55 protein-coding genes and 2 tRNA genes (2 of these 57 running past the window's edge) are annotated in these 57,671 nt (G+C 65.8%); 21 read left to right on the top strand and 36 right to left on the bottom strand.

Annotated elements, in window-relative coordinates:
* A protein-coding gene (locus AB0N05_RS24620; RefSeq protein ID WP_364698188.1) for a hypothetical protein crosses the window boundary here: on the top strand, positions 1-117 show its 3' portion. It extends 78 nt beyond the left edge of the window; the window shows 117 of its 195 coding nt (coding positions 79-195); the start codon falls outside the window, past its left edge; it ends in the stop codon at positions 115-117.
* A 251-nt stretch (positions 118-368) separates the two neighbouring features.
* Here AB0N05_RS24620 and AB0N05_RS24615 read toward each other — a convergent pair whose 3' ends face one another.
* The gene (locus tag AB0N05_RS24615) at positions 369-707 is read right to left on the bottom strand and encodes a hypothetical protein (protein WP_364698187.1); all 339 of its coding nucleotides are present in this window, start codon (positions 705-707) and stop codon (positions 369-371) included.
* Positions 708-719: 12 nt separating this feature from the next.
* Entirely contained in the window at positions 720-968 is a 249-nt protein-coding gene (locus AB0N05_RS24610) for a hypothetical protein (protein ID WP_364698186.1), read from the bottom strand.
* Positions 969-1,125: 157 nt separating this feature from the next.
* Between AB0N05_RS24610 and AB0N05_RS24605 the strand changes: the two genes are divergently transcribed.
* The gene (locus AB0N05_RS24605) at positions 1,126-2,028 is read left to right on the top strand and encodes a helix-turn-helix transcriptional regulator (RefSeq protein WP_364698185.1); all 903 of its coding nucleotides are present in this window, start codon (positions 1,126-1,128) and stop codon (positions 2,026-2,028) included.
* Positions 2,018-2,224, top strand: a complete 207-nt coding sequence (locus AB0N05_RS24600; RefSeq protein ID WP_364698184.1) for a DUF397 domain-containing protein — start codon at positions 2,018-2,020, stop codon at positions 2,222-2,224. Before AB0N05_RS24605 ends, AB0N05_RS24600 begins: the two co-directional genes overlap by 11 nt.
* 125 nt (positions 2,225-2,349) lie before the next feature.
* Here the strand turns inward: AB0N05_RS24600 and fdxA are convergent, their stop codons facing one another.
* Positions 2,350-2,685: a ferredoxin gene (fdxA, locus tag AB0N05_RS24595; protein WP_364698183.1), complete on the bottom strand. Its 336-nt coding sequence runs from the start codon at positions 2,683-2,685 to the stop codon at positions 2,350-2,352.
* 111 nt (positions 2,686-2,796) lie between these two features.
* Between fdxA and AB0N05_RS24590 the strand changes: the two genes are divergently transcribed.
* Together AB0N05_RS24590 and AB0N05_RS24585 are read left to right on the top strand one after the other, a co-directional pair.
* Entirely contained in the window at positions 2,797-3,723 is a 927-nt protein-coding gene (locus AB0N05_RS24590) for a LysR family transcriptional regulator (protein WP_364698182.1), read from the top strand.
* A 151-nt stretch (positions 3,724-3,874) separates the two neighbouring features.
* Positions 3,875-4,279, top strand: a complete 405-nt coding sequence (locus AB0N05_RS24585; protein WP_364698181.1) for a hypothetical protein — start codon at positions 3,875-3,877, stop codon at positions 4,277-4,279.
* Here AB0N05_RS24585 and AB0N05_RS24580 read toward each other — a convergent pair.
* Positions 4,267-5,058, bottom strand: coding sequence for an SDR family NAD(P)-dependent oxidoreductase (locus AB0N05_RS24580; RefSeq protein WP_364698180.1), 792 nt, complete (start codon positions 5,056-5,058; stop codon positions 4,267-4,269). The two genes, AB0N05_RS24585 and AB0N05_RS24580, sit on opposite strands and share 13 nt — an antisense overlap.
* Before the next feature lies 1 nt (position 5,059).
* The gene (locus AB0N05_RS24575; RefSeq protein WP_364698179.1) at positions 5,060-5,254 is read right to left on the bottom strand and encodes a hypothetical protein; all 195 of its coding nucleotides are present in this window, start codon (positions 5,252-5,254) and stop codon (positions 5,060-5,062) included.
* Positions 5,255-5,510: 256 nt separating this feature from the next.
* Between AB0N05_RS24575 and AB0N05_RS24570 the strand changes: the two genes are divergently transcribed.
* Both AB0N05_RS24570 and AB0N05_RS24565 read left to right on the top strand, forming a co-directional pair.
* On the top strand, positions 5,511-6,152 hold the full coding sequence (locus AB0N05_RS24570; protein ID WP_364698178.1) for a hypothetical protein: 642 nt from the start codon (positions 5,511-5,513) through the stop codon (positions 6,150-6,152).
* A 78-nt stretch (positions 6,153-6,230) separates the two neighbouring features.
* Complete coding sequence (locus tag AB0N05_RS24565) at positions 6,231-7,145, top strand: serine hydrolase (protein ID WP_364698177.1); 915 nt, start codon at positions 6,231-6,233, stop codon at positions 7,143-7,145.
* 7 nt (positions 7,146-7,152) lie between these two features.
* On the opposite strand, the gene AB0N05_RS24560 is transcribed toward AB0N05_RS24565, so the two are convergent.
* From AB0N05_RS24560 to AB0N05_RS24470, 19 genes are all read right to left on the bottom strand, one after another.
* On the bottom strand, positions 7,153-7,530 hold the full coding sequence (locus AB0N05_RS24560; RefSeq protein WP_364698176.1) for a lipocalin-like domain-containing protein: 378 nt from the start codon (positions 7,528-7,530) through the stop codon (positions 7,153-7,155).
* Positions 7,531-7,535: 5 nt separating this feature from the next.
* Entirely contained in the window at positions 7,536-8,525 is a 990-nt protein-coding gene (locus AB0N05_RS24555; protein WP_364698175.1) for a TIGR03560 family F420-dependent LLM class oxidoreductase, read from the bottom strand.
* Between the two features lie 43 nt (positions 8,526-8,568).
* Entirely contained in the window at positions 8,569-8,742 is a 174-nt protein-coding gene (locus AB0N05_RS24550) for a hypothetical protein (protein ID WP_364698174.1), read from the bottom strand.
* Between the two features lie 16 nt (positions 8,743-8,758).
* Positions 8,759-10,342 carry an acyl-CoA carboxylase subunit beta gene (locus tag AB0N05_RS24545; RefSeq protein WP_364698173.1) on the bottom strand — a complete coding sequence of 528 codons (1,584 nt, stop codon included), beginning with the start codon at positions 10,340-10,342 and terminating at the stop codon, positions 8,759-8,761.
* Positions 10,343-10,358: 16 nt separating this feature from the next.
* Positions 10,359-11,261, bottom strand: a complete 903-nt coding sequence (locus tag AB0N05_RS24540) for an alpha/beta fold hydrolase (RefSeq protein WP_364698172.1) — start codon at positions 11,259-11,261, stop codon at positions 10,359-10,361.
* A 4-nt stretch (positions 11,262-11,265) separates the two neighbouring features.
* Complete coding sequence (locus AB0N05_RS24535; protein ID WP_364698171.1) at positions 11,266-12,204, bottom strand: aromatase/cyclase; 939 nt, start codon at positions 12,202-12,204, stop codon at positions 11,266-11,268.
* Between the two features lie 32 nt (positions 12,205-12,236).
* Complete coding sequence (fabG, locus tag AB0N05_RS24530) at positions 12,237-13,022, bottom strand: 3-oxoacyl-ACP reductase FabG (protein ID WP_364698170.1); 786 nt, start codon at positions 13,020-13,022, stop codon at positions 12,237-12,239.
* A 26-nt stretch (positions 13,023-13,048) separates the two neighbouring features.
* The gene (locus AB0N05_RS24525) at positions 13,049-13,315 is read right to left on the bottom strand and encodes an acyl carrier protein (protein WP_364698169.1); all 267 of its coding nucleotides are present in this window, start codon (positions 13,313-13,315) and stop codon (positions 13,049-13,051) included.
* 17 nt (positions 13,316-13,332) lie between these two features.
* Positions 13,333-14,580, bottom strand: a complete 1,248-nt coding sequence (locus tag AB0N05_RS24520) for a ketosynthase chain-length factor (RefSeq protein ID WP_364698168.1) — start codon at positions 14,578-14,580, stop codon at positions 13,333-13,335.
* Positions 14,577-15,854 (bottom strand): beta-ketoacyl-[acyl-carrier-protein] synthase family protein, encoded by a 1,278-nt coding sequence (locus AB0N05_RS24515; protein WP_364698167.1) that lies wholly within the window; start codon positions 15,852-15,854, stop codon positions 14,577-14,579. The genes AB0N05_RS24520 and AB0N05_RS24515 overlap by 4 nt, the downstream gene beginning before the upstream one ends.
* Entirely contained in the window at positions 15,851-16,489 is a 639-nt protein-coding gene (locus AB0N05_RS24510; protein ID WP_364698166.1) for a TcmI family type II polyketide cyclase, read from the bottom strand. Before AB0N05_RS24510 ends, AB0N05_RS24515 begins: the two co-directional genes overlap by 4 nt.
* A gap of 76 nt (positions 16,490-16,565) precedes the next feature.
* On the bottom strand, positions 16,566-18,329 hold the full coding sequence (locus AB0N05_RS24505) for a biotin carboxylase N-terminal domain-containing protein (RefSeq protein ID WP_364698400.1): 1,764 nt from the start codon (positions 18,327-18,329) through the stop codon (positions 16,566-16,568).
* Positions 18,330-18,467: 138 nt separating this feature from the next.
* Positions 18,468-19,121, bottom strand: a complete 654-nt coding sequence (locus AB0N05_RS24500; RefSeq protein ID WP_364698165.1) for a response regulator transcription factor — start codon at positions 19,119-19,121, stop codon at positions 18,468-18,470.
* Between the two features lie 559 nt (positions 19,122-19,680).
* Positions 19,681-20,256, bottom strand: coding sequence for a TetR family transcriptional regulator (locus tag AB0N05_RS24495; protein WP_364698164.1), 576 nt, complete (start codon positions 20,254-20,256; stop codon positions 19,681-19,683).
* A gap of 88 nt (positions 20,257-20,344) precedes the next feature.
* Positions 20,345-20,692 (bottom strand): hypothetical protein, encoded by a 348-nt coding sequence (locus AB0N05_RS24490; RefSeq protein WP_364698163.1) that lies wholly within the window; start codon positions 20,690-20,692, stop codon positions 20,345-20,347.
* A 92-nt stretch (positions 20,693-20,784) separates the two neighbouring features.
* The gene (locus tag AB0N05_RS24485) at positions 20,785-23,091 is read right to left on the bottom strand and encodes an MMPL family transporter (RefSeq protein WP_364698162.1); all 2,307 of its coding nucleotides are present in this window, start codon (positions 23,089-23,091) and stop codon (positions 20,785-20,787) included.
* A gap of 202 nt (positions 23,092-23,293) precedes the next feature.
* Complete coding sequence (locus tag AB0N05_RS24480) at positions 23,294-24,037, bottom strand: 3-oxoacyl-ACP reductase family protein (RefSeq protein ID WP_364698161.1); 744 nt, start codon at positions 24,035-24,037, stop codon at positions 23,294-23,296.
* Between the two features lie 129 nt (positions 24,038-24,166).
* On the bottom strand, positions 24,167-25,384 hold the full coding sequence (locus tag AB0N05_RS24475; RefSeq protein WP_364698160.1) for a cytochrome P450: 1,218 nt from the start codon (positions 25,382-25,384) through the stop codon (positions 24,167-24,169).
* A 216-nt stretch (positions 25,385-25,600) separates the two neighbouring features.
* Complete coding sequence (locus tag AB0N05_RS24470) at positions 25,601-27,115, bottom strand: MFS transporter (RefSeq protein ID WP_364698159.1); 1,515 nt, start codon at positions 27,113-27,115, stop codon at positions 25,601-25,603.
* A gap of 449 nt (positions 27,116-27,564) precedes the next feature.
* Here AB0N05_RS24470 and AB0N05_RS24465 point away from each other — a divergent pair, with 449 nt between their 5' ends.
* The 7 genes from AB0N05_RS24465 (at position 27,565) to AB0N05_RS24435 (ending at position 36,725) form a co-directional block, all read left to right on the top strand.
* On the top strand, positions 27,565-27,984 hold the full coding sequence (locus tag AB0N05_RS24465) for a hypothetical protein (protein WP_364698158.1): 420 nt from the start codon (positions 27,565-27,567) through the stop codon (positions 27,982-27,984).
* Positions 27,985-28,296: 312 nt separating this feature from the next.
* Positions 28,297-28,956: a DUF6461 domain-containing protein gene (locus AB0N05_RS24460; protein WP_364698157.1), complete on the top strand. Its 660-nt coding sequence runs from the start codon at positions 28,297-28,299 to the stop codon at positions 28,954-28,956.
* 434 nt (positions 28,957-29,390) lie between these two features.
* On the top strand, positions 29,391-30,176 hold the full coding sequence (locus AB0N05_RS24455; RefSeq protein ID WP_364698156.1) for a hypothetical protein: 786 nt from the start codon (positions 29,391-29,393) through the stop codon (positions 30,174-30,176).
* Between the two features lie 473 nt (positions 30,177-30,649).
* The gene (locus tag AB0N05_RS24450) at positions 30,650-31,297 is read left to right on the top strand and encodes a TnsA-like heteromeric transposase endonuclease subunit (RefSeq protein ID WP_364698155.1); all 648 of its coding nucleotides are present in this window, start codon (positions 30,650-30,652) and stop codon (positions 31,295-31,297) included.
* A 38-nt stretch (positions 31,298-31,335) separates the two neighbouring features.
* Positions 31,336-33,525, top strand: a complete 2,190-nt coding sequence (locus AB0N05_RS24445; protein ID WP_364698154.1) for a hypothetical protein — start codon at positions 31,336-31,338, stop codon at positions 33,523-33,525.
* A gap of 10 nt (positions 33,526-33,535) precedes the next feature.
* Positions 33,536-34,777, top strand: coding sequence for an AAA family ATPase (locus tag AB0N05_RS24440; RefSeq protein WP_364698153.1), 1,242 nt, complete (start codon positions 33,536-33,538; stop codon positions 34,775-34,777).
* Between the two features lie 7 nt (positions 34,778-34,784).
* Positions 34,785-36,725 carry a TniQ family protein gene (locus AB0N05_RS24435; RefSeq protein ID WP_364698152.1) on the top strand — a complete coding sequence of 647 codons (1,941 nt, stop codon included), beginning with the start codon at positions 34,785-34,787 and terminating at the stop codon, positions 36,723-36,725.
* Between the two features lie 162 nt (positions 36,726-36,887).
* On the opposite strand, the gene ligA is transcribed toward AB0N05_RS24435, so the two are convergent.
* Positions 36,888-38,879 carry an NAD-dependent DNA ligase LigA gene (gene ligA / locus AB0N05_RS24430; protein WP_364698151.1) on the bottom strand — a complete coding sequence of 664 codons (1,992 nt, stop codon included), beginning with the start codon at positions 38,877-38,879 and terminating at the stop codon, positions 36,888-36,890.
* A 130-nt stretch (positions 38,880-39,009) separates the two neighbouring features.
* Between ligA and AB0N05_RS24425 the strand changes: the two genes are divergently transcribed.
* Positions 39,010-39,762 (top strand): SDR family oxidoreductase, encoded by a 753-nt coding sequence (locus AB0N05_RS24425; RefSeq protein WP_364698150.1) that lies wholly within the window; start codon positions 39,010-39,012, stop codon positions 39,760-39,762.
* Positions 39,763-39,770: 8 nt separating this feature from the next.
* On the opposite strand, the gene AB0N05_RS24420 is transcribed toward AB0N05_RS24425, so the two are convergent.
* From AB0N05_RS24420 to AB0N05_RS24405, 4 genes are all read right to left on the bottom strand, one after another.
* A complete protein-coding gene (locus AB0N05_RS24420; protein WP_364698149.1) occupies positions 39,771-40,931 on the bottom strand; it encodes a glycosyltransferase 87 family protein in 1,161 nt (386 codons plus the stop codon).
* A gap of 87 nt (positions 40,932-41,018) precedes the next feature.
* A complete protein-coding gene (locus tag AB0N05_RS24415) occupies positions 41,019-42,416 on the bottom strand; it encodes a phosphatase PAP2 family protein (protein ID WP_364698148.1) in 1,398 nt (465 codons plus the stop codon).
* 153 nt (positions 42,417-42,569) lie between these two features.
* Positions 42,570-42,646, bottom strand: a tRNA-Pro gene (locus AB0N05_RS24410).
* Positions 42,647-42,696: 50 nt separating this feature from the next.
* Positions 42,697-42,767: transfer RNA gene (locus tag AB0N05_RS24405), tRNA-Gly, on the bottom strand.
* A 394-nt stretch (positions 42,768-43,161) separates the two neighbouring features.
* On the opposite strand from AB0N05_RS24405, the gene AB0N05_RS24400 reads away from it, so the two are divergent.
* Positions 43,162-44,169: a GGDEF domain-containing protein gene (locus AB0N05_RS24400; protein WP_364698147.1), complete on the top strand. Its 1,008-nt coding sequence runs from the start codon at positions 43,162-43,164 to the stop codon at positions 44,167-44,169.
* A 166-nt stretch (positions 44,170-44,335) separates the two neighbouring features.
* Positions 44,336-45,202: a DUF1542 domain-containing protein gene (locus tag AB0N05_RS24395; RefSeq protein ID WP_364698146.1), complete on the top strand. Its 867-nt coding sequence runs from the start codon at positions 44,336-44,338 to the stop codon at positions 45,200-45,202.
* Positions 45,203-45,320: 118 nt separating this feature from the next.
* Here AB0N05_RS24395 and AB0N05_RS24390 read toward each other — a convergent pair whose 3' ends face one another.
* Together AB0N05_RS24390 and AB0N05_RS24385 are read right to left on the bottom strand one after the other, a co-directional pair.
* Entirely contained in the window at positions 45,321-45,563 is a 243-nt protein-coding gene (locus tag AB0N05_RS24390; protein ID WP_364698145.1) for a hypothetical protein, read from the bottom strand.
* Positions 45,563-46,492 (bottom strand): alpha/beta hydrolase, encoded by a 930-nt coding sequence (locus AB0N05_RS24385; RefSeq protein WP_364698144.1) that lies wholly within the window; start codon positions 46,490-46,492, stop codon positions 45,563-45,565. Before AB0N05_RS24385 ends, AB0N05_RS24390 begins: the two co-directional genes overlap by 1 nt.
* A 153-nt stretch (positions 46,493-46,645) precedes the next feature.
* On the opposite strand from AB0N05_RS24385, the gene AB0N05_RS24380 reads away from it, so the two are divergent.
* Positions 46,646-47,245, top strand: coding sequence for a TetR/AcrR family transcriptional regulator (locus AB0N05_RS24380; RefSeq protein WP_364698143.1), 600 nt, complete (start codon positions 46,646-46,648; stop codon positions 47,243-47,245).
* A gap of 62 nt (positions 47,246-47,307) precedes the next feature.
* Here AB0N05_RS24380 and AB0N05_RS24375 read toward each other — a convergent pair whose 3' ends face one another.
* Positions 47,308-48,096, bottom strand: coding sequence for a hypothetical protein (locus AB0N05_RS24375; protein WP_364698142.1), 789 nt, complete (start codon positions 48,094-48,096; stop codon positions 47,308-47,310).
* Between the two features lie 209 nt (positions 48,097-48,305).
* Between AB0N05_RS24375 and AB0N05_RS24370 the strand changes: the two genes are divergently transcribed.
* Positions 48,306-48,785 carry an NUDIX domain-containing protein gene (locus tag AB0N05_RS24370; protein ID WP_364698141.1) on the top strand — a complete coding sequence of 160 codons (480 nt, stop codon included), beginning with the start codon at positions 48,306-48,308 and terminating at the stop codon, positions 48,783-48,785.
* Between the two features lie 105 nt (positions 48,786-48,890).
* On the opposite strand, the gene AB0N05_RS24365 is transcribed toward AB0N05_RS24370, so the two are convergent.
* From AB0N05_RS24365 to AB0N05_RS24350, 4 genes are all read right to left on the bottom strand, one after another.
* Entirely contained in the window at positions 48,891-51,470 is a 2,580-nt protein-coding gene (locus tag AB0N05_RS24365) for a polynucleotide kinase-phosphatase (RefSeq protein WP_364698140.1), read from the bottom strand.
* Positions 51,470-53,209, bottom strand: a complete 1,740-nt coding sequence (locus AB0N05_RS24360) for a 3' terminal RNA ribose 2'-O-methyltransferase Hen1 (RefSeq protein WP_364698139.1) — start codon at positions 53,207-53,209, stop codon at positions 51,470-51,472. The genes AB0N05_RS24365 and AB0N05_RS24360 overlap by 1 nt, the downstream gene beginning before the upstream one ends.
* A 143-nt stretch (positions 53,210-53,352) precedes the next feature.
* On the bottom strand, positions 53,353-54,936 hold the full coding sequence (locus tag AB0N05_RS24355) for an MFS transporter (RefSeq protein ID WP_364698138.1): 1,584 nt from the start codon (positions 54,934-54,936) through the stop codon (positions 53,353-53,355).
* Between the two features lie 113 nt (positions 54,937-55,049).
* Positions 55,050-55,412 (bottom strand): VOC family protein, encoded by a 363-nt coding sequence (locus AB0N05_RS24350; protein ID WP_364698137.1) that lies wholly within the window; start codon positions 55,410-55,412, stop codon positions 55,050-55,052.
* Between the two features lie 262 nt (positions 55,413-55,674).
* Between AB0N05_RS24350 and AB0N05_RS24345 the strand changes: the two genes are divergently transcribed.
* Both AB0N05_RS24345 and tig read left to right on the top strand, forming a co-directional pair.
* On the top strand, positions 55,675-56,235 hold the full coding sequence (locus AB0N05_RS24345) for an FKBP-type peptidyl-prolyl cis-trans isomerase (protein WP_364698136.1): 561 nt from the start codon (positions 55,675-55,677) through the stop codon (positions 56,233-56,235).
* A 162-nt stretch (positions 56,236-56,397) separates the two neighbouring features.
* Positions 56,398-57,671, top strand: partial view of a trigger factor gene (gene tig, locus AB0N05_RS24340; RefSeq protein ID WP_364698135.1) — the 5' portion only. 130 nt of this gene lie beyond the right edge of the window; 1,274 of the gene's 1,404 nt are visible here — the first part of the coding sequence; its start codon is at positions 56,398-56,400; its stop codon lies off the right edge, out of view.

Genomic DNA, 57,671 nt, shown 5'->3' with positions numbered 1-57,671 from the left:
TATCTCGTCCGCAAGAAGCCGACGCCGGCTCAGGCCGAGGAGCGTCGCCGCGAAGCAGAGAAGATCCTAGGTCGACGGTTGCCCCCGGCTGCCACCCCCGTCACGACCGATAAGTAATCAAGATCTGACAGTCGAGCTGACCAGGCCGTCGTCGGCAACGTCACGAGGCGCGGTGCCTCCCATGGATGCGATGCAGATTCCGGATCGGAATACGGTGTAGCGGAACGCCGTTCGCGACGAGCAACAGCTCCTCCGGGGTAGGCCGCGGGTGCGGCCGATCCTCGGAGATTCCCCACTGTGCGACCGCTACGACGCCGACGCAGGAGAGTGCGACGACAAAAAGCTGAACCAGCATGGATGACAACCCTTCAGCGGTGGTACAGCATGGTGGCAAGTTCGTTGAGTCCCCTGAATCGCGGGTGGTCCAGCGGCAAGACCGCGTCCCAATACTGGGATCTCACCGCGTCCCATAAGGCAACGTGTTTCGGGAACCAGTCGCGCACCTGGACCAGATCGGGGCGGGTGTCGTTCTGCCCGAAATGCACGGTCCCTGGTGTCCCTGCGGGAGCATCGACAATCGCCCCATCGGTCAGCACTCCATAGGCGGCCCGATGGGAGGCGCGATCGGTCAATGACTCCATCGCGATCCGATCCCCGACAATGCGCCAGGTAGCCGACACATCGCCAATCTCGGTTGTATGCAACATATTCCGGTCCACTTATCGGTAGTAACGGCCGCGTGTCGAGAGGGTACGTCGGCCGCGATCGGTGATTTCCCATGTGCCGCGCCCACCGCGCTGCCGCCCCACGATCAGCCCGCGCGAGCGCAGCTTCGACACCGCATTGCGAGTGCGCCACATGGTCAGTTCTGCTGTTCTCGCGAGGCACTCCACAGAGAGGACCCCGCCGGGTGCGAGCGACGCCAGCACCGCGACTTGTGCCTGGTCGAGTCGGGTAGTCGAGTACATGGGACCGAGAATGCGCGGGTTCGGTGATCGAAGTGTGCGGGAATCTCGATTCCGGGAAAATGGCGCGAAAGCCCAGGACGTGTTGCGCTGCAAGGAATATAATTCTTGCAGCGCGCAAGGAACGTACCCAGTGTCATGCAACAGGGAATCGAGCGGCGTGACCGACATCCAAGATCCGATGGAGACAGGCGGCACCTTGCCGCGCAGGCAACTCGGGCGGTTTCTTCGGGAAGTCCGCGAAGGGGCAGGGTTCACCCTCGAACAAGCTGCCGCGCTGATGGAGTGGAACAAGTCGACGCTGAGCAGGCTGGAACGCGGACTGACCGAAAGGATCAGGGTGCGTGAGGTTTTGGCGCTGTGCGAAGCTCTCGGTCTGGACACTGAGGGTGTCGCAGTAGCAAAGGCTCTTGCCGAGCAGGAACCCACGACATCTTGGTGGCATGCCTATGCCGATCTGATCCCGGCCAACTTCAATACGTTTGTCGGGCTGGAGGCCGGTGCAAGGGCCTTGATCTTCTACCAGCCATTCATCATTCCTGGTCTATTGCAGACCGCCGACTATGCCCGCGCGCTGGACCGAACGTACTTCCCCCTCGAAACGGAAGCGGAGATCGACCGCCGGATCGAGGTCCGGAAACAGCGGCAGAGCGTGATCTTGCGTCAGAGGCGGCCGGCCGAGGCACGTATTGTGTTGCACGAGAGCGCCCTTCGAACCGTCGTGGGCACACCGCGTGTGACGGCTACTCAGCTGCGGCACGTCACGGATGTCAGCACGCGAGAGAACGTCGAAGTACGAGTGTTGCCTTTCCGGGCAGGGGTTCCCGTAGGTATGCCCCTCACACCTTTTGTCATCTTCCACTTCGGCAGAAGCGGTCGGAAGAAGGTCGAACCGACGGTCGTCTTCGCCGAAAGCCTGGTTGGCGCAATGTACTTTGAGCGAAAGGCAGAGGTGTCGATCTACCGAGACGCGTTCACAGCCATACAGGCAGCAAGCTTGGACGCTCGCCCGAGCCGAGATCTGATTCGTGAGATAGCAAGGGAGCACGACAGTGGGCATTGACCCGAACCGAGTCGCATGGTTCAAGTCCAGCCACAGCTCAGGGGGGCAGGAATGCGTGGAGGTCGCGTTCCTCGGCGAGGGCAAGGTCGGCGTCCGCGACTCGAAGCACCCCACCGGCCCGGCGCTGATCTTCACGCCGGGTGAGTGGGACGCCTTCACCGCCGGTATCAATGCCGGGGAATTCAACCGCCCCTGAGTGCATGATCGGCTTCAGAACATTGAAGAAGCTCCCCCTGCTGTGGGGCGCTTCTTTGGGGCCAGCAGGGCTGACATATGCGGCACCAGACCAGGTTTCGAGCCTGAAGCACTACCGCGAGTGTGTCACGGCTGGTAATTCCGCACGTAGACCGTATCTACGCCGAGTGCGCCGACGCCGGTTGCGCCGCCTGGATGTCCGAGTGGGATTGTGCGACCTGGCAGCGGCTCGTTGAAGAAGCGGGCGTTCTCGATGATGAACTGCTCTTGGCCCGCGGGCATATCCTCCTCGTAGTGGATCGCGTCGACCGGGCAGGCTGGTTCGCAGCCACCGCAGTCGATGCATTCGTCGGGCTGGATGTAGGCCATTCGATTGCCTATGAAGATGCAGTCCATCGGGCATTCCTCGATGCAGGCTTTATCCAGGACATCGATGCAGGCGGCGCCTATTACGAACGTCACTGTGCGCTCCTCTGCGGTTTTCACTCCGCGACGTGCGGATATTCATGATCCTGCTGGTCGCGCGCGGGAGATGGTAGCGGCACGATGGTGACAACGTCATAAGGTGTTCTTATGGTTCTGCCCTCGAGGACACCCGACCTGGAAGTGCTCGATCTGCTCGCCTCGGTGGCAGAGCTGGGCAGTCTCGGTGCGGCCGCGCGGCGACACGCCATCAGCCAGCCCGCCGCCAGCATGCGGATTACCGCATTGGAGCGGAGGTTGAATCTGCGATTGCTGGATCGTGGGCGGACCGGGTCGGTCTTGACCGATGCCGGGCAAACCGTGGTCGACCTCGGCCGCCCGGTGCTGTCGGCAGCGCTGGAACTGGCGGACGGTATCGCGGCCCTGCACAGCGCCGCGCGACCGAGCTTGCGTGTCGTGGCCTCGACAACCATTGCCGACCATCGCATTCCGCATTGGCTCACGGCGCTACGCAAGATCCACCCGGAACTGGCGGTGGTACTGGACGTGGCGAACTCGCAACAGGTGACCGCAGCGGTACGTGATCGTGAGGCTGTGCTCGGTTTCGTCGAAGGACCGCACCCGCCAACAGGTTTGGGCAGTCGCATCCTCGCCGCCGACGAGCTTGTGGTGGTCGTCGCACCGACGCACCCTTGGGCCCGACGTAATGCGCTGACCCCCCGCGAACTGGCCGACACCCCACTGTTGTGGCGGGAGAAGGGCTCCGGTACCCGCGAAACGGTCTGGGAGGCGCTCGAAATACACCGCACCCCGGCCCCACCGGCAGCCGAACTCGGCTCGGCCGCAGCGATTCTCGCTACTGTCCGCAGCGGCGCGGCGCCCGCGGTAGTCAGCCGCCTGATCGTGGCACACGAACTACGCGCCACCACCCTTCGCGAGGTCCCCCTCTCCGGCTCTCTTACTCTCACCAGAAAATTCCGTGCCATCTGGCATCGCCGAACACCTCCCACCGGCCCGGCCGCCGACTTGGTCGAACTCGCCGCCCGTATCGAATCGGGCCGCATGCGGAAACGGTAGAGCGGCACCGTGCGGACGCTCGAAACCTGTTTTGGTGCCCGACCTGCCCGACCTGTCAGCCGCGGTAGCTGCGTCACACAACAGATCGGTTCCGGGAGATCGTTCGGCGATATGGATACGCCCAGGTGGGCGATCGTCGCACGATGGGAGCGTGGGAAATCGACCGAAGGTATTTCAAGCGGCCTGGATTGGTTCGGCGCTGATCGGTGTCGCGATCATCGTCTTCGGTGTAGTGACTCTGGTGACGCATATGTCCGGCGATGACGGGCTTTGGCAGGCCGACGCGGTTGCCAGTGTCGGGATGGGCTTTTTCGGGCTGCTGATCACGCTCTTCGGTTTCCGCCTCCGGCAACGTTGGGCCTGGTGGGCGCTGTGGTTCTATCCCGCGTTCTGGCTCGCACACCTGATCGGCGATCTGCCACCGGGTAAGGACCATGTTCACCAGGTCTTGTTCATCGCCATCTCGCTCGCGGCCCTGCTCGCCACCATCCCTCACTTCTTCCCGCGGGCGCAGGCGATCGACGAGAACCCTCGCGGTGGGGATCAGTTTTTGTAGCGTTGGCCTTCGGCGAGCTGGCGGGCGATGGTTTCGGCGCCGACACCTCGTTGGAGGGCGGCGGTCAGGGTGGGGGCTATGCCGCCCAGTAAGGCGATGAGGCGCAGGGTTGGTGGGGCTACATCCAGTTCGGCGCGGTTTTTCTCGATGGCTCGAATGACCGCGCGGGCTACGTCGTGTGGAGATCGGGTGCCGACGCCTCGGGGGAGCGTGACTCCGGCGTCGGTGACCATGCCCGCGTCTCGGATGTAGCCGGGGAACAGGGTTGAGACGCCGACATTGTGGTGGCGCAGGTCTTCTCGAAGTGCGAGAGCGAAACCTCGGAGGCCGAACTTGGTTGCGCTGTAGAGGGATTCCTGTGCGGTGGCTGTTTTTCCGGCTAGGGAGGAGAGGAAGACCAGGTGGCCGCGTCTGCGCGCGGTCATGGACTCGGCGGTGAGGCGTGCCATCACGATGGGTGCGCGGAGGTTGACGTCGAGCGCGCGGTCCAGCTCCTCCATCGAGAAGTCGGTCAGCGTTCCACCCGCCGGTAGCGCGGCATTGGCAACCAGCACATCGATTTCGCCCGCGTCCCGCAGCAGTTTGTCGATCGCATCCCGGTCGGTCAGGTCCGCGGGGATGGCCCGGCCACTCACCTCTTCGGCGAGGTCCTCGAGCAGATCGGTGCGGCGTCCGGTGAGTACCAGTTCGCCGCCCCGGGCTGCCAGCTCCGTCGCAATCGTTCGTCCGATGCCGCCGGTAGCCCCGGTCAGCAAGATGCGTGCGCCCCGAACATCCATGTCACATGCTCCGGTCGGGGATGGCCGGGGTGACGATCACGGTGACGCTGCCTGCCAGGACCATCAGCAGTTCGTCGGTGTCGGGGTGCAGCTCCCAGCTCGAGGCGTCGAGCCGGTCGCCGTAATACATGCAGAACGCCCCGTCGTTGAACGGCGCGAGCACCTGGAAGTCGAACGGAGAGAGAGTCTTCGCCACGGCGAGAGGATCGTGAATTCGCATACCCCCACTCTGTCGCGCGCCGGGAGTGCCGATCTTGTACAAATGTTCCCTGACGGGCAGGCGGTGTGATCCGAAGGCAATTTTCAATTTCCTGTTGTGCCGCAACAGCTTCCGTGATCATGGGGAATGCGACCAGTCGGGTTAATTTCATTTGAAAATGGATATTCGGAGGACGGGGGCTTCTATAGTCGGATGGGTAAGCGAGATCTGTTTCTAGGTAAGGAATGTTCGGATGGACGCGACCTCGTGGCTCGGACCTCGGGACTACCGGCTGTTCAAGGGCGACCAGCTAGCAGTGATCGACACGACCAATGGGAATAAGATCAGTTACGAAGGGAAGATTGGGGATCATGGGACTTATGCCAATATCCCCGCCAATTTCAAACGAAGTATCGACGCTACGACGTGGCGTGGCGTTCCTGGTGACTATCGGCTCTTCCGGGGGGATCGGGTCATCTCGATCGATACGAGCCAGGGCAATAAGGTCATCTACGACGGGCTCATCGCCGATCATGGGACCTATGCCAATATTCCGGAGAGCTTCAAGCGGGGGATCGACGCCACCTCGTGGCTGAGTGCTACCGACTATCGGCTCTTCAAGGGGGATTGGCTGGTCGTCATCGATACGACTCATGGCAACCGGATCACCTACGACGGTCTTATCGCCGATCATGGCACGTACGCCAACCTTCCGGCCGCCTTCGCGCGGTGTATCGACGCGACCACCTGGCGGGATGTCGGCACGGATTACCGGCTCTTCAAACGGGATCGACTCGTCGTGATCGACACCGTGAATGGCAATGCGGTGAAGTTCGATGACAAGATCGCCAATCACGGCACGTATCAGAATCTCTCGTCGTACTGGACGTCGTGATTTATCCGGGTAGGGAAACGCCGTAATTCGCTCGATTCAATACCGCTGATCGGCACTGCCTGAAGGCAGAATGTCGCCATGCGGACATTTGCTCGAATATTGCAGACTGCCGTTGCCGGGGCATTGGTCGTGGCAGTCTGCCATGGCGTCCCGGCCGCACCTGCCGCGGGCGCCCCTCCTATTCCCTTGCCCTGGCTGAATTCCGAACCCGATGGAGTGCACGCCCCGGGGGCGGCATTGGCGGACGGAATCACCGGCACCATGTTGTGGTCGCGAGAGGCGGACACCCAATTTCCGATCGCCAGCATCGCGAAGGTGATGACGGCACTGGTCGCGATCGGCGCCGGTGACCTCGACCGGGCCATTACCGTGCCGCCGGAGAGCATCGCCTACTGCGTCAGGAATGACGGAAGCACGGCGGGCCTGGCCGCCGGGGAAGTGCTCACCACGCACCAGCTCCTGTACGCGCTCATGCTGCCGTCGGGCTGCGACGCCGCCTACACCCTCGCCGAGGCCTACGGTCCCGGCCAGGAAGGCTTTCTCGACAAGATGAACGAGACCGCACGTCAAATGGGCCTGGCGGGAACGTATTTCGCCGACCCCAGTGGACTGCCCGTCCCCGCCGACGACTCCACCTACTCCACACCCGCGGACCTGGTGGCCCTGGGCCTGCGGGCGATGGTCCTGCCGGTGTTCCGTGAGGTCGCCGGGTCGGAGAGCTATCACCTGCCCGCCGGTCCGGGCAATCGCGCACACCACTGGCAGACCACGAATATGCTGCTGCGCCACTATCCGGGCACCATCGGCATCAAAACCGGATCCACCGACGCCGCGGGAGCGTGCCTGCTGTTCGAAACCGTCAGGGCGGGAATCCCATTGATCGGTGTGGTCCTGCACAGCTCACCCGGCAGCGGCGCCGCCGCCAAGGATGACGCCGAGCGCATGGTGAACTGGGCCTACGCCCCGATCTTCAGCGCACTGCCGATCGGATAGCGCCGCATCAGACTTCGGTGCGCACGCGCCGCCATCGCACTGCCCGCTCCGATCCTCGGCCGGGCGGCTCGGCCGACACGTGGAGTTCGTCGCCGTCGAGCCGCGCGTGCCGCTCCTGTGCGGTGCCGACCCAATCGGCGCGGGAGGCGACCACGATGTGATGGGTGAGCCGCCCGTCCCGGACATCCCAGCGTCCCGCGTAGCCCATATACGACGGACCCGGGCCGGGCCGGGTGCGCATCATGCTGACCGTGACGTGGCCGTCGGGTGTGTAGATCAGGAACCCGCTCGGATCGGGGCCGAGGGGACCGTCGATGCCGCGGCCATTGTCGGCCGCCGCACCGAATTCGACCAGCTGCCAGACGCCGACGAGGTCGTGGTCCATGGTTGTCACCCGAGCCTTCCCATCAGCGGAGCGAGAGTGCGGCCCGCCAGTTCGATGGTCCGTGGGTCGTCGCCGTCCGCGACGAGATTTACTGCCAGACCGGTGATTCCGTGCTCCAGCACCTCGGCCCGCAGGCGTGCGGAGATCTCGCCGGGACTGCCGACGAAGAATCTGCCGGTGGCCGCCGCGCGTTCCGCGTCGGTCAACTCGTCGATATCTGTGCCGGACTTCAGCATGAACTCCCGCAATCTGCGGCGGGCCTCGTCGCCATCCGCATCGATGATCATCGGCGCCGCGAAGCTGACCGGCAGGCTGCCCGGGTCGCGGCCGATCTCGGCGCAGCGTGCTCGCACGGCGGCCATCTTCCGAGGCAGTTCGTCGGGTACACACAGGATGTTCAGGTGATCGGCGTGTAATGCGGCCAGCGCGAAGGTCTTCCGCTCACCGCTACCGCCGATCAAGACCGGCAGATCATCGCGCATCCGCGGCTCGTTGACGGCGGACTCGGCGCGATACCACGTCCCTTGCGCGGTGGGGCGTTTACCGCGCAGCATCGGCACGATGATGTCCAATGCCTCGGCGAGGCGGCCGATTCGCGCTGCCGCACTGCCGAATTCGATGCCGTACATCTGATGTTCGAGTTCGAACCAGCCCGCACCCAGACCCAGCGCCGCGCGGCCGCCACTGATTACGTCGAGGGTGGTGACGATCTTGGCCAGCACCGCCGGATTCCGATAGGTATTGCTGGTGACCATGGTGGCCAGGTGAATTCGCTCGGTGGCTCCGGCCAGGGCGGCCAGGGTGGTGTAGGCCTCCAGGATCGGCTCGTCGGGCGCACCGACCAGTGGTGGCTGGACCAGGTGGTCCATGACGGTGAGCAGATCGAATCCGGCTGCCTCCGCGGCCCGCGCCTGGGCGACCAGCCGGGGGAACAGTTCGGCGGGCGGCACGTCGTGGTTGAAGAAGGGGATGTGGTAACCCAGGCGAAATGTCATGACCATTCCAGCTCGAATCGTAGTGGGAGGGAATCGATATGCGTTATCGCCAGCTGACCGGGCTGCGGTAGCGGGGAGCGTGCGAGCGGATGCGCCCGGCGGCCGGGCCGGGCGGCGTGCCGGAACCGCCGTGCAGCAGCGCCACCGTGAGGGCGGCCAGGGCGTCGTCGCTCAGTGGGTCGGCGATCGCGAAGAGCGAATCTCTGTTCTCGGGCATGATGTTTCCTTCGCTATTACTGGGGAGGGTTTCCGTGCTTGCGCTCGGGCGTCTCTATATGCTTGTGGCGCAACATCTTCAGTGATCTGATCAGCGCCACGCGGGTGTCGGCGGGCTCGATGACGTCATCGATGAGCCCGCGTTCCGCGCCGTAGTAGGGATGCATGAGTTCCTCGCGGTACGCGCGCACCAGCCGGGCCCGCTCGCGTTCGGGATCCTCGGCCGCGGCGATCTGCTTGCGGAAGATGACATTCGCCGCGCCCTCCGCGCCCATGACCGCGATCTCATTGGTCGGCCAGGCCAGTGCGAGATCGGTTCCGACACTGCGGGAATCCATCACGATGTACGCGCCGCCGTAGGCCTTGCGCAACACCACCGAGATGCGTGGCACGGTGGCATTGCAGTAGGCATACAGCAGTTTCGCGCCGTGCCGGATGATGCCGCCGTGCTCCTGGCCGACGCCGGGCAGGAAGCCGGGGACGTCGAGCAGCGTGACGAGCGGGATATTGAAGGCATCGCACATCTGCACGAAGCGAGCGGCCTTCTCGCTGGCGTGAATGTCCAGCACGCCCGCCAGCACCCGGGGTTGATTCGCGACGAACCCCACCGGTGCGCCGTCCATACGGGCAAGCGCCACAATGATATTGGTGGCCCATCCGGCGTGGATCTCGAAGTATTCCCCGTCGTCCGCCAGCTGCTCGAGCACGAGCCGCATATCGTAGGGCCGATTCCCGTCCGCGGGGACGATGGTGGCCAGGTCCTCGCACCGGCGTTCCGCCGGATCGGTGGCGGTGGCGGCGGGCGGTTCCTCGCGATTGTTCTGCGGCAGCAATGCCAGCAGATACCGCACGTCCTCGAGGCACGATTGCTCGTCGTCGTAGACGAAATGCGCCACCCCGGAGACCTCGGCGTGCACGTCCGCGCCGCCGAGATCGTTCTGGCTGATCCGCTCGCCGGTCACCGCGGCCACCACATCGGGACCGGTGATGAACATCTGCGCGGTCTCACGGACCATGAAGACGAAGTCCGTGAGCGCCGGGGCGTAGGCGGCCCCGCCCGCGCAGGGCCCGAGCATCACACTGATCTGCGGTATGACGCCGGAGGCGGCGGTGTTGCGCCGGAAGATCCCGCCGTAGCCCGCCAATGCGGTGACGCCTTCCTGAATCCGTGCTCCCGCACCGTCATTGAGCGAGACCAGTGGGGCTCCGGCCGCCAGCGCCAGATCCATGATCTTGTGGATCTTCTCGGCGTGCGCCTCGCCGAGCGCACCGCCGAACATGCGGAAGTCGTGGGCGTAGACGAATATCGTGCGCCCGTGCACGGTGCCCCAACCGGTGACGACGCCGTCGGTGTACGGTTTGCGGTCCGCCATGCCGAATCCCGTCGCGCGGTGTCGCCGCAATGGCTCGATCTCGACGAACGAATCCGGATCCAGCAGCAGTTCGATTCGTTCGCGCACGGTCAGCTTGCCCTTGGCGTGCTGGCGTTCGGTCGCGGCCGGATCGCCGCCGGAATACACCGACTCCTTCAGCACGCGCAGTTCCGCGATGCGGTCCGGATCTGCCACATCGGTTGCGAGACTTGTGATTTCCCGAGTCATTCGCGTTCTCTCCCGTTCACGACCCGGTGCGGGTCAGGGTGCCGCCGAGTTCGGCGCGGGCCAGGCATTCCTCGGCGAAGGCGAGGGCCCGTAGGTGGTAGGACCGCGCGGTCGATCCCAGGCTGATGTTGTGCCCGGCATCCGGCTGCCGGTCGATCACCACGTGCGGCGAGTTCACCAGGCACGCCCGCAACTCGTCGAGCGCCTCCGGATCGTGCCGCCACCAGGTCTCGAACTCCGCGAACGTCATCCGCACCGGCACCGTGACGCGGTCGGCGAGGCGCGCGAACTGTGCCGGCCAGCGCAGTGCCTCCGCCAGTTCGCGTGGCGGCGTGGCCGTGACGGCCTCGCCACTGGCGCGGAAGGTGCTCGGCGGATACAGCCGCAGCGGCCCCCAGTTGCGGGAGCGCTCGCCCGCCGGATCGAGCGGAAAATCCACCGAGGCGGCGAATCGGCGACCACAGCCGGAGACATCCAGTCCGAGCAGGTCCCCGCCGATGGCGTCCGCGGCAATGGTGAGCGCCACCTTGCCGCCGAACGAATGCGCCAGCAGGAAGAGCCCCGCCCCCGCCGGATAGCGATTCTCGAAGTCCCGCAGGGCCTTGTGGATGGCCGCGGACTGGGCCCGCAACGAGTAGCCCGCCCCGGTCGCCGACTGTCCGTAGCCGGGCCGGTCCACGGCCAGTACGGCGAATCCGAGGTCGCGGCCCAGGGTGAGCAGCGACTGTCCCGGATGGGCCTGGCCGTCGAAGTAGCGGGAGTTCATTCCGGCCCCGTGCAGCGCCACGATGGTGGCCCGCGGCGCGGCGTCGCCGGGCAGTGCCAGCAGTGCCGAGAGCCGCATGTCACCGGCGTCGAGCACGACCGGCTCGATACCGGCCGATCGGGTGAGCGTGCTCACCGAGGATTGGCGCCGCATGCCGTCACCGACCGCTCTCCGCATAGTGTTTCGCGAGGGTGAGCGTGGCGGTGCTATTGGTGCTCAACGCATTACGGACGTAGTCCCGCGCCGTGGCCACGTTCGCGTCTCGGCCGAGCACCGCCGTGATATTGCCGGTGTTCAGCACCACGGTGTGCTGTGAGGAGGCGGCCACGCCGGTCTCGGTCGCCCGGAAGGTCCAGTACCCGGTGTGCAGGGTCATCAACTTGGGCATGGTGACCTGCTTGTACGCGATCTTGCGGTGCGGGAAGGTGACCCGATAGGACTTGGTGAGGTGCGTCGCGCCGTCGGTGGAACGGGTCTCCATCTCGAGGGTCTGCAGCCCATTCGCCGCCTCGTCCAATCGCACCGCGGCGACGTGCGGCAGCCGGTCCACCCACAATTGCGCGTCATTGACGAAATCGAAGGCGTCGGAGGCGGATCCGTCGATGTGCACCGTGTCCTCGAAGGAGAACATCGCCTCCGGATCCGAATCCAGGTGTTCCACAGTGGTTTTCAGGGCCGCCAGCTCGGCGCGTGAATTGCGGTCGACCGCCTTGTCGATCCAGCCGAGCTGATGGTCGGCGACGGCCCGGTAGTCGTGCAGCAACCGGACTCGGGAGCGGGTGTCCGATACCGCTTCGATCACCCACGCGCCGCCCATGGCGGCGATCGGTGCGGCGCTGACCGCCTGCCGGAAGTCGATCCGCAACTGGTCCGGATCCAGTGCGCGCCGCGAGGTCCAGTTCTTGACCTCGCCATTGGCGGTCGCCCAGATCCGGATGAGTTCCTCGCGCTCGCCGCGCTCCAGGTAGTCCGCGTAGATGGTGGGTCCGAAGAGCTGCGGCCAGCCCTCCACATCGGCGATGAGCCGGTAGATCCGGTCGGCCGGCGCGTCGATGGTGATCTGGTGTTCGACCTCGTGCTGTTCGGACTGTGACATGCCAAACTCCTTGAGATGGTATCGGTTTCGAGTCAGAAGTTGCCCAGGCCACCGCAGACGTTCAACGCCTGTGCGGTGATCGAGGCCGCGGTGTCGGAGGCCAGGTAGCCGACCATCCCCGCGACCTCCTCCGGCGTGCAGTAGCGGCCGAGCGGGATCTTGGCCTGGAACTTCGCGAGGACGGCCTCCTCGGTGGTGTTCTGCAGGGCCGCGTAGTTCTTGCGCACCTGATGTGCCATGGGCGTTTCGACATACCCGGGGCAGACCGCGTTCACGGTGATTCCGGTCGGCGCGAGCTCATTGCCCAGCGCCTTGGTGAACCCGACGACACCGTGCTTGGACGCGGAGTACGGCGCTCCGAGCACGACGCCCTGCTTCCCGGCGGTCGAGGCGATATTGATGATGCGGCCCCAGTTCTTCGTCCGCATGCCACCGGTATTGAGCACGGCGCTCGTCAGCCGGAAGACACTATTGAGGTTGGTGTCGATCACGTTGTCCCACAGGTCTTCCGGGACGTCGGCGGTGACGCCGCCGCCGCTGATTCCGGCATTGTTCACCAGCACGTCGATCTCGCCGAAGGCGGCGACACCGGCCTGTACGAACCGCTGCACCGAATCGGTGGAGCGGACATCGACATCGGTGCCGTCGGCGTCCAGGCCTTCCTCGCGCAATTGCTTCACCGTGGACACGACATTCTCGGCCGTACGCGCGCCGATGAATACGCGATGGCCCTGCGCGGCCAGCTGCCGCGCTACCGCGAGACCGATTCCGCTGGTCGCACCGGTGACCAGGGCGACACGAGTGGTGGGCTGGGTCATGATGAGTTCTCCTCGAGCTCGGGCGGCTACGCGGTGCGGGCGGGGACGCCCGCATTGACGGCGGTGATGAACGCGCGCGGCGTCAGCGCCTCGGTGAGCGTCGAATCATCGAGTGACACACCGAATTCGCGCTCCACCCGGCTGGCTGTCTCCAGCATGGCCAGCGAGTCGTAACCCAACTGCTCGAACTCGGTGTCGAGGATGTCGGCGTCCAGGTCGACGCCGTCGTCCACACCGGAGCCCTCCGCCAGGATGCGCTTGAGATGATCGAGGGTGAATTCTCTGTCGAACATGTGGAGCTCCTAGATGACTATCGAACACTGCTGTGAGACAAAGACTCTCGACGCTGAGAATCGGAACGAACGATCAGTGCGGAATTGAATCCGCCGTGGCCGCGGGCCAGTACGAGCGCGGTGTGTACCGCGAGGCGACGCGGTGCGCCGACCACGAGATCCAGCGGATAGCGCTGGGACGGTGCGATATTCACCGTCGGCGGGACAATGCCGTCCCGGATGGCCAGCAGCGCCGTCGCCACATCCAGCGATCCGGCACCGGAGTACAGCCGCCCGGTCATCGTTTTCGGGGCGGTGACCGGAACCCCGTGCGGCCCGAACACAGCGGAGATCGCATCGGCTTCGATGCCGTCGAGCTCCGGATCGGCGGCGGCATCGGCGAAAACCACATCCACCTCGGCAGGGCCGATACCGGCGTCGGCCAGCGCCGACTCGATCGCGCGGCGCAGCCCCGGTTCGCGGCCGCTACCCGGTCGCGGATCGAATGTCGCCGCGTAACCGGCGATTTCGCCGTAGCTCCGCGCACCGCGGGCCCGCGCGGCGTCGGCCGATTCCATGATCAGGATCGCGCCTCCCTCACCGGGCACCAATCCGGCCGCGCGATCGTCGAACGGCAGGTACGCGCTTGCCGGATCGACCGCGGTGCTGAGCCGACCGCTGCTCCACAGCCCGACCCAGCCCCACGAGCACAGCGAGGCATCCACCCCGCCCGCCACGATCACATGCGTACCCCGCCGAATCTGGCGGCGGGCATGGGCGAGCGCGTCGAGGCCACCGGTCTGCTCGGTGACCACCACCCCGCTGGGTCCCTTCATGCCATTGCGAATGGAGATCTGGCCGCTATTGACCGCGTAGAACCAGGCGAAAGACTGGTAGGCGCTGACATATTCACCGCCGCGGCTCCACAGGTTCTTCAGTTCGTGCTGACTGAACTCGAATCCGCCCGAGGAGCTGGCGGTGATCACACCCATATCGAATTCCGGCAGCATCTTGGGATCGAGTCCGGCGTCGGCCAGCGCCCAATCGGCGGCCACCAGCGACAGCCGCGTCACCCGATCGGTCTGCGGCAGTAGCCGACTCGGCAGCGACTCCTCGACCTTCAGGCCGCGGATCTCCCCGGCCAGGGTGGCCGGATAGCCGGAGCCGTCGAAGTGGGTGAGCGGCCCGATGGCCCCGTCCCCGTTCGTTGTCGCCGTCCAGAAGTCGTCCAGCCCGGTGCCATTGGGGGAGACGATCCCCATTCCCGTCACCACCGCGGCGGTCATGCGATGCTCCTGTCCGGTCGAGCGAGCACCATGGCGCTCTGGAATCCGCCGAAACCGCTACCCACGGTGAGCACGGCATCGGTGGTGTGTTCCCGCGCGGTCAGTGGCACATAGTCCAGATCGCATTCGGGGTCGGGTGTGTGCAGATTCGCGGTCGGCGGGACCACGTGGGTCTCCATGGCCAGCACCGAGGCCGCGATCTCGATGGAACCGATCGCGCCCAGGGAGTGACCCACCATCGATTTGATCGAGCTCACCGGTGTCCGATAGGCGTGCTCGCCGAGACTCCGCTTGAATGCCGCGGTTTCGTGCCGATCGTTCTGCTTGGTGCCCGAGCCGTGCGCGTTGATGTAGTCGATCGCGTCGCCGTTCATCCGCGCTTCGTCCAGCGCGACCCGGATGGCCTCGGCCATTTCCACGCCGTCGGGACGCAGACCGGTCATGTGGTAGGCATTGCTGCGGGTCGCGTACCCGGCGATCTCGGCATAGATGTGCGCACCGCGCGCCCGGGCGGCCTCCAGTTCCTCGAGCACGAACATGGCCGCACCCTCGCCGAGGACGAAGCCATTGCGGGTGCCGTCGAAGGGACGCGATGCCCGCTCCGGCTCGTCGAAGCGTGGAGTCGTGGCCTTGATGGCGTCGAAACAGGCCATGGTGATGGGCGAGATGGGGGCGTCGGACGCGCCCGTGATCATGACATCGGCGGATCCCTCGCGGATCAGCTCTACCGCGTAGCCGACCGAATCCAGACCGGAGGTGCAGCCCGAGGACACCACCGTGCTCGGCCCCTGCGCCCCGACCGTCAGCGCCACCTCGGCGGCGAAGGAACTCGGGATGAAGTAGTTGTAGAAGTACGGATCGGCGTAGCGATGATCCACCAGATCCAGGCGGCCGCCATTGCTGACGATCTTGTAGTCCTGGTCCAGGCGCATGGTCGCGCCGACCGCACTGCCCACCGCCACCCCGATCCGGTACGGGTCGAACGCCTCGGTATCGAGGCCGCTGTCGGCCAGCGCACCGCGTGCCGCGACGACGGCGAGCTGTGCCGCCCGATCCATCCGCCGCACCTCGTGCGGGGTGAGACCGTGTGCCTCCGGATCGAAGTCGATCTCCGCCGCGACCCGGGAGCGGAACGGGGTGGGATCGAAGAAGGTGATGCCGCGCGTGGCGGTCCGCCCCGCACTGAGCAATTCCCAGAACTGTTTGGCGCCGACGCCTCCCGGTGCGAGCACCTCGAGACCGGTCACGGCGACCCGGCGTCTGTTCCCGCTCACGCCGCCACCGTCCATTCGTAGAACCTGGCCGCGATGGCATCGGCGGGGGTGCGATAGGTCTGCGGGTCGTAGCGGTCGATGTAGTTCTCCAGCTCATCGCAGATCTTGATGAACCGCGGATCGGAGTCCCGCCACGCCTTGTCGATCAGCTGGAAGCCATCGACTCGTTCGAAGTCCTGGATATGGAAGTAGATGCCCTCGCGCGAGAACAGTTGGCGCCGACGGGTTCCCATGGTGACCGGGAAGTCGGTGGCGTCGAGTTCGGCGAACAGGCCCGCCACCTCGTCCGAGTCCTTCGGGGCCATGCGATTGACCACGATCGTCGAATGCAGGCCGATGACCGAGCCGGTGACGGTGCCCTGCCACAGGTAGAAGCGTCGCGGCGCACCGCGATCACCGTCGAGCGGATGGACGAAGGTGGCCAGGTCGGATCGGAAGCGGTCGGCCGCCGTTCCGGTCTCGTCGTCCTGCGCGTCCTTGAGGTCTCGGAGGTGAATGAAAAGGCCGTTGTACGAATACAATTGGCGGCGAATGAGTCCGCCGGAGACGGCGGCGGCGTCGTATTCGGCGAAAAGCCGGGCGACCGCGTCCGTCGAACCGTGGTCCATGCGACCCACGCTGACGATGGTGTCCATGTGCTGTATTGCTCCCATCCCGTTGATATTTCGATGCCTCGGCCGGCGATCCGGCACTCAATCCGCAATCCGGCACTCAATCCGCAATCCGGCACAGGGCGGTGCCCCCGCCGATGCTGTCGCCGATGCCCGCCGCCAATTCGGTGACGACACCGGATTTGTGGGCGGTGATGGGTTGCTCCATCTTCATCGCCTCGAGCACCAGGATCAGCTGACCCGTGTCGACTCGATCGCCCTCGGCCACCGCGACCTTCACCACGGTGCCCTGCATAGGCGCGCTCAAGACGTCCCCGGACGCCGCGAGCTTGCGCTGTCCACCCCGAACCGTGCGCCGCACAACAGGATTCGACGGCGTGCCCGTGGCGGCCCGCAGCGCCGCGGGCAGTGTGATCGGGATGCGGCGCCCGGCCACCTCCACCACCACGGTGTCGCGCGGCGACGGCTCCGCCGCGCCCTGCGCGTCCTGGTCGAATGGCGCGATGGTGTTGTCGAATTCGGTCTCGATCCAGCGCGTGTGCACCCGGAAGGCCGCCGAGGCGAAATCCGGGTCGGCCACGACCGCGCGATGGAAGGGCAGTGCCGTCGCCAGACCGCCGACCTCGAACTCGCGCAGGGCTCGTGCGGCGCGGCGCAGCGCCTGATCGCGATCGGCTCCGGTCACGATCAGCTTGGCGAGCAGCGAATCCCATGCGGGACCGACCACGCTGCCCGCCTCGACCCCGCTGTCCACCCGGATGCCCGGCCCGGACGGCGGTGCGAAGGTCGCGACCGTGCCGGGCGCGGGCAGGAAGCCGCGGCCGGGATCCTCGGCATTGATGCGGAATTCGATGGAATGACCGCGCGGCTGCGGGTCGTCGTATCCGAGCGGCTCGCCCGCCGCCAGTCGCAGCTGCTCGCAGACCAGGTCGAGGCCGGTGACCTCCTCGCTGACCGGGTGCTCGACCTGCAGGCGGGTGTTCACCTCCAGGAAGGAGATGCCGCCGTCGGCGGCCACCAGGAATTCGCAGGTGCCCGCCCCGACATAGCCGACCTCGGCGAGAATGGCCTTGGAGGCCGCGACCAGTTCGGCGCGCTGCGCAGGGGTGAGGAACGGCGCGGGGGCCTCCTCCACCAGTTTCTGATGCCGTCGCTGCAAGGAGCAGTCCCGCGTCGAGACCACCACCACGGTGCCGAATCGATCAGCGAGACACTGGGTTTCGACATGCCGCGGCCGGTCCAGATAACGCTCCACGAAGCATTCGCCGCGGCCGAAGGCGACCGTGGACTCGCGCACCGCGGACTCGAACAGTTCCGGGATCTCTTCCATCGAGCGCGCGACCTTGAGGCCGCGGCCACCGCCGCCGAATGCCGCCTTGATCGCCACCGGCAGACCGTGCCGCCGGGCGAACTCGGCCACCTCATCGGGGCCGGTGACCGGATCGGCCGTGCCGGGTACCAGGGGCGCTCCCGCCCGCTGCGCCACCTTGCGAGCGCTCACCTTATCGCCCAATTCGCGAATGACCGAGGCCGAGGGACCGATCCAGATCAGGCCCGCGGCCACCACCGCGTCGGCGAATTCGGCATTCTCGGCGAGAAATCCGTATCCGGGATGTACCGCGTCCGCGCCCGCCCGATCCGCCGCCGCGAGGATCTTCGCAATATCGAGATAAGTCGATTCGGGGGTGTCGCCGCCGAGCGCGAAAGCCTCGTCCGCCAGCCGGACGTGCGGGGCGTCGCGATCGATATCGGCATAAACGGCAACACTGGGAATATTCGCATCCCGGCAGGCTCGGATAATTCGAACCGCGATTTCGCCGCGATTGGCAATGAGAATCTTGTGCACACCAGCCTCCGCACATATGGCATGTTATTCCGCCGTTGGATACAGCCTCTCCCGCGTCGGACAGCGGCACAAGATCACGTTATTCAGTTCTTCTACATGTTCGATACCGTCGGTCGGAGAATCTCCAGTGGTTCCCAGCCCAACGTCAGAGGAATGTCAGGAACGTATTCCCGGGGTACCCAATTTGAATCCCACCCCACGCACGGCCACGATCCAATCGGTATCGCCGAGCTTGCCGCGCAGACTGCTGACGTGGGTGTCGACCGTCCGCCGCGACCACGAGTCCCCCCAGACCCGGTGCATGATGTCCGCCCGCGAGACGACCGCGCCCGGATGCTCGGCCAGGATCGAGAGCAGTTCGAATTCCTTGCGCGTCGTCGAGACGTGCCGGCCGCGCAGAGTGATCTCGCGGGTGTGCGGATCGATACGCAGCCCGCCGACCTCGATCACACCCGCGGTGGACCGGGACGCCGGCTGGCTACGACGCAGCACCGCGTTCATCCGAGCGATGAGTTCCTGGAATCCATAAGGCTTTCCGATATAGTCGTCGGCTCCGGCTTGCAGCCCCAGCACGCAGTCCAGCTCGGAGGCGCGCTCGGTCACCACGATGATCGGCGTATCGGTCATCGCCCGGATCGAGCGGCATACCTCCAGTCCGTCCAGGTCGGGCAGTTCCAGATCCAGCAGGATGACATCGGCGTCACCGCTGGCATCGATCGCCGCCTCGCCATCGGCGGCACTCATCACCGTGTGGCCCTGCCGGATCAGTTTCTGAGTGAGCGCCGCGCGCTCGGTGTCATTGTTCTCCACCAACAGTATTCGTTGGGCCCGCGCCTCGATTGCCTGGCGATTGCCTATCTTGGCCGACAATCCTGGTACAGGGGTGAGAATATTCCCGGTGGAGGTCGAGGCCAGCCGATGTGGTGAATCCCGGATGTCCGACCCTGCCGGATTGCGATCAAGAGTTCTCCCGCGAATTGCAGACATTCTCTGTTCCATTCTCTCGTGAACCCACACGAGGCCGACTCGTGATCAGCCGTCGCATGCATCCGATGCAAGACATCGCCGCCGGAACATGGTTTCCGCCCCCCTGATGCTCCGATTTCATTGCGATCGAAGAAAACTTGATCGCGGGCGCGAATCCACTATCCTCCCGCTCGGATTCTATCGCAAGCCAAATTTAGCGCTATTGTGACTCGCTTCACAAGCGCGTAAGTGATTCACTATTCTGAGAATGGTTGCGGTTCATTTGCCTTGAAATAGGCGAAAGGGCGCAAAAAGAATTGCACGCGGCGCGAGCGAATGAATTGATTCCCGGCGATATCGCAAGGGAACTCTGTATTCAATTCTGGTGCGGGCGACGGCGCGGCTACCGGCCGAAATCGGACCAGCCGTGCCGGAGCCGATCGAAGATCGCCCGCAGTGACGTCTCCGGTGACGGGTTCATGCCGGCCAGTAGCCGGGTGTCGAGTGCGAAGCGCGCGAGCGCGGTCGCGGCCGGGTCGCCCGGGGGCAACTGGGCCTCTTCCGCGATGGCGGTCGCGAGGCTGCGCTCCCACCGGCGGTGCATCCGGTCGGCGTATTCCTGTAGTGCCGGTGTGGTATTCACGAGCGCGGTGAAGTCTGCGGGCGTGGGGCCGTCGGCGGCTTTCGGTCGCGGTGCGCTCAGGTGCGTCTCGAGCGCATCGATGATCGAGACGTCCCGCGACCGGTTCCGCACGGCGGCGATGAGTGAATTCTCGAGATCGTCGTCCTGGTCGAAGACCAAGGCTTCCTTGCTGGGGAAGTAGGAGAAGAGGGTGCTGACCGCCACATCGGACGCGTCGGCGATCTCCGCGACGGTGACACCGTCGAAGCCGCGCTCCTGGAACAGGCGAAAAGCCACTTCTGCCAGCCGCTTTCGCGTCTGGGCCTTCTTGCGTTCCCGGAGACCTCGACCAGTCATGCCGTGAGTCTAGCGCAAAACTGTACTGACTACGATATCGTCGTACATGGCTACTTGATATTTGATCGCAGTCGCTCCGAATACGGACTTACTCCGGGTTTGACTGCCGCGCCGGAGGCGCCTCCAGTTCGTCCAGGCCGGTGCACGGGTTATGCCGTGGATCCACCAGGAAAGCCCGGATGTCGACACCGAGGGCCAGCGAGATACCTTCCACCTTACGGAAGCCGGGATTGCGAACCCGGCCCAGCCGGATGTGCGAGAGCTCGGCGGCGCTCATCGCATACCCCAGAGTCGTTGCCGCCGCGGCAATCTCGCGATTGGTGTAGCGACGGCCATCGCGCTCCTCGGCGAACTCGATGAGCCGATTGAGCGTGCGGGTGAGAGATTCGATCTCGCCCGCGCAGTCGCGATGTTCGTTCCATTCCTCATTGCGCACAACACTCCTTGTTGCCCCCGGAATGAAATGTGTTGTCCCCCAACGTGGGCCGACGCTCTCCCCGGGAGCGCCGGCCCGATGTTGCCGCCGGGCTATGGCACCGTCACCGGTTCCGGCCGGGTCGCGTTCCCGGGCTGCTCCTGTTGCAGGGTCGCCCCCTCGACATCGATATTCGGCAGGATCCGATCGAGCCACTTCGGCAGCCACCAGGCCGCCTCGCCGAGCAGCGCGAGCAGCGATGGAATCACCACCATGCGCATGAGGAACGCGTCCAGCAGGACGCCGGTGGCCAGGCCGAAGCCCATCATCTTCGCGGTGGTGTCGGTTTCGAGCAGGAAGGCCCCGAATACCGAGATCATGATGATCGCGGCGGAGGTGACCACCCGCGCGCCATGGTGATAGCCGCTCACCATCGCGTCCCGGGGCTTGCGGCCGCGCACGTATTCCTCGCGCATCCGCGTCACCAGGAACACCTGGTAGTCCATCGCCAGCCCGAACACCAAGCCGATCAACATGATCGGGAGGAAGCTGACGATCGGATGCGGATCCGACACCAGGCCCAGCTTGCCCTGTTGGAAGATCAGAACCGTGGCCCCGAAGGTGGCCGCCATCGACAGGAGGAATCCCAGCGCCGCCGTGGCGGGCACCAGGATCGACCGGAACACCAGGATGAGCAGAATGAACGCCGCTCCGGCCACGATCGCCATATAGGGCAGGATCTTGCCGAGCAGCACCCCATCCATATCGGCGAAGATCGCCGTGGTTCCGGTGACGCCGTATTCGATGCCGTACTCCGACCGCAGCGCCGACTCGGCATTGCGCGCCTGCTTCACCAGATCCTTGGTGACCTGTTTGTTCGGACCGGACTTCGGGACCGCGTCGAGCAACGCGCCCTGGCTGTCCTTGCTCTTGACCGCCGAGGTGACATAGTCCATGTCCGAATACGACCCGAGCTCCCGGCGCAGCGCGTCCAGTGCGGCATCGCGCCGAGCCTCGGGCACCGCGCTCAGATCGGCGGCCACCTTCAAGACGCCATTGCTGCCTTCGCCGAATCCTTCGGTGCGCAGGTCGTAGGCCTTGCGGACGGTCGAGGTGCGGGGCTGGCTGTCATCCCCGGGCAGGCCCAGGCTGAGCTTGGTCGCCGGCGCCGCGAGCAGCCCCAGGGCCAGCACGCCGAGGATGAGGGCGACCGCGGGTGCGCGGCCGATCAGCCGGGCGAACCGCATGCCATTGGTGACCGAGTTCTCGTCCTCGGGATCATGCCGGGCGACCAGTGGCAGGCGCGGCTTGAACAGCTTCCCGCCCAGTGCTCCCAATAGTGCGGGCATCAGGGTGAGCGCGACCAGGATCGCGCACGCCGCGGCGATCGCGCCGCCCAGGCCCATGAAGGTCAGGAACCGGACACCGACAATGCTCAATGCGGTCAGCGCGATGATGACCGTGCTCCCGGCGAAGACCACCGCCGAACCCGCCGTGCCGACCGCCTTGCCCGCCGCCTCCTCCGGCGAACCCTGTACGGCCAGTTCGTGTTTGAACCTCGACACGATGAACAGCGCGTAGTCGATGGAGAGTGCGATACCCACCATCAGCATCAGGAACGTGGTGAAGCTGGGCACCGAGATGACCGAGGTGCCGGTGGCGATCAGGAAGGTCGCCGTCACCACGCCGACGATGGCGGTCACGATCGGTACGAACGCGGCGATGAGCGCGCCGAACGAAATGATCATCACCACCAGTGCCACGCCGAAGCCGATGCCCTCGGCCGCGCCGCCGGGCTGTGCCAGCTCCGAGGCGATGGAACCGCTCAACTCGACGGTCAGGCCCGCGGCCCGGGCGTCGCCGGCCACGTCATAGGCCGCGGTGCGATGGGCCTTGGTGACATCGGCGGCCTTGTGAATGGTGAACGGCACCGTCAGATAGGCGACGGTGTCGGGTGTCGTCTTGTTCAGGACATTGAGCGCGACGCCATTGCACTTACCGGCGAAGTCGGTGGCGGCCCGGTCGTCGGTGAGGCAGCCGTGGTCCGCAGCCGCGGTGATCGGATCGGCGATCGGCTTGCCGTGATCGACGATGTCGAGGCCGTTCAGCTTGGTGATCAGCGCCTCGAGCGCCCGGTGGTTGGCCGGATCGGTGAGCCGCTGCCCGGCCGGTGCGGCGACGACGTAGGTGCCGGTGACCGCATCGAATTTGAAGGCGTCCGACATGCCCGGGAAGTGCTTGTCGAGGATCTCGGTGGCGCGCTGCGAGGGTAGGTCGGGCATCGAGAAGTCGTCCACCATGGGCTCTTTCACGGTCTGTGAGAGCACTCCCAGTGCGGCGATCGCCAGCAGCCAGATCGGTAGGACCACCCATTTCCTGCGGTAGGCCCATCGTCCCCAGCGATACAGGTACCTGGACATCGGATGCTTCCCTTCATCGGTTTCGCTACTCATTCGATTTTCGAAGTAACTTCGATTTACTAGTAGATACGACTTTCGGTACCGGGTCAATGCCCAACCATGCCGAATGCCGAACCGGGCCAACGCCGAAAAGCGGCTCGCCGCCACCTGGTTCAGGTGACGGCGAGCCGCGAGGGGTCTCCGGGGTACGGAGTCGATCGGATCAGAGGGTGATGCCCCCGTCGATCCGGATGGTCGAGCCGGTGATGAACCCGGATTCGGGACCTGCGAGGAAGGCGACCAATGCGGCGACCTCGGAGGGTTTTCCGAAGCGGCCCATCGCGATGAGCGGCAGCAGGGGCACATCCATGGGCCCGGCATCGTCATCGAGCATGTCGGTCTCGATCGGGCCCGGTTCCACGAGATTCACCGTGACGCCCTGCGGTCCGACATCACGTGCCAGACCCCGCACCAGGCCGGTGAGTGCCGCCTTGCTCATGCCGTACAGCGTCCCCATCGGCTGCGGGAACCAGTGCGCGCCGATGCTGCCGACCACCACGATGCGCCCGCCGTCGCGCAGATGCCTGCTCGCCGCTTGCGAACCCAGAAGGGCCGCACGGGTATTCACCGACAGGATCTGGTCGATATCGGCGAGTGTGAGCTCCGCCAGCGGGCCGCCCGCCAGGATTCCGGCATTGTTGACGAAGATGTCCAGGCCATCCAATTCCGCTGCCGCCAGGTCGATCGCGGCGGTCGTGGCCTCGGGATCGGCGGCATCGGCGCGAATGGCCAGCGCCCGCCGGCCGCCACTCACCAACTCCGCCACCATGTCTCGTGCCGCATCCTCCGAATGGACGAACGTGATGGCGACATCCGCGCCGTCCGCTGCCAGCCGCCGCGCGACGGCCGCCCCGATTCCTCTGCTCCCGCCGGTGACGAGCGCGACTTTGCCGCTCAAATCGGCCATGTTGCACCTACATTTCCTTGTGCGCGTCCATGATTCGACACGATGCGCGGCGCACCGGTCGGCGGGAGCGGCCCGGGCTCGGTCCGGGCCGCTCCCGATCACCCGTCGGGCCTCGTTGACCGGCGGGGGTCACCAGGTGACCGGCAGCTCGTGCAGCCCGTACACCAAAGCGTCGCTCTTGAAACGCAATTCGGACGGGTCGGCCGCCAGCCGCAGCTCGGGAATTCGCCGGAACAGCGTCTCGAGGGTGATCTGCAATTCCGCCCGCGCCAGGTTCTGGCCCAGGCACTGATGCGCGCCGTATCCGAAGGCCACGTGCAGGCGCGCGTCGCGGTCGATATCGAACTTCTCGGGATCGGCGAAGATCTCGCCGTCCCGGCCCGCGGCGAAACCGGAGGCGATGACGCCCTCACCGGCCTTGATCAGCACGCCGCCGACCTCGACATCCTCCAGGGCCAGCCGCGGGGGACCGAAGTCGATGATCGAGTAGTAGCGCAGCAGTTCCTCGACCGCCGCGGGAACCTTGTCCGGCGCGGCCGCCATTGCGGCGAGCTGGTCCGGATTCGACAGCAGGGTATAGACGCCCAGCGAGATCATGTTCGCGGTGGTCTCGTGTCCGGCGATGAGCATCAGAATGGCCATGCTGACCAGGCCGCTGCGGTCCACGTCGTCCCGCATGGCCCGCTGCTGGGAGATCTGGCGGCTCACGAGATCATCGCCGGGCTCGACCTCCTTCTCCTCCACGAGCTTGGTCATGAAGTCGCGCAGGGCGATCGCGATGTTCTCCTGCTGCTGATCGGTCGTCTCGCGCCGGACGCCCTTCACCGTGATCTGCTGGAAGAATTCGAAATCGTCATCGGAAACGCCCACCAATTCCGCGATCACCGACGACGGAATGGGCAGCGCCAGTTCGCCGACGAGATCCAGCGGGCGCGGCAGCGTCAGCATTCTGTCGATCAGCTCGTCCACGATCTGCTGAATCCGCGGCCTCAGCAAATTGATGCGCCGAGTGGAGAATTCGCTGATGAGCGGGCGGCGGGCCGCCGTATGCGCATCGCCGTCCATATTGACCAGGAATGGCGAGTGCTGGGCCAAGCCCTCCTTCTGGCCGGCCATGAACACCGGGAAGCCGGGCGCCGCCTTGTTCGCGCTGAAGCGGGGATCGGACAGTACCGCGCGAACGTCTTCATGCCGGGTGAGCAGCCAGGCGGACTCGCCGTCCCGCATGCGCACGCGACTGATGGGAGATTCGGTACGGAGCTGGTCGTAGATCGGCGGGGCGGCGAACGGGCAGCCGCGCGGGATGGGGAAGTCGGGAAGTTCTGTTTCGCGCTCGGTCGTTGTCATATTTCCTCGAATCCTTCGTGCATTCCGTACGAGATGAGCCTAATCCGGTTGCACGACAAAGGAATTCAGAGGGATTCCAATTCTTCTTGCGGAATACCTGGGAAACAATTGACATTCGGCCGAATGGTAAAGCGGCGACCGGGCAGGTGAAAGATCCCGGTCCGACGCCGCGCGGCGCCGGACCGGGATCCGTGGTGATCGCAGGGATGGTGAATATCAGACGATGGCAACGGCTTCCGTCGTATCGGGGCTGGACTGGGCCGGAGCGGGCGCGCCGCGGCGGCCGGTGGCCAGCAGCAGGCAGACGGCCGCGATGCAGATGCCGGCGCAGACCAGCAGCAGCGAACCCATGCCGCCCATGAACGCGGTGCGAATATGGTCGAGCATGTCCGTATCACCGGCGGCGCGGGCGACATTGACACCCGGACTCACGCCATCGGAGATCGGATGCTGGTTCAGCGAGCCCAATTCCGACCGGTAGCGCGTGGCCAGCACGGTCCCGAGCACGGCCACGCCGATCGTGCCGCCGGCCTGCCGCATGGCGTTCAGCAGTGCGGACCCGGATCCGGCGCGGTCCTTCGACAGGGCCCCGACCGCCATGGCCACCGAGGTCGGCATGACGAATCCGAGCCCCACGCCGACGATCACGATCCAGATCACCGCGAACCAGTAGCCGGTGTGCGCGGTGGTCAGCGACCCGATGCCCGCACCCACCGCCAGCAGGCTGAAGCCGATCAGCAAGGACGGCCGCGGCCCGCGATGCTCGAGCTTGTCGACCAGGCGCGTGGCCAGGATGATGCCCGCCACCAGGGGCAGCTGTCGCAGACCGCTGCCGAGCGCATCCGCGCCCAGCACCGACTGGATGTACTGCGGGATGGTGAACATCAGGCCGAACATGGAGAAGCTCATGAAGACCGAATACACCGCGCCCCAGCGGAATCCGTCATTATTGAACAGGCCGAGATCGATGAGCGGCTCATCGAGGCGGCGCTGCCACAGCACGAACGCGGTGAGCAGGGCCAGACCGCCGGCCAGCGCTCCCCAGGCCGCGCCATTGCCCCAGCCCTCCTCGCCGATGCGAATGAAACCGTAAGTCAGGCCGAGCAATCCGACGCTGGACAGCACGATGCTGGGCAGGTGCAGCCGGTGCCGCACCGTGCTGCGCGATTCCGGAAGCAGGGTGGCGATCGCGGCAATGGCGAAAATGACCATCGGGACATTGATCAGGAAGACCGAGCCCCACCAGAAGTACTTCAGCAGCACCCCGCCCAGGATCGGGCCGAGCGGCATGCCGAGCATGACCATCATCATGGTGACGCCGATGGCCCGGCCGCGCTCGGCCGGATCCGGGAACACCACGGCGATCACCGCGGTGGAGAGCGGCATGAGCGCCGCGGCGCCGATACCGAGCACCGCGCGGGCGGTGATCAGCTGCCAGGGTGCGTGCGCCATCGCGCAACCGGCGGAAGCGATTCCGAACAGGATCAGCGCGCCGATGAAGACGCGCTTGCGGCCGAACCGGTCACCCAGCCCTCCCGCGGGAAGCATGAGCGCGGCCAGGGTCAGGGTGTAGGAGGTGCTGAACCATTGCAGGCCTGCGGTGTCCGCGCCGATCTCGCGTGCCAGTGTCGGCAGGGCGACATTGAGCACGGTGGTGTCGAGACCGACGGTCAAGGTGGCCAAGGCGATCGCGCCCATGATGAGCCATCGGCGCGTAGAGGTGACTTCCATCCCAACTCCCAAAGTCGTAGTCAGTTCGAAAATATAGTAACTTCGGGTTTGGGTGATCTGTCAAGGGCTCGAGGCGGATTGGCTGCGAGGTACCGGCCAACGCCTGTACCCCGGCGGTCGATGACACGCCGGGGTGAACAGTTCGTGGAAGTGATTGGTATGCCCCGATGTGACAACGAGCGATAGTTGGCCACTCAGAACGGTAGTTGGCCACTCATCGGTGTCGGTCGTTCCAATGTGTGTGACCCCCAGCTATAGACGGCGGTTCCCAGACTTTGTTGGCGGCTCGGGGTGTATCAGGGGCGCGCCGTCGGTGCGATGACCGCCTGAACCCGCAGACATAGCAGCGCGTTCGGGCGAGAGCGTCGCGCCGTTGACAAGCAACATTCCACTGTGGAATATTGCGATCAACCGGCGATCCGTCGTCCCCTCGACCGAAAGAGCGGTCCATGCCCACGATTCCCTGGATGACTGTCTGCACGCCCACCACGCCCGAGGTCCAATGCATGGCCTCACGTCTCGAGGTCAAGTCGCTGCTCAACGCGCCCGGCTTTTTGATCGCCTCGCTGGCGCTGTGGCGGCAGGCCCGTCGCTCACCAGGAGTTCTGGGTCTCGCCTTGAAAGCGCAGATTTTGAAGGGCACGTTCTGGACCTACTCGGCATGGACCGACAAGTCGGCCATCTACGCCTATGCGGGAGCCGAGCCGCACAAGTCGACCGTCGCGCGCAAGCGAAAAGTCATGCGGGAAGCCACCTTCGCATTCTTTACCGCGTCAGCGGACGAATTGCCCCTGTCGTGGGACGAGATTCGCCGCCGGATCGACGAGCAACGTGATTCGGTGCATGCAGGACACACACCTGCTCCGTGACCGGCACACCCGGCAGTACCGGATGTTCGGCGGGCCGCGGTGTGGCCGATTCAAACAGCGCGCTCAGCGGCATTTCAGTGCTTTCGGGCGGTCCCGGATGTCGATCCGATGTGCTCGGTGCCGGGGGCCACCTCGCCTGCGCAGCAAGAATGGTCGCCAGTGGCAGCAAGTCCGGTGACCTGCTGACCCTCGCGGATCAGGCCGGCGAGCCTGTCGGACGTCAACGGAGCACGGGAAGTCCGCGCTGAGAACAGTGATCAGGCCATCCAGACGATCGAATGGTTGTCGGTGGAGTCTGCCACCATGACCCATATGGCGACAACCGATCCCCTGGCCCCATTTCAGTGGCTCAACGCATCCGAGAGCCAAGCGGGCCCGCTGGGTGTGATCTTCAGCATCGCCTTTTTCCGAAACCTGGAACCGGCGGCGGTGGTGCGCCGCTTCAGCAACGGCGCCGACTCCGGCCAGGAGTCGGACTTCGAAGAGCTCAGCGACGGTCACGTGGGCGTGTTTCGGGCCGGTGCATGGAGCGTGGCCATCGCACCGTACGGGTGGTGGATGACTGACGACAAAATGCTGGCGGAACTATCGCGACACTGTGAGGTACTGGCGATCACTCGACACGACTACGCCGTGCACAGCCTCGCGTATGCGATCGACGGAAAGATCGTGACCGGCCACCGACTCTGGTATCCGCATATCCGTTGGGGTTGCGACCCCGATCGGCTCAACGACTACATGCGCGAGCTGGGCATGGAGCTGGACATGACCGACGATGACTACATTTATGACGCCGATGAAGATGAACCCGAGAGCGATTCGGACGCCTGGGACATCAGCGTCAGCACCGGCGTGCCGAGAGCCTTCGCCCTGGCGGCGAAGGTCACTGGAGTGTCGTTCACGGCAGACATGCTGGACCAGCCGCTGCTCATCGGACCTGTCGATCACCGATGGGCACCCGCACATTCATGACAGCCTCATCAACCAGGTGACACGTTTCTTACCGACACCCCCACAGCACCGCAGGTACCCGACGTAGGTATGGGGTAAGGCGGCGGTGGCACGACCAGCCGAACACTCCGCTGGGTGAAGTTGCCCTCTTGCATGCGCTCGACACGTGCGCACTTTCTGGTGGTGCCGTGAAATCGTTTGATTCTCGATACTGGCGCGTTCAAACCATCCTGTATTCGGCAGAAGAGGATGTACTGCGCCGCAGATGATCTCGCGATGCTGGCTGCGCGTACCGGCTTGAGCAAGCGCGTGCGTGCGACAGTGGTTCTCGCCATCGTTCGGATATGTCCCGGGAGATCCGCCCGCGCGGTCGCTACCTTGGTGGTCGGCCGCAAGTTCTGGTTCCGTGATGGCTCGGACCCTTTCGGCAGTCGTCGCAGGGTACGGTCCAGCAGGTGAACATCGAGGTCGTCGACGTGACAGAAGGCGCGGGAGTAATCGATGTCCGGGGCGATTGTGGATCGCACGGGCAGTACGGTCAAAGCCTGCTCTATTTGGGTGGGAACGCGGCGGGGCTGGATATAGCCGATTTCGCCGGCAGCATCGGCCGATTGGTTGTGCGGGCGCCGGAGCGAGCGCCCCGGCCCGAAGAGTTGCAGGCTTTGCGTGACCTGACCACTGAGGGCTACAGCAATGGGAGCCTCGCCGAAATTCTCGCGCCGCTGCTCACGCTGATGGCCGACGGTCGCTACGAGTTGCGATCCCCCGAACCGGTAACCAACCGGATCGTCGAAGGCTTCCAGGATTGGTACAGCTCGACGAAGTGGGGCATCAGCCGACCCAAGGCCGACGAGCCGAGTGGCATTTACCCGTTGGAGGACTGGCTGATACCGACCGAAGACTGGCCGCCGACCGACACCGGGGCGGTTGAGCGGTATCGCGCGGCACTCCGCCAGGGCGCACGGCCGGTGGTCATCGCCCTGCGTGCCGGCGCCGAAAACCTATGGAGTGGTTTCGTTCTCGACGGACACCACAAGCTCGCGGCCTACCGTGCCGAAGAGCTCGCCCCGACGGTGCTGCGCATCGCGCGAGTGGACGCACCACCGATCACGGCCGGGGAGGTCCGAGACCATTTCCCTCGTGCAGCCGAGCATTCGGAGATGAAGTGGGCGATGGCCGCGCTGGAGCGCCGTGATCAGCGACCATTCGAGTACCCTGGCCAGCCCTACCGAGACCGATGACCGACCGGAAGCCAGCACGGGAAGCGCTCGGCGCAGGTAGCTGAACCGCCCCCGCCCCCCTTCACATGAGATCGTTACCGACTCCATTTCGGTGCACGGAAATCGGCTACTACCGCGCGTTCGCAAGGTCACCGATCCGGATAACGTACCCAGCCGCCAAAAGATCTGGGAACAGTCGCCAACTACACCTGGGAACTTCCCGAAACCAGCAGGCCGTTTGCCGGGCAACCGCCATCTATAGCTGGGGGTCGCAATGTGGTCTTTGTAATTTTGAAACGCATTGGCGAACAACAGGTTACGGTGTGGCGGTGCGTTCGGACCGGTGCCGTGTGGGTGATCTGATCGTAGTCGCTGATTTGCCCGATTCGGTGCGGCATCGGCTGAGTTGCGGGTCGGGGTGGACGTCTCGGTGGGTCGCGTCGTGGCAGTCTCGGGGAGATGAGATCTCCTGTGCGGTACGAGATCTGGCCACGATGCCCATCGAGGGGTTACAGCCGGTGCGGCGGTTCGGTTGGGGTGCGCGGCAGAAGCACCGGCCGGGGTTGCAGTTCCTGGTGTCCACTGGACGTCACCATGGTTTCGAGTCACTCGAGGAACAGCGGCTGCTGCTCGCACTGGATTTCGCCGGCGAGGTGATCGAGGTTCTGCCGCAACCGTTTCGGCTGTCGTTCGAGACCTCAGCGGGCCGCCGCGGCGAGCATGTCCCGGACTATCTGGCGGTGTCGCAGGACGGTTCTGGGTGGTTGTTCGATGTCCGCCCGGCCGGGTTGATCGGCGACGATGACATGACGAAGTTCGTGGCCGCGAAAGAAGCAGCGCTGGTCAATGACTGGTCCTACAGTGTGGTCGCCGGGTGGGCCCCGCATGTGGTGAGCGTGCTGGATGCCTTCTCGGCGCAGCGACGTGAGCTGATCGACCGCCTCGGCCTGGAAGATCAGCTGCTCAGTGCGGTGGTCGTGGGTCCTCGGCTGTTTGCGGATCTGGTGAACTCGACCTCGCTCCCGGCGGTGGCGCGGGCTCACGCTTTGCACTTGTTGTGGCATCGCCGCCTCGGCATCGAGCTGGGCAGCCCGCTGGCCGACGAGACCTTGGTGTTCGCCGCGTCGGAGACGGCACGGTGAGTGACCAGCGTGGATTGCTGGAGCTGACGGTTGGGGCGGTGCTGCGGTTCGACGGCCTGGACTGGACTGTTCAGGAGATTCAGGCCGAACACGGCCGGTTTCTGGTGCGGTCTGCTAGCGGGGCTGTCGAGTCCCGCACGTTCCGGTGGCTGATGTTCCACCCGGACTGCCGTGTGGTTTCCAGTGTGGTGGTGAAGGATCCACGATCTGGACAGCTCGCGGTGCGAACCGACCTGACTTCAGAGCAGCAAGACCGCCTGCACATCCGGCTGGCGCACGCGCTGGAAGCCGAAACCGGCTTTCGCTCCGGGGATCCATGCCGTCGTGCTCCTGGTGAACCGCGTCCGGCCTACGACCCGGAGCAGACCGCGCTGACGCAGCGCAGACGAACCAAGGTCGCCGAACTGGCAGCGTTGGGTGCAGAGGAGTTGGCGGTGCTGGGGTTGGCCAATCTCAGCGAACGCACCCTGCGGCGGCTGGCTGCCGCCTGGCGCACCGAAGGTTTCGCCGGGTGCGTCGACGGGCGTTGGCTGCGGGCCGGTGGCGGGCATCCGAGCATCAGCGAACCAGTGCGCGAAGCGATCTTCGCGGTCCGGGCCGAGAGCCTGCACCGATCGCGAATGAGCATGCGCGCCAAGGACAGACTTATTCATCAGTACGTTCTCGAAAAGCACGGACCGGAAGTCACGATTCCCAGCTACGACACGCTGCGGGCGGTCTGGTCGGAATGGTTCGGGCCCGGCGGCGCGCGTCAGCGTTATGTCCGCTCGGCGGCCGCGGTCGACACAGGCATCACCTACGTCGTTGTCCATCGGCCGGGGCAGGTGGTCGCGCTGGACACTACGGTGCTGCCGGTAAAAGTACGCGAAACGGTGTTCGGCGACCCGGTGTCAGTTCACCTGAGTCTGGCCTTGGATGTCTATACCCATTCTCTGGTGGCGTTCCGGTTGACGCTGGTGTCGGACACATCGGTCGACATCGCGATGGTGCTGCGCGATGTGATGATGCCGCTGCCGATGCGCGACGGGTGGGGCGAGGACATGGAATGGCCCTACCCGGGCGTCCCCGCCGCGGTGGTCGCCGAATTCGCCGGCCACCGGGTCGCGGGGTTGCCGTTCTTCTCCCCGGAAACGGTGACCACCGACCACGGGTCCGTCTACAAGAATCACAGTCTCGTTCAGGCTGAACGTGAGCTGGGCTGCAACATTCTCCCAGCTCGGGTGCTGCGTCCTACCGACAAGCAGGCGGTCGAGCGGGCATTCGGCGCAATCCGCAGCTTGCTGTTCGAAGAGCTGCCCGGCTACACCGGTGTCGATGTCGCCGACCGCGGTGTCGATCCGGAATCCGATGCGGTACTGACCATCTCGCAGATGGAGCACAAGATCGCCACCTGGATCGTCCAGATCTGGCAGAACCGGGCCTTGGGTGAGTATGCACCAGCCTGGGGGCCGGGTGAACAGCATTCCCCGAATACGTTGTTCGCGGCTGCGATGTCGCAAGGCGGTGTCTCCCTTCAGATTCCGGATCCACAGTTGTATTACCGGCTGCTCAAACCCCACTACGTCGATATCCACGGTCGGCGCGGGGTGAAGATCTCCGGACTGTGGTACTGGGGTCCAGCACTGCCTGATGGCAGCAAGCCTTCGACACGGGGCGGAAAACACAAAGGCAAGTGGCTGATCCGGTCGGACCGTCGGGACCGTCGCATGGTGTTCTTCCAGGACGAGAACACCAGCGAATGGCACACGCTGCGCTGGAACGGATTACCCCCAGAAGGAGAAGTCCCAGCGTTTTCCTCGATCACTGCCGATGAGCTGCTGCGTCAAGTCCGTCGCCGGGGTCTGTCCCCGCACAGCGACGCCGAACTGCTGCCGGTGCTGCTGGAGTTGCTCGGCGCCGATATCCCCGTCGATGCCTGGCCGACACGGATGAGCAAAACACAGCGCACCAGCACCGCCCGCCAAGCAGCCCAAGGCGACGCCGCACGCAACGACCGGGAATTAGCGCCCCCGCCGACGACAACCAGGGGCAGGTGGTGGCGTTGCGATGGCCTAAACAGGCCCGCGACACCGAGGACGCCGTCAACGCCGAACGACGCCATCGCCGTGAGCAAGCAGTGCCGACGCGGCCGAGGCCACCAGGCAGATTGGGAGAGCGCCTACGCCGCACCAGCCTGCTGGTCCTACCCGACGAGAACGAACAAGACCACGCCGTGGAAGCTGGAATGAAAGATGCGAAATGACCGGTCCGGCACTGTTTCTGCCTGGTCCGGTCCCTGATCGCACCGTCTGGGCTGGCTGGAACCGGTGGCGGCTGACCCGTCGAGACTTCGTTCCCGCCCCGATCATCACCGCCGAGGATCACTCGCGGATGACACCGCGGCAGCGGCGTTTACACGATCTGCACCGCATCGCGACACACTCCAACCTGCTGATTCAGGAAACTCCGATGAGCGCGTTCGTGTCCTGGAAGATCCGAGCGCTGATCGAGGACAACGCCTTCAACCACAGCCCCGACACACGGCCAGGGGTGATGTTGAACGGTGGTGGCTGTCAGGGCAAAACCGAAACGATTTGCGAGATCATCGCCTCGTTCGAAGACGAATGGCTGGCCCTCTACGTCCAGAATCCCACCGCAATGGCCGGGACGCTGGATCAGCACGCGCCTGTCGCTTACGTCCGGACCCCGGTGAAGGCGACCCCGATCTCCACCTGCCAGCGGATTCTGGACTTCTACGGCGAGCCCTACAAGGGCATGCGACAAGAGGATCTCATCCGCACGGTCAAGAACGCCATCTACGACCACGGAACCAAAGCCCTTGTCCTCGACGACATCACGCGACTGAAACTGCACCGCGAAGCTGACCAGGACGTGCTGGACCTGATCCGCGAGCTGATGAGCCTGCCGGTCACACTCATCCTCGTCGGTGTCGGCATCCCCCGATCAGGATTGCTGCGCAACGGCCGCAAAGACCCCCGCACCGGGCATTGGCTGTTCCCGCCGGTCCGTGACCGCGGCAAGAGCCGCAACGACGACGCACCCGGCCAGACCGATCTGCGATTCGACCTGCTCGACCTCGATCGGTTCACCTACGACACCCCCTCCGGCATGGCGGCCTGGACCGCTCATCTGGTGGGCATCGAGCAACAACTGCGGCTGCTGCACGGCTATGACGGCATGCTCAGCGACGGCGCTATGCCCGAATACCTGTTCCGCCGCACCGGGGGGATCGTCGGCCTGGTCAAGAAACTCGTCCAAGCTGGATGCCGCTATGCCATCGAGACCGGCCAAGAACACATCACCACGGACTTGCTCGACCTTCTGCAGCTGAGTCCCGACGATCTGTCCGATCTCGACCCCGACGCAGGCGAAATCCCCGACATCCCAACCACACCCGCGACGCCGACGCGAAAAAAGTCCAAGCCACGCAACACCGTGTTCGACGACAAAGGTGTCCCCGCAACCGGAAGCGCAGGCTGAGCGATACATGCCCACCGCCGAACCGTTGGGAAGAAGCCTGCTGCCGCTACCGGATGAGTCGCTGCCGGGATTCGTTCTGCGGCTGTCCTACCGGATCAATCAGTCGCCGGCCCGTCTGATGGAGGTGACGGGACTGACAACAGCGCGGCGCAACGGAGTCTTTTCGACGGTCGGCCTGCTGACCGAAATCCCCGAGCCATCCCGGCAGACCTTCGCTCATACGACCAGGCTCCCGATCGAAGCGGTCACCCAACTCGGCTTGAACGGTTTGCGCGGGCGATATCCGCTCCCCTCTACGACAACAGACATTGCCGCGGGTGGCATGCAGGCTTTGAACACGCCCTGGTTCCTGACCCCGGCGACGCGATACTGCCCGGAATGCCTCGCCGGCGACGGAACCCCTATTCAGGAAGCTTTCGGAGGAGCCTGGCGCCGAGCCTGGCGTCTGCCGGTCGTTTTCGCCTGCACCAAGCACCGGCGCCTGCTCGAACATCGATGCCCCGAATGCGATCAACTCGTCCACGACCGTCGGCCCGGCCGTCACGGTCTGCTGCCCGCGATGGGTGTCATACTCCACCCCGCGCAATGCAGGCAGGTGCTCAACCTCCGCAACGGCCGAGCCGACGACACCTGCTGCGGCACAAGACTCGACTGTCCTCGACTTCGCCGGTCGGCCGGTTCCGAACTGGTCGCCCTCCAGGACAAGGTTCTTGGACTGCTCGAATTCGACGGTCCTGCCAGCACACTCAGCGTCGGGCACTTGACGGAGCCGGTCAGCTACTTCGCTGATCTGCAGGCCGTGACAATGCTGGTCACTCTGACTTGGCCTGCGCTGCGACACATGAGCCCGTCAGAGGAAACCGCAACGTCAATCGATGAACATGTCACGATCCTGCTGCGCAGAGCTGCCGACCGGTCGGCCAAGACCCCTTCAGTCAAGCCACGCACCATGTTCGGGCCGCCGCCTGCCGACGCCGCCGCCAGAGCCGCTCTGACCTATATCGCCGATCGAATCCTGCTCAGCGGCAACGCGGAAACGGTCCGCGAATACCTGCGTCCGTTACTCCCCGCCACCACAAGCCGAGCGGGCAAGACCGCCTGGGCACAGCGACTTTTACGATCACAGATCCCGCTGTCGATAGGAATGCGAGCCGCCTGCGAACCGTTGCTTCGTGGTTTCGCCAAAGCGGGTGGGTCATGGGCCCGTCGCGCCGCCAGCGTCCGCCCACAACGCTGGGGACCCGAACATATCCCGGCGTTCTTGCCCAAGAGCTGGTACGAACGGCATTTCGAAGCACCTGCCGGTATCAATCCGATGTTCACGCGCCGCACCGCCGCACTCAAGCTGGTGCAGATGGTCGCTGGCGGTTCCCTCGGCGAGGCCGCCGAATACCTCGGAATCGGAGCAGGACACGACACAGAGCTGCACAATGGCAGAATCTACGCTGGGGCGCATCGCGTTCACGTCAGCGTGAAGCAACAGCCCGATCCGCTCCGCTTCGAAACCGCGCTGACCGCTCTCGCAGCCGAACTCGACGAACCCGCCACACCCCTGGTCAACTATCAGAGCCGACGCCGAGCGCTGGAAACCTGGTTCATCGACAATGGCACCTGGAACGACCTGATCCTGCGGCTTCCAGCCGATCACCGTTCACAGCCAGAACCTGAACTCACAGACCGCAAACGCCAGTTGGCCTCCATCTACGTCTGGGTTCAGCTGACCAACGGGGAACACCTATTCGCACCGCAACCCATCCGAGCCACGCAGCCACCAGAGATCCAGCAAGCATGGAAACGGCAGCTCACCAGCTCCTGGCACCACATGCACAGCCGCCGTTCCGGGCCCTACTACATCACACTCAAGGCCGAGCTCGACAGTCTCGCAACCACACTCGCCCACACGATCGACTGTCGAGCCGAACATCACCCGAAGCCAATTGCCGGTTGAACCGCAGCTTCGGCGCGGCCCCTCCACCCCCGTCACTGGCCAACTAGCGTCCGACGTCGTGGCCAACTATCGTCCGACGCACCATGGCTACCTGCGGAACCCGCGCGGACCCTGGCCAACTATCGCTCTTTGTCACACCCGAGTTTCAGCTCGGGGCGAGGTCTAGACGACCTTGGCCTCGATCAGCAGGGTCCAGATTTCGCCCTGGTCGACGACCTGGACGCCGAGCTTCTCCGCCTTGGCCAGCTTGCTGTCGCCCACTCCCGCACCGGTGATGAGCATGTCGGTGTTCGCCGAGACCGAGGACGCCGCCGTCGCGCCCGCCTTCTCGCAGAGGCGCTGGAATGTCGGGCGGGCGACCTTTTCGCCGGAGCGGGGGTCGCTGATCGCGCCGGTGATCACGACGGTTTTACCTTCCAGGGGTGCACCGGCCGCGATGACCGGCGGCAGGTCTTCCTCACGCACGTCGAGGGACACGCCCGCCGCGCGTAGCCGTTCCAGTTCCGGGCGCAGGCGGGTGAGGTGCGCGACCAGGGAGGCGGCGACCTTCGGGCCGATATCCTCCACTGCCACAAGCTTTTCCTCGCCCGCGTCGGCGACCTCCTCCAGGGAGCCGAAGCCCGCCCGGGCCAGGCGGGCGGCGGTGCCGTCGGAGGCCATCGGGATCGCCAGGCCGATGAGTGCGCGGCGCAGCCCGACCTGACGGCTGGCCTCGATCGAGTCGATCATGCGCGTCGCCGAGACCTCGCCCACGCGATCGAACTCGAGCAGGCGCTCCTTGGTCAGGGTGTAGAAATCCGACGGGTTCTCCAGAATGCCCGCCTCGGCCAGGCGTTCGATCCACACGCCGCCGATGGCGTCGATATCCGCGGCCGCGCGCGACGCCCAATGGATCAGCCTGCGCACCGTCTGCGCGGGGCAGGAAACGTTGGTGCAGAACAATTCCCGGCTATTGCCCTGCTCGGTCACCGGCTGCCCGCACGAGGGGCAGGCGGTGGGCGGCACGATCTCGCGCTCCTCACCCGTGCGCTTGGATGCGTCGAGCACGCCCGCCACGAACGGGATCACATCGCCCGCGCGGCGCACCAGCACCGTATCGCCGATCTTGATATCGCGAGCGCGGATAACCTCCTGGTTGGCCAGCGTGGCCTTGGTGACGGTGGTGCCGCCCACGAACACCGGATCCAGCCATGCGACCGGGACGATCTTGCCGGTCTTGCCGACATCCCAGATCACATCGGCCAGCAGAGTGGTCTTCTCCTCGGCGGCGAACTTGTACGCCAGCGCGCCGCGCGGGGAGTTCGACCGAGTTCCGGCCGCCGCGTAGGCATCTCGATCCGCCAGCCGCAGCACCGCGCCGTCGAGGTCGTAGTCCAGGTCATTGCGACCCTGCTCGATCGCGGTGATCGCGGCCTGCGCCTGCTCGGCATTGTCGCAGTGGACCATCCGCGCACCCGCGATTCCCAGACCGCGCAGCCCCTCCTCGAGGTCGACCGCGGCATCCTCGGCGGGGCTATCCAGGTCGAAGCCGAAGAATTGCAGGCGGCGTTCGGCGACCGTGGCCGGGTCCTTCGCCCGCAGCGTGCCCGCCGCGGCATTGCGCGGATTGATCAGCGGCTTGTCCGGATGGGCCTTGTTGTAGGCGACGAAGGTCGAACGCAGCATGACCGCCTCGCCGCGCACCTCCACGCGTCCCTGGCTGTCGATCTTCTCGGGAATGCCGTCGACCAACGCGCGGACCAGCATGGTGACGTCGTCACCGGTGGTGCCGTCGCCTCGGGTCACGGCACGCGCCAGCCGCCCGTCCTCGAAAATCAGGGCCAGGGACAGGCCGTCGAGCTTGGGCATCACCACCACCGACTGGCCGGGGAAGCGATCGAAGAAGGCCGCGACCTGCTCGGGCTTGGTCGACTTCTCCAGTGACAGCATCGGCCGCGAATGCCGGATCGGGGCGTGCAGTACGCCGGGCGCACCGACCTGCTCCAGCGGATTCGGCTCGGGCGCGAGCTCCGGGTGCGCCTCGATCAGCGCACGCAGCTCATCCTCGACGACGTCGTACTCGGCGTCCGCGACCAGCGGCGAGCCCTGATAGTAGGCCTCCCGAAGTGCCACGATGCGATCCGCGAGTTCCTGAATACGTTCCCCAGTTTCCACAGGGACTGACGCTACCGATACCCACCGACACCTGCGAAAGGAACCGGCCGAGCCGTTTCGGGCTAGGTTAGAACCTGTTCTAATTGGCGGCCGATTCGAGAGCCGCCTAGTAAGGGAATGGGAGACGGGTATGGCGGGCGAAGATGCCGGACGATTCGGTGGCCGGGTCGCCTTGGTGACCGGGGCGTCCTCCGGGCTCGGACAGGCCGTGGCGCGGTCGCTGAGCGAGGGCGGGGCGCGGGTCTTCGGCGTCGGGCGGGACGAGGCGCGGCTGAAGGCCGCCCTGGACGGACCCGAAAACGCATGGCTGGCCGCCGATCTCACCAGCCCGGCCGCATGCACCGAGGCCGCGCGGGCATGCGCGGAGCGCTTCGGCGGGATCGACATTCTGGTCAATGCGGCGGGCGCGCACACCATGCGGCACACCGCCGAGGTCAGCGATCAGGAGTGGGAACGCGATCTGGCCGTGAATCTGAGCGCGCCGTTCTTCCTCTCCCGCGCCGCCCTGCCGCACCTGCTCGAACGGGGCGGCTGCATCGTCAATGTGGCCTCGATCGCGGGGCTGGAAGGCCAGGCCTACTCGGCCGGATACTGCGCCGCCAAGCACGGACTCATCGGACTCACCCGCGCCATGGCCCTCGAATTCGATGGCCGCGGCATCCGTGTGAATGCCGTCTGCCCCGGCGGCATGACCACCCCGCTACTCGAGAACTTCACCTTTCCCGAGGACCCCGACTACGCCCTGATCATGAAGACCGCGACCGCCCGCGGCCTGATGGATCCGGCCCAGGTCGCGAATGTCATCGCCTTCCTGTGCTCGGACGAAGCCTCCGCCGTCCACGGTGCGGTCTACACCGTCGACAATGGAAAGATGGCGCTCTGAGCCCTGTCTCAGACCCGGGACAGTTGCGCGCGCTGCTTGAGTAACCGGCCGACGCCGATCGCGAGCAGCGCGAACGCGGCGAAAATGTAGATATCTCCCGGAATGTGCTGCCACCAGGCCCATTCGAGTTCCTGATGTCTCCCATTGGGCACGATTCCCGGCCCGATCAAGAACAACAGGGCGAAGACGGCGATCGTGGCGAAGGGTGCGTACCCGGTCCGGGTGGTCGCCCACGCGATGGCGGCCACCAGTGCGGGACCGGCCCACACCCAATGGTGCGTCCACGACACCGGCGAAATCAGCAGCAGCACCGCGGCATTGGTGAACAGTGCGGCGACCACCGCCCGCTCGGTGAACAGGTGATACATCAAGACCGCGCCCGCACCCACGATGACCAGGCCGACACCGAGCCACACCGCGGTGGCCGCCGAATTCGTCAGGCCGAGCCGGTACACCATGCCCTTGATGGACTGATTGCCGACATAGTCGGGTGAGCCGATGCGATTGGTGTCACGCAGCGCGTGGAACCAGTACTGCCGCGACTCGTCGGGGAACAGCAGGAACCCGCCCAGCACCACCGCCGCCGAGGTCGCCGCGGCCGTGCCCGCGGCCTTCCAATCCTTGCGAATCAGGAAGTACAGCACGAAGGCCGCCGGGGTCAGCTTGGTGACCGCCGCGATACCGATGAGCATGCCGCGAGGCCAGCGTGGTTTCTCGGTGAGGCAATCGAGGGCCACAGCCGCCATGAGCACGAGGTTGATCTGCCCGAACCACAAGGTGGTCCGGACGGGTTCGATGGCGATCAGGACGACGACCGCGGTGGTGGCCAGCGTGACCTTCGTGCGGAGCTCGAGGTCGGGGCGAACTCGGGACAGCACCAGCCAGATGGTCACCCCGAGACAAGCGAGCGAACTTGCGGTTACCAGTATTTCGGCCAGCCACAAGGGCATGATCGCCAGCGGAATCATCAGGATGGCCGCGGACGGGGGATAGGTGAACGGCAGGTCGGTATGGCCCGCCACCGGGATGGTCGCGCCGTACAGCGCGCTGTCGTCGAACAGCCAGGCGCGAGTGTCGACCCGATAGATCTGCAAGTCGAGGAAGCCGTGCATCGCGGAGAAGAGCAAGGCGATCGACACCGAGAGCAGGACTCCGACCACGATCGGCACGCGGGGAACGTATCTTCGGTCGTCTGCTTTGGTTTTGCGCAGCAAGCCGCGCTGCCCCGCCCACATCGTGATCATCAAGCAGACACACTAACCTTTCGGCACTTCACGTGAGTTGTCCGGATTTTGTTGCGCCAGTTGCCAGTCGGCAGCAACTCCGGTGCTATCGAAAGCGTCGCGCCCACCCCACTGCGCCCATCGGCTGTCCGGCGCGGCGAACCAGGTCGCATGAAAGACCGCGATGACGGCGGCCAGCGCGCCCAGCACGGCGAATCCGGCCGCCACCGGATACTCCGCCATGGTCACCGCGAGGAACCGGTAGGACAGCAGGAGACCGGCCAGCACCGCGGCCCCGAGCGTCACGACGCGCACCCGATACCGGTCCCACCCGCGATCCGGTTCGCGCAGCGCCGATTCCACCGTCAAGCACAGCACCGCGCCCGCCACCAGGTCACAGCCGTAGTGATAGCCGAAGCCCAGCGTCGCGAGCAACGTGCACACTAGCCAGAACGCCCCCGCCCAGCGCAGCCACCGCGGCCCGACGCGGGAATGGATGAACAGCGCCGTGGCCCAGGCGGTATGCATCGACGGCATGCAATTGCGCGCGGTCACCGAATCGAACAGCATCGGCTTCGGCACCGAGGTCATGGCGGGCCACACCTGTGGCCAATCGCCGATCTGCAGCCCATGGCCCAGCGACCCGTACGCGAAGACCGGCCCGACCACCGGAAACAGCACATACCCGAGTGGGCCGATCACACCCAGCACCAGGAAGGTCCGCAGCAGATTGTGCCGAGGCCAAGGACTCGTCGTCACGTGGCGCAGTTGCCATGCCGCGACCACCACCGCAGCGACCGGCAACTGGATGTACACCACATGCAGCACGGCCGACGGCACCGGCCCCAGGGCCTCGAGCGCCCGCCCCACCAGCCACGCCGGTTCGCCCAGCGCCCGATCAGCAAGCTGGACATATTGGTCGAGCACCCGCGGCCCATTGACAATGCTGATCGTCAGCCAGGTATCGGCCAGCTTCGAGGCCATGATCAACAGCACCCCGAACGCGATGGCGTGCAACGCCGTCCGCCGTCGCTGACCGTCCCACCGGGACACGGTCACCACCAGCGCCGTCAGCGCCAGTGTCGGCCCGGTCCCGATCGACACATGCCACCCGCACGCCGCCTGCACTCCGAGTGTCAGCAGATCCAGCACCGCCGCCCCACCGAGGCTGACGATCCTCACGCGCGCGGGCACCCCCACGCACGCCAGTCCCAACCCCGCCCACGACACGAACGCCGACTGCGGATTGGCCAGGTAATCATCGAGCAAACTGTGCAGCGGACCGAGCGTCCCATGTATCGAAGCCCACACCTGCGCGGCCGTCAGCAACGCCACCGCAACGATCAATCCGGCGACCGGTACGACGCGGGAACGGACCTCGTCGATGGACAACGACGAGCCGGAAACGTTCACCTCGTTGTCGACCAGCACCGTAAATCCCTAACATACGGGAAACGGAGGCACAACTTCCGGTTATCACCAGTGCTCGAGCCCTCATACCGCGTATCGTCTGCACATTCGGCCAACGGTGGAATACGCCACCTGTCAGCCCGGCTGATCAGGGATCTTGAAAGACTCGAAAGATGGTCGGGGTGACAGGATTTGAACCTGCGACCCTCCGCTCCCAAAGCGGATGCGCTACCAAGCTGCGCTACACCCCGTACCCGTCCGGCCGCACTGGCCGGGGCTCCCCGACAGATGAGGGGAAGAGAGCGGGTGACGGGAATCGAACCCGCGCTATCAGCTTGGAAGGCTGAAGTTCTACCATTGAACTACACCCGCGCGCACCGCATCCGTTGTTGATGCGTGCGTTGAGCACTGTACCGAACCTCACTCCCGGAATGCCAATCCAGGGTTGTTCGTGCATGTCGGAGCGGGTCGGGTCGAGGGGGCGGCGAGTCGTGGGGGACATGCCGAAAATTGATGTAACACCGGGCGGTAGCCAGCGATCAACCATCCGATCGCCATTCGCGAGGCAGCGGGAACCTGTTCTGAATCAGGGGTTTTCGATGCCGGGTGGCTTGCTAGGATCCTTTTTGTCCGGACGGGGGTATCTGGAAAGGGGGCGGTGAGCGTGCATCGAATGTGTGCCCGACCGCATGGCAGTGAGCTCGAACCGAAGGGCCTGACCGGCACCGGTGCCGGCACAGACACCATCTGCGCAGGGTGAGCGAGTATGCCCATGCGCCTCGATACCCGAACCACCGCGGTAGTCACCGCGACCATCCGGGAATGGGTGCGGGCAGTGCACCCCGGCGGAACCGGCGTGGGCGCCGGACCCGCCATCCCGGCCGATGAGGTGGAGCGCGTCTTCGCCCGTGTCCTCGATGAATTGCTGGAACTTGCCGGAAGCGAACCGTTTCCGGTGCAAGCGGCCCGCGCGGTAGGCCGTCGGCTGGCGGAATCGCCATTCGAACGCACCCGCATGCTGGCCCCGGCCAGCCGGGCACTGCTCGGTCTCGCACCGGGCAACCCGGGCTCCCTGATCGCCACCCGCTGGTCGTTCGTCGCCAGCCAGGCCATCGACAGCTATGCGGAGGCGCTGCAACAGCGGGCCCTCGCCCAGCAGGAACGCAGCCTGTCCGAGGCGGTGTCGGTGCGCGTGCAGGAGATCGCGGCGCTGCAAACCAGGCTGCGCCACGACGCCACGCACGATGCCCTGACCGATCTGGCCAACCGCTCGCTGTTGCAGGAGCGGGTGCGGGTGATGTCGACGGATCCGGCGCGCGGAGTGGGTCTGCTGCTCATCGACCTCGATGACTTCAAGCAGATCAATGACGGCTACGGCCATTCGGTCGGCGATGAGGTCTTGGTCACCATCGCCCAGCGGCTGCGCTCGAGTTGCCCGCCGGAGACGGTGATCGCGCGCTACGGCGGCGACGAGTTCGTGGTCGCCTTGCCCGCCCGCCGCAATACCCTGGGCGAGCTGGCCATGCGGGTCCTGTCGGCGCTGTGCGAACCGGTCCCGACGGCATCCGGCCCGGTACCCGCCTCCGCGAGTGTCGGCACCGCCTTCTGCCCACCGGGCCGGGACTTCGACTTCTCGGACCTGCTGCGCAGCGCCGACCGCGCCATGTATTCGGCGAAGACGGCGGGCAAACGCCAATTCGCGGTCTCCGACCTGGACGCTGAGGAGGTCGACCCAGGCGCGCCGCGTTCTCGATACGCGGCCGTCGCGGGCTGACGGCGAACTCCGGCACAGATAGAGGTTCTGCGGTTCGGATCGACCTCACCCAGGCTTCCGGCACTCCACCCACGACATTCGATGGGTGAAGTGCCAGAGACCTAGGTGGAGTCGACCGCTCAGCGTGGCAATGGTCGGGCAAATCCTGCCGCGTACGCTGGTTGCCGTGGCTACGATTGTGGTTCTGCTAATCGTCATGGTGGTTGTGCTGCTCGGGGTCGTGGTGGTGAACCGGGCGCAGAAGTCCCGCTCGAACACCCAGCTCGCCGATGCCAAGGCCGATGCCCGGCGGGTGATCGAACGGCTCGGTGGACAGGTCTACAACCTCACCGGCAGTGACGAGCCTTCCCGCCAAGCCCTGGCCGACGCGGGGGAGCGGTTCAATGCCGCCGGATCTCAAATCGAGCAGGCCACCACCCCCGCCCAAGCCCGTCTCGCCAAAGAGACTGCGTTGGAAGGCCTCTACTACGTGAGCGCCGCCCGCGCCGCCATGGGCATGGACCCCGGCCCCGCGGTTCCCGAGCTCGACGGGCAGCGCAGCGCGGGCAAGGTCACCGAGGATCGTGCGATCGATTACGACGGCCGCCGCATCGAAGCCTCGCCCACCCCTTCGGCCTCGACCCCGAACTACTACCCGGGCGGTCGAGTGGCGGGCCGCCCCGTTCCCGCCGGTTGGTACTCCGAACCCTGGTGGAAGACCGCCTTGGTCGCGGGCGCGTGGGGCATCGGCTCTGTCCTCCTCTTCGATGCCCTCTTCGACGGAATGGGCGGCGTCGGTTATGACTCCGCCGCCTTCGAAAACGGCTACGGCTACGGCGACGGCTACCAGGCAGGCCTGGATGCCGGAAATGACAACGGCTACAACGACAACAGCGGCGGCTACGACGGCGGCGACCCCAATGGCGGCACCGATCAGGCAGGCTACGACAACGCCGCCTACGACCCCGGCTACACCGACCCCGGTTACGACACAGGCGGTTTCGACGGTGGTGGCTTCGATGGCGGCGGCTTCGATGGCGGCGGCGACTTCTAACCAAGAACAACGCTGAGCATGCAGTGGTGCAAGGCTTTTCCCGGTGAATGCCTGCACCACTGCATGCTCGATCGGATCCGACTCGTATGTCCCTCCCCCCTTCGGAGGGACAGGCGGGTCAGCCGAGGAATTGCAGGGCGCGCTCGACCACCTGGGCGGGTTGCTCCGTGGCGGGGAAGTGGCCGACGTTCTCCAGTGCCTGCACCTGTAGATCGGTTGCGTGAGCGCCGAATTCGGACATCAGGGTGATCGACAACAGTGGATCGCGGGTGCCGGTCAGCGCCACATGCATGCGCAGACCCTCGACATCGAGGAAGCGATGTTCGACGCCGTCGAGGGCGGGCAGTTCGCGGGTGGTCATCACGCATCCTCGCGCGCGGGGGCCGGGTTGCGCACTAGCGCACTGGGATTCTCGCCGATGAAGGTGGAGATGGCGGTGGCCAGTAGCGCGGGCTGATCCTCGGGGGAGAGGGTGCGTGCGTCGGGAATCCATTCGATTCGGGCGTTCGGGAAGTCCTCGGCCATGCGTGTCGCGTAGCGCGGCAGGAAGAATCGGTCGTCGGCCGACCAGGCGAGCAGCACCGGCCGGACGAATCCGGCGAATGACCGTGCCGCGGTGAGCGTATGCCGCTTGTCGAGCCCGCGTAGGAGTCGCCGCAGGTCGTCGCGAATGCCCGGCACCGCACTCGGCGGGAGTGCGTAGGAGTCGCTCGCGTCGCGGTCGATGGGCCGGAAGGTCAACCAGCCGTAGGCGATCGGCAGCCGCTGGACGGCTCGGAGTCGTAGCCCCGCGGCCAGTGCGGCCACGGCTCCGGGCGTGCTCGCGAGGAGCTTCAGGAAGCCGAATGCGGGTGGCGGAAAGTTCTCATACGCATCGCAGGAGGTGAGCACGAGCCGTTTGATCAGGTCCGGACGGGTCGCGGCCACCAGTTGGCAGACCGCGCCGCCGCTGTCATTGCCGACCAGCGTCACCGGCCCCACTCGCATGGCCTCGAGCGCGCCGACGACCAGCCGAGCCAGTCCGGGCAGGGTGAGGTCGGCATCGGGTAGTGGCCGTGCGTGCGATCCGAGCGGCAGATCGAGTGTCGTGCACTGGAATTCGTCGGCCAATCGCGGTACGACATTGCGCCACAGATTGGCATTGACCAGGACGCCGTGCACGAACACGATCGGTTCGCCCGCGCCCCTTCGGAATACGTCGATCCTGCCCTCGGGCAGTGCGAGCTCGAAACGCTCGCCGAGATCGGAATGGCGCCAGGTGGCGCGTTCTTCGATGGTGAGGTCCGTCATCTGAATAACTCCCCTGAGTCAGTGACAGTGAATGTCTTTCCAAGCTAACAAACAGGCTGCCTGTTTTCAATAGCGCCGCGATACGATGCCGGAGACGAGCCGAAACGGGTCCGGGACCAGCGTGGGCGGGCGCGCACAGCACGAAAGGCGGCAATGGCGAGACAGGCCGAACGATCCGAGTCGACCAGAGCGGGCTTGGTGGCCGCGGCGCGTGAGCTCTTCGCCGAACGCGGATACGCGGCGGTCGGCACCCCCGAGATCGTCGAGCGGGCCGGCAGTTCGCGCGGCGCGCTCTACCACCAGTTCAAGGACAAACAGGATCTCTTCCGCGCCGTCTACGAACAGGTGCAGCAGGAAATCCTGCAACAGGTCGCGGACGATATGTCGGCCGCGCCCCCCACGGATCCCTTGACCGGCCTGCAGACCGGCCTGCGAACCTTCCTGCTCTCCTGCGTCGAACCGGAGCGAGTGCGCATCGCGCTCATCGACGCCCCCGCGGTCCTGGGCTGGCAGGAATGGCGTGCCCTCGACGAGAAATACGGCCTGGGCCTCGTCATGGCCGGTTTGGAATCGGGAATCAGCGCGGGCGTCCTGCGCGGCGATCTCTCCACGCGCCCAATGGCTCTCATGATCCTGTCCGCCCTGGGCGAGGCGGCCCTGTTCATCGCCAGCTCCCCAGATCCCGAAGCGGCCCGTGCCGAGACCGAGCCCACCATCCTCGCGCTGCTCGACGGCTTGCGCTTGCAGAAATAGCCGCCTGCGGAAATAGCAATGCGGCACCCGCCTGGTGGCGGGTGCCGCATGCGTAGAGATGGTTACTTCGGCTGTTCGGCCTGGGGTTGGGCTTGGGGCTGTTCGGTTTTCGGCTTATCGGCCCACTTGGTGGTGCCGTCGGCGGCCTGCATGGTGGTCAGCAGGTCGATGCCCGCCGCGATCAAGGTGGGGCCGCCCACGGCGATGGAACCGATGATGCCGCCCGCGCTGGCGCCGGTGGTGAGGCCGGGAATGCAGCCCGCCACCAGGGTGACAATGCAGCCGATGGTGGCGCCGACCGCGGTGCCGATGAAGGTGCCGATGGTGGTGGCCAGCCCGAATTGGCTGCTGAAATCATTGAGCGCGCGGGTGTTCTCCAGCGAGGAGGCCACGGGTTTCACCGAGATCGGCTGGGAGATGGACACACCGGCGGGCTTATCGGGGGTGAGGGCCAGGACGGTGCCGTCCTTCTGCACCTCGGGCTTGACCGGCACGGTGACGCCGGCCAGGTGGAATTCGAGCGGGAGGGTGAGCAGCACCTTGCCGTCACCGTCCTTGACATCGACCACATTCACCACATCGGCGATATCGGCGGGCGCGCCGTCGTGGCCGAGGACGATGCCGTCCCGTTCGGTGAGCCGGTCATTGCCACCGGCGGCGAGGTCGCTGCCGAGTGCGTGCGAAAGTTCGAAGGTGCCACCCTTCAGTGTGGTGACGACCGTCTTGTCCACGAGCTTCGCCGAATAGGCCAGGCGCTGCGGGGCTGTGGGCTCGGCATTAGCCAGGCCGGTTGCCGCGGTCAGTGCGCCGATCACCAAGGTGGCTGCCGCGGTGGCGCTGCGGAACTCCATGCGGTATCCAATCCGTCATCAGGTGGGGCTGATCCAACTCACGGAGCTTAATGGAAGGCATAGGCGCGGAGAACGTTTCGGTCGCGCGAAAAGCAGCGGATTTCAACCGGAAATGATCGAAAAACTATTCGTCCGACCGGTTCGCCGCAGTGTCGCCCACCGTACCGCCCGCCGTATGCCGCCGTGAGCCGAACCGGCAGACTGCTGGAATGAGCCTCAGACACAGCGCGGGAGTCCTCCTGTTCCGCCGCACCTCCGGTCTCGAAGTGCTGCTCGGACATATGGGCGGCCCGCTCTGGGCCAAGAAGGATGCCGCCGCCTGGTCCATCCCCAAGGGCGAACTCGACCCCGCCGAGGACCACAAGTCCGCCGCCGCCCGCGAATTCACCGAGGAGCTCGGCCTTCCCGTCCCCGAGGGCGAGTGGATCCCCCTCGGCGAGGTCGAATACGGCAGCGGCAAAGGCAAGAAGCAAGTCACCGTCTGGGCCGTCGAGGGCGACCTCGACCCCGCCGACGTAGCCCCCGGCACCTTCGAAATGGAATGGCCCCCACGCTCCGGCCGCATGGCCGAATTCCCGGAGATCGACCGCGCCGAGTGGTTCACCCCCGAAGTCGCCCACGAAAAGCTGGGCAAGGGTCAACGCCCCTTCCTCGACCGCCTCGTCGAACACCTCACCCCACCCGCGTAACCCCCTCGCCGCCGAACCGCATAGGTGCAGGCCTTCTCGACAGTTGCATGGGTTGTAAGGCCTGCAACTGTTGGGAAGGCCTGCAACAGCATTCGACGCGGGGCCTCACAGGCGCGGGTCGACCGGCTCGGTTTCCAAGGCCAGGACGGCGAAGACGGCCTCGTGGACTCGCCAGAGCGGTTCGTCGGCGACGAACCGGTCCAGGGCTTCCAGGCCGAGGGCGTATTCGCGCAGGGCGAGGGACCGCTTGCCACCCAGGCCACGCTGACGCAGGCGGGTGAGGTGGTCGGGGCGCAGGTATTCCGGGCCGTAGATGATCCGGAGGTATTCCGGGCCACGGCATTTCACGCCGGGCTGGACCGGGCGATTGCTGCGGGTGCCGGTACCGGTGACCAGGGAGCCGAGTGGTTTGGCCACCATGCCTTCGCCGCCCGCCGATGTCAGGCCGGTCCACCAGGCGGTGGCGGTGGCCTCGCTGTCGGAGTCGGCGAGGTTCACCAGCAGGCGCTTGGTGGGGGTGAAGAGGTCCGGGGCGGCGGCGGTCAGGCGGTCGATCCGCTCCAGGTGCCAGTTGTGGTCGCGCACAGCATGGTTCGCACCGTGTGCGGCCAGGATCTGGAACGGGGCGAGGCGGATGCCTTCGAGACCGTCGACGGGCCAGCAGTAGCGGCCGTAGGCGGTGGTGAAGGCGTCCGCGTCGGTGCGGCGCGCGGTGGTGCGGTCGGCGAGGTCGGCCACCTCCAATCCCCGTGCGGCGGCCGCGGTCAGGAGTTCGGTGGCCGCGCCGAGGGAGGCGCGGGCCGCCGTGCCCACGGCCGCGTACTGGTTGCGCAGCAGGCCCATGGCCTTGGCGGACCACGGCATGAGTTCGGTGTCGAGCAGCAGCCAGTCGGTGGCCAGGTCATCGAACAGACCGGCCTGTTCGGCCGCGGCGCGGACCTTGCCCAGCAGCGCCTCGGTCTGCGCGGGATCGTCGAAGAACGGTCGCCCGGTGCGGGTGTAGATCGCGCCGGTGCTGCCGTCCTCGACGCCGAAGCGGTCCCGGGCGGTCGCGGCCGAGCGTGAAACCACCACGACCGCACGCGAACCCATGTGCTTCTCCTCGCACACCACGGTGTCCACGCCCTCGGAGCGGTAGTACTCGAAGGCCTGGGCCGGATGTTCCAGATAGCCGTCCAGGGTCGAGGTGGCGCACGGCGACATGGTCGGCGGCAGGTACACCAGCCAGCGCGGGTCCACGGCGAAGCGGCTCATGACCTCCAGGGCGGCCGCGGCGGCGTCCTCCTGGACGCCGACCCGGCCGAGGTGCTTGGTCTCCACCACGCGGCGGCCGATCACGTCGTCCAGGTCGAGCACGCCGGGATCGCGGTGCACCACACCGTTATCGGTGACGAAACCGGGTGCCTCCAGCGGCCGGGTGGGCTCGAACCACACCTTTTCCGCCGGAACCGAAACCGGTTCCCGCTCCGGATAGCGCAGGGCGGTGAGTTTGCCGCCGAACACGACGCCGGTGTCCAGGCAGAGGGTGTTGTTCACCCACTGGAGTTCGGCCATCGGCGTGTGGCCGTAGAGCACCAGTGCCTTGCCGCGATAGTCATTGGCCCACGGGTAGCGCACCGGCAGCCCGTAATCGTCGGTCTCCCCGGTGGATTCGCCGTACATGGCGAATTCGCGCACCCGTCCCGAGGTGCGGCCGTGGTACTCCTCCTTCAGTCCCGCGTGCGCGATGACCAGCTTGCCTTTGTCGAGCACATAGTGGCTGACCAGGGCGCGCATGAATTCCTGTGCGGTCTTGCGGAATTCGGCGTCCTCGCCCTCGAACTGGGCCAGTGACTCGGCCAGTCCGTGCGCCACCTTGACCTTGCGGCCGTCCAGGGCGCGCACCAGCTTGAATTCGTGATTTCCGGTGACGCACAGCGCATTACCGGATTCCACCATGCCCATGACGAGTCGCAGTACGCCGGGCGTATCCGGCCCGCGATCCACCAGGTCGCCGACGAACAGGGCGGTCCGGCCCTGCGGGTGCCGCGCGTCCACCGCGCGCCCGGCCTCATCGCGTCCGAGCTCATAGCCGAGTTCGCCCAGCAGCGTCTCCAGTTCGGACCGGCAGCCGTGCACGTCGCCGATCACATCGAACGGCCCGGTGAGATCCGTGCGGTCGTTCCACAGCCGCTCATCCACCAGGGTGGCGGCATCGATTTCCTCGGTCCCATGCAGCACGTGCAGCTTCCGGAACCCTTCGCGCTCCAGGAATTTCAGGCTGCGCCGCAGATCCCGCTGCTGCCGCGCCACCACGTGCCGCCCCAGATCGGCGCGATCCGGCCGTCCCGCATTGCGTTCCACACACACCTGTTCGGGCACGTCCAGCACGATCGCGACCGGCAGCACATCGTGGCTGCGCGCCAGTTCGATGAGCTGCTGGCGCGCCTTGGGCTGCACATTGGTGGCGTCGATCACGGTCCGCAGTCCGCGCCGCAGCCGCACTCCTGCCACGTGATGCAGTAGCGCGAAGGCCTCGGGCGTGGCCGACTGATCGTTCTCGTCATCGCTCACCAGCCCGCGATACGCATCCGAGGACAGCACCGCCGAGGCCGGAAAGTGCTTGCGCGCGAACGTGGATTTCCCCGACCCGGTGCTGCCGATCAAGACGACCAGCGACAGCACCGGAATGGACAGCTCAGCCATTACGCGGCCCCTTTCTCATCGCTGTCGCCAACCTGCTTGCCATTCCGTGTGAACACCGCCATCTGCGTCGATGCCCCCAACTCGGGGTCGACTTCACCGACAGGCACGAATCGCACGCCATACCCATATTTCTCACCGACCCCCCGCGCCCATGCCGCGAATTCCGCACGGTCCCACTCGAATCGGTGATCCGAATGCCGAAACGCCCCCGGCTCCATCCCTTCATACCGCACGTTGTATTCCGAGTTCGGCGTAGTAACGATCACGGCACCCGGCGCAGCCGCCCCGAACACCGCCTGCTCCAAGGCCCCCAGCCGAGGCAGATCCATATGCTCGATCACCTCCATCAACACGGCAGCGTCATACCCCCGCAGCGAGGCATCCGTATACGTGAGCGCACCCTGCCGCACCGTGACCCGCCGAGCCTGAAACTCGGGCAGCCGCTGCAGCCGCCGCTTGGCGATCCGCAAGGCCAGCACCGACACATCAATCCCCACGATCTCGGTAAAAGCCCGATCGGTCACCATCTCCCGCAACAGAACCCCCTGCCCACACCCGAGATCCAACACCCGCCCGGCCCCCACCTCACGCAGCGCCCGAATCACCGCCGCCCGCCGAGCCACCGCCAACGGCGTCCGCTCCCGCGCCGAACCAGCAGCCTCCGCCGCGACACCCGCATCCGCGACAGCCTGCCTGGTATCACCGGTGCCCGCAGCGAGCCCAGCGCCGGTCGACCCGACGTCGACTCCGGCCACCGCGCCTGTGAGAGTGGCCGCGCCGCTGGAGAATGCATCGCCGCCCGGAGTTGCCGCTGCGGCCGAACCCTCCCGCTCGGCCTGCGCGGCATCGGAGTTCGCGCCCACGACGGCCGTGGCCTGCTCGGCTGACTCGGAAACCGTTGTATCCGAAGGCGGTGCGGCGATCTCGGCCATGTCGACGAACTCGTCGAGGCCGTCGTCGACCGCGCCGAGTTCCTCCGGTTCGGTGTCGTCCAACTCGGCGAGGCGGGCGAGGGCCTCCTGGACGAGGGAGTGGCGGCGGGACAGGTAGCGGCGGGTGATCCAGGTGCGGTCCGGGTGGGTGGCGAGCCAGCCTTCGCCTACTCGGAGGAGCTTGTCGATTTCGTCGGAGGAGAGCCAGTAATGCTTGCTGCCGTCGAGGACGGGCAGCAGGACGTACAGGTGGGAGAGGGCCTCGGACAGGCGCAGGGTGCCGGTCAGTTCGAGGCGGATGTAGTGGGAGTCACCCCACTCCGGGAAGGCCGGATCGAGGGGGAGGGGAGTGGCCACGACGGTCCAGCCGAGGGGTGCGAAAACCCGCTCGGCAGCGTCCAGGCCCGCCTTGCAGGGCACCGCGGGGAGGTCGATGTGCAGGGGGAGCGGGGTTTCGGCGAGTTCGGGGCGCTGTTTGCAGCGGCCGTGCATTGCCGTGCCGAAGACGGTCGAGATCGCCACGGCCAGGAGTGAGGAGGCCGCGTAGGGGCGGTCGTTCACGTACTGGCCGAGGCTGAAATCGGGGGTTCCCTTGGGCTTTCCGCGCACGAGGCGGATGGGATCGATCTCCAGCATGAGGGCCGCGGTGCAGCGCTCGTCGGACGCCTCGGGGTACAGGACATGGGCGACGCCGTAGGACTGCTCGAATGTCTGTATGCGCGCAGGGTTTTTGTGCAGCAGGTAGCCGAGATCGCTCGCCGGCCAGTCGGCATTGTCGGGGCGCGTACAGGAAATTGTGAGCAGCACTCTGAGATGCTCTCTTACGAACTAGCCGCCCGCAAACCAATTCCAGTCCAGAAACGCCGGGAAAAAGCAGTTGCGGGAGTCGGTTCGAATTGCTCCGAACCGACCCCCGCATTACCGCCGGATCGAGTGGTGAATGCCGGGAATCAGCGTCGGTATCCCGCCTCGACCAACTCGCCCTCCTCCGGTTCGACGCCCTCCACATGCTCGGCCTCGTCCGGTGCGGGCTGGTGACCGCGCAGCGTGACCAGCGCGAGCACGGCGGCGGCCGCGATACCCGCGGCTCCGGCCAGGAAGCTGCCGTGCATGGCCGTCGCGAAGGCCTCGCGCGCCGTGCCGATCAGCGCCGAATCCCCGGTGCTCGCCGCCACATTCAGCGCATCGCCGATGGAGGCATTGGCGGCTTCCGGCGTGCCGTCCGGCATAGCCTCGGTGAATCGGCTGGTCAGAATGCTGCCGAGAATCGCGACGCCCAGCGCCGCACCGGCCTGCTGAATGGTGTCGTTGAGCGCCGACCCGACACCGGCCTGCTCCGGCGGCACCGCACCCATGATGGCCGAGATGGCGGCGGGCATGGCCAGGCTGCTACCCATACCGAACGCCACCAAAGCCAGTGCCACCGGCCCGAACCCGCTGTCGGCTTCCAGCTGGGCCAGCAGCAGCGAACCCGCCGCCATGATGGTCAGGCCCAGCACCGCGAGCACCCGATTGCCGATCTTCGGCCCGAGTCCCGCACCCACGCCATTGAATACCAGTGAGGCCACCGCCATCGGAATGAACGCCATGCCCGCCCGCAAGGGCGAGTAGCCGAGCACGAATTGCAGGTACTGGGTGAGCGCCAGCAGCAGACCGCCATTGCCGACCTGCACCAGCGTCAATGACATGCTGCCGCCACTGAAATCCCGGTTCCGGAACAGCTTCAGCGGCACCATCGGATACGGAGTCCGCATCTCCCACACCACGAATCCGGCCAGCGCCACCACGGTGACCACGAGCCCGGTGAGCGTGCGCCCGCTGAGCCCCTCGCGCGGCATTTCGATGATGGTCCACACCAGCGCCGTCATACCGACCACCGACAGCACCGCGCCCAGCGGATCGGGCTGCTGCCACGGCCCGGTGGATTCCGGCATGAGCATGAGGGCGGCGACAATGGCCAGCGCGGCGACCGGCACATTGATCAGGAAGATGGAGCCCCACCAGAAGTGGGCGATCAGCGTGCCGCCGAGGATCGGGCTGCCGATCAGGCCGAGCATGCAGACCGCACCCCACAGCGACATGGCCTTGCGCCGCTCGTCCTCCTCGAAAACGGTGATCAGGATGGACAGCGTGGACGGCATGATGAGCGCGCCACCGATGCCCATGGCCACGCGCGCGCCGATCAGCTCGGCCGGATTGGTGGCGAGCGTGCCCACCAGCGAGGCCACCCCGAATACCGCGAGGCCGATCAGCATGATCTTGCGCCGCCCGTACCGGTCGCCGAGGCTGCCGGAGGTGAGCAACAGACCGGCGAAAACGAGAATGTAGGAGTCCAGAATCCACTGGAGATCCTGGGCGCTCGCGTCGAGGTCGCGCGCCAGCGACGGCACCGCCACCGACAGCGCCATATTGTCGACGACGAGCACCAGCGTGCTCAGGCAGAGCACGATGAGAATCCACCAGCGGCGTGGATTGCGTTCCGGCGCTGTGTCATCGGCGTTGGGGGATAACCCGTTGGGTATCGGCTGGGCCATGGTCTTTCCTTTGGAGCAAAGGCGTCCTGAAGACGCGGGAGATCGCCCGGACACACGAATGTGCGCCCGGTTCAAGGGAATTGCCGAGTTTTGAAGTGCTGAGTTTCTGGTGACTACGCCCCGGCGGGCGGCGTCCATTCGACGAGCTGTACGACCACGCCATTGGGATCGGTCAGCAGCATTCGCCATTCACCGCCGGGCAATCGGACCAGCGGCCCGGTGATATTCGCGCCTTCGCGGCGCAATCGTTCGTGCTCGTCGTCGATGCCGGTGACCGTGAACGACACCGTCACACCGCTGGGCCGCAGGACCGGTGGCGGCGGCCTTTCCAGATCGGTCCGTTCCAGCATGATCTCGGTGGTCGCGTCATCGCGCCCTAGGTAGATGAAGTCGTCGGTCGCCACGAGTTCCCGGAAGCCGAGGTGGGTTCCGAAGAATTCGCTGGAGGCGGCGGGGTCGGCGACGGTCAGGTTCACTGCCGAGCCGACAATATTCACGACCGCAACCCGCCTCCCTGTGAATTCGTCTGTCTCGCTGCATATTCGGCCGATGCCCCGGTCATGTTCGAACTCCTCATCCGGCCCGTCGGCCCCATGCCGACGGTAGGGTTCAAGCATCGAGCGCAACCGCCCCGCGAACAACGGCGAAGTCCGAAACGGTGGTTAATCCCGGAGTTAACGAACTCGTGTAGGTTCGGCGGCTGTTGTCATTCGACAGACTCGGCGAACAGGAGCGGGAATGCGCTTGGTGGGCAAGATCGGCATGGTCGCGGCGGCCGCGCTCATGCTGGCGGGCTGTGGGAGCAGCGACGACAGCAAGGCGTCGGAGACTTCGACGGCCAAGACGACGGCCTCCACCTCGCAGGCCAAGCCGGCCAGCGCCGGGCGTGAATGCACCGCCGAGGACATCAAGGTGGACGGTGGTTTCGGCACCGCACCGAAGATCACCATCCCGACCGACTGCGATCCGCCCAAGCAGCTGATCGTCAAGGATCTGGTCGAGGGCAGCGGCCCGGGTGCCGCCTCCGGGCAGAGCCTGAAGATGAATTACACCCTGATCACCTGGTCGGACAAGAAGAAGCTGGACAGCTCCTTCGATCGCGGCGAAACCTTCGATCTGAAGCTCGGCCAGGGCAAGGTCATCCAGGGCTGGGATCAAGGCCTGATCGGCGTGCAGCAGGGCGCGCGCCGCCTACTGATCGTGCCGCCGGATCTGGGCTACGGTGCGAGCAGCCGCGGTGGCATGAAGCCGAACGAGACCCTGGTCTTCGTCACCGACGCCGTCAAGGTCGGTAGCTGAGGCTCGCGCGCTGTACCAGGGCGACCGCCCATCCAACCGGTCGTCATCTCGGCATGTGCCGTGACCGGTTACACGTCTCCCGGACCCGTCAACTAACCTGGTCGGGATGCGTTCGGGGGGAACCTAGACGTCAACCATGAACAACGAACAAGGAGCATGTCCGTGAAGAGCACCGTCGAGCAGCTGAGCCCGACCCGGGTCCGGATTAACGTCGAGGTGCCCTTCGAGGAGCTGAAGCCGGACTTCGACAAGGCTTACAAGGCGCTCGCGCAGCAGATCCGGATCCCCGGTTTCCGCCCGGGCAAGGCGCCCGCCAAGCTTCTCGAAGCCCGTGTGGGTCGCGGCGCCGTTCTCGAGCAGGTCGTCAACGATGTGCTCCCGAAGCGCTACAGCGAGGCCGTCACGGCCGAGAACGTGAAGGTCATCGGCCAGCCGGAGATCGAGATCACCAAGATCGAGGACGGCGAGGAGCTGGCCTTCACCGCCGAGGTCGACGTGCGTCCCGAGATCGCCCTGCCGGCCTTCGACACGATCGCCGTCACCGTCGATCCGATCGAGATCACCGATGCGGACATCGAGGAGCAGCTGAACTCGCTGCGTCAGCGCTTCGGCACCCTGAATGCCGTCGAGCGCGCGATCCAGGACGGCGACTTCGTCTCCATCGACCTGTCGGCCACCGTCGACGGCGTCGAGGTCGAAGAGGCCTCCACCACCGGTCTGTCGCACGAGGTCGGTTCGGGCCAGCTCATCGAGGGCCTGGACGAGACCCTGATCGGCCTGAAGGCGGAGGAGTCCAAGGACTTCACCTCCAAGCTGGTCGCGGGCGAGCACGCCGGCAAGGACGCCGTCATCAAGGTCACCGTGCAGTCCGTCAAGGAGCGCGAGCTGCCCGAGGCCGATGACGATTTCGCCCAGCTGGCAAGCGAATTCGACACCATCGACGAGCTGAAGGAAGACCTGAAGGGCCGCGTCGAGCGCGTCAAGAAGGTCGAGCAGGCCGGCGCCATCCGCGACAAGGTCCTCGAGACCCTGCTGGAGACCGTCGAGATCCCGCTGCCCGAGAAGGTCGTCCAGGCCGAGATCGACGCCGTGCTGCACGATGCCGTGCACGGCTTCGACCACGACGAGGCCAAGCTGGCCGAGGCCCTCGAGGCCCAGGGCTCCTCGCGTGAGGAGTTCGACAAGGACACCAAGGAGTCCGCCGAGAAGTCGGTCAAGACCCAGCTGCTGCTGGACACGATCGCCGAGGCGGAGAACACCCAGGTCGGCCAGGACGAGCTGTACGAGCGGATCATCTTCCAGGCGCAGCGCTACGGCATGTCGCCCGATCAGTTCATCCAGCAGATCCAGCAGGCCGGTCAGCTGGGCGCGGTCTTCGCCGATGTGCGCCGCGGTAAGGCCCTCGCCGGTGTCGTGGTCCAGGCGGCCGTCACCGA

The organism is Nocardia sp. NPDC051030 (assembly GCF_040683015.1).
Lineage (GTDB): Bacteria > Actinomycetota > Actinomycetes > Mycobacteriales > Mycobacteriaceae > Nocardia.
Note: the sequence above shows the minus strand (reverse complement) of the source record. Positions and strands in the feature narration are given on the sequence as shown.

Bases quoted from the DNA above. Each gene is read 5' to 3' on its own strand.
- AB0N05_RS24615 (WP_364698187.1), bottom strand. From the start codon at position 707: ATGTTGCATACAACCGAGATTGGCGATGTGTCGGCTACCTGGCGCATT.
- AB0N05_RS24610 (WP_364698186.1), bottom strand. From the start codon at position 968: ATGTACTCGACTACCCGACTCGACCAGGCACAAGTCGCGGTGCTGGCG.
- AB0N05_RS24590 (WP_364698182.1), top strand. From the start codon at position 2,797: ATGGTTCTGCCCTCGAGGACACCCGACCTGGAAGTGCTCGATCTGCTC.
- AB0N05_RS24580 (WP_364698180.1), bottom strand. From the start codon at position 5,058: ATGGATGTTCGGGGCGCACGCATCTTGCTGACCGGGGCTACCGGCGGC.
- AB0N05_RS24570 (WP_364698178.1), top strand. From the start codon at position 5,511: ATGGACGCGACCTCGTGGCTCGGACCTCGGGACTACCGGCTGTTCAAG.
- AB0N05_RS24565 (WP_364698177.1), top strand. From the start codon at position 6,231: ATGCGGACATTTGCTCGAATATTGCAGACTGCCGTTGCCGGGGCATTG.
- AB0N05_RS24560 (WP_364698176.1), bottom strand. From the start codon at position 7,530: ATGGACCACGACCTCGTCGGCGTCTGGCAGCTGGTCGAATTCGGTGCG.
- AB0N05_RS24555 (WP_364698175.1), bottom strand. From the start codon at position 8,525: ATGACATTTCGCCTGGGTTACCACATCCCCTTCTTCAACCACGACGTG.
- AB0N05_RS24550 (WP_364698174.1), bottom strand. From the start codon at position 8,742: ATGCCCGAGAACAGAGATTCGCTCTTCGCGATCGCCGACCCACTGAGC.
- AB0N05_RS24545 (WP_364698173.1), bottom strand. From the start codon at position 10,342: ATGACTCGGGAAATCACAAGTCTCGCAACCGATGTGGCAGATCCGGAC.
- AB0N05_RS24540 (WP_364698172.1), bottom strand. From the start codon at position 11,261: ATGCGGCGCCAATCCTCGGTGAGCACGCTCACCCGATCGGCCGGTATC.
- AB0N05_RS24535 (WP_364698171.1), bottom strand. From the start codon at position 12,204: ATGTCACAGTCCGAACAGCACGAGGTCGAACACCAGATCACCATCGAC.
- fabG (WP_364698170.1), bottom strand. From the start codon at position 13,022: ATGACCCAGCCCACCACTCGTGTCGCCCTGGTCACCGGTGCGACCAGC.
- AB0N05_RS24525 (WP_364698169.1), bottom strand. From the start codon at position 13,315: ATGTTCGACAGAGAATTCACCCTCGATCATCTCAAGCGCATCCTGGCG.
- AB0N05_RS24520 (WP_364698168.1), bottom strand. From the start codon at position 14,580: ATGACCGCCGCGGTGGTGACGGGAATGGGGATCGTCTCCCCCAATGGC.
- AB0N05_RS24510 (WP_364698166.1), bottom strand. From the start codon at position 16,489: ATGGACACCATCGTCAGCGTGGGTCGCATGGACCACGGTTCGACGGAC.
- AB0N05_RS24495 (WP_364698164.1), bottom strand. From the start codon at position 20,256: ATGACTGGTCGAGGTCTCCGGGAACGCAAGAAGGCCCAGACGCGAAAG.
- AB0N05_RS24485 (WP_364698162.1), bottom strand. From the start codon at position 23,091: ATGTCCAGGTACCTGTATCGCTGGGGACGATGGGCCTACCGCAGGAAA.
- AB0N05_RS24480 (WP_364698161.1), bottom strand. From the start codon at position 24,037: ATGGCCGATTTGAGCGGCAAAGTCGCGCTCGTCACCGGCGGGAGCAGA.
- AB0N05_RS24475 (WP_364698160.1), bottom strand. From the start codon at position 25,384: ATGACAACGACCGAGCGCGAAACAGAACTTCCCGACTTCCCCATCCCG.
- AB0N05_RS24470 (WP_364698159.1), bottom strand. From the start codon at position 27,115: ATGGAAGTCACCTCTACGCGCCGATGGCTCATCATGGGCGCGATCGCC.
- AB0N05_RS24465 (WP_364698158.1), top strand. From the start codon at position 27,565: ATGCCCACGATTCCCTGGATGACTGTCTGCACGCCCACCACGCCCGAG.
- AB0N05_RS24460 (WP_364698157.1), top strand. From the start codon at position 28,297: ATGGCGACAACCGATCCCCTGGCCCCATTTCAGTGGCTCAACGCATCC.
- AB0N05_RS24450 (WP_364698155.1), top strand. From the start codon at position 30,650: ATGCCCATCGAGGGGTTACAGCCGGTGCGGCGGTTCGGTTGGGGTGCG.
- AB0N05_RS24440 (WP_364698153.1), top strand. From the start codon at position 33,536: ATGACCGGTCCGGCACTGTTTCTGCCTGGTCCGGTCCCTGATCGCACC.
- AB0N05_RS24435 (WP_364698152.1), top strand. From the start codon at position 34,785: ATGCCCACCGCCGAACCGTTGGGAAGAAGCCTGCTGCCGCTACCGGAT.
- AB0N05_RS24425 (WP_364698150.1), top strand. From the start codon at position 39,010: ATGGCGGGCGAAGATGCCGGACGATTCGGTGGCCGGGTCGCCTTGGTG.
- AB0N05_RS24400 (WP_364698147.1), top strand. From the start codon at position 43,162: ATGCCCATGCGCCTCGATACCCGAACCACCGCGGTAGTCACCGCGACC.
- AB0N05_RS24390 (WP_364698145.1), bottom strand. From the start codon at position 45,563: ATGACCACCCGCGAACTGCCCGCCCTCGACGGCGTCGAACATCGCTTC.
- AB0N05_RS24385 (WP_364698144.1), bottom strand. From the start codon at position 46,492: ATGACGGACCTCACCATCGAAGAACGCGCCACCTGGCGCCATTCCGAT.
- AB0N05_RS24380 (WP_364698143.1), top strand. From the start codon at position 46,646: ATGGCGAGACAGGCCGAACGATCCGAGTCGACCAGAGCGGGCTTGGTG.
- AB0N05_RS24375 (WP_364698142.1), bottom strand. From the start codon at position 48,096: ATGGAGTTCCGCAGCGCCACCGCGGCAGCCACCTTGGTGATCGGCGCA.
- AB0N05_RS24370 (WP_364698141.1), top strand. From the start codon at position 48,306: ATGAGCCTCAGACACAGCGCGGGAGTCCTCCTGTTCCGCCGCACCTCC.
- AB0N05_RS24365 (WP_364698140.1), bottom strand. From the start codon at position 51,470: ATGGCTGAGCTGTCCATTCCGGTGCTGTCGCTGGTCGTCTTGATCGGC.
- AB0N05_RS24355 (WP_364698138.1), bottom strand. From the start codon at position 54,936: ATGGCCCAGCCGATACCCAACGGGTTATCCCCCAACGCCGATGACACA.
- AB0N05_RS24345 (WP_364698136.1), top strand. From the start codon at position 55,675: ATGCGCTTGGTGGGCAAGATCGGCATGGTCGCGGCGGCCGCGCTCATG.